The organism is Paenarthrobacter aromaticivorans (assembly GCF_019038615.1).
In the GTDB taxonomy this organism is placed as follows: domain Bacteria; phylum Actinomycetota; class Actinomycetes; order Actinomycetales; family Micrococcaceae; genus Arthrobacter; species Arthrobacter aromaticivorans.
Genome location: NZ_JAHOPC010000004.1, coordinates 1 through 54986, shown reverse-complemented (window position 1 = coordinate 54986; position 54986 = coordinate 1). Strand labels below are relative to the sequence as shown.

At 63.3% G+C, this 54986-nt stretch carries 57 protein-coding genes (1 of these 57 running past the window's edge); 39 read left to right on the top strand and 18 right to left on the bottom strand.

What is annotated here, in order from left to right; translation table 11 throughout:
• Window positions 1-86 carry the 3' end of a helix-turn-helix domain-containing protein gene (locus tag KSW38_RS08720; RefSeq protein WP_216924284.1) on the top strand. It extends 142 nt beyond the left edge of the window, so only the last 86 of its 228 coding nucleotides appear in the window; the start codon falls outside the window, past its left edge; its stop codon occupies window positions 84-86.
• A 4-nt stretch (window positions 87-90) separates the two neighbouring features.
• Here the strand turns inward: KSW38_RS08720 and KSW38_RS08715 are convergent, their stop codons facing one another.
• Complete coding sequence (locus KSW38_RS08715) at window positions 91-1443, bottom strand: uracil-xanthine permease family protein (RefSeq protein ID WP_216924282.1); 1353 nt, start codon at window positions 1441-1443, stop codon at window positions 91-93.
• A 254-nt stretch (window positions 1444-1697) separates the two neighbouring features.
• On the opposite strand from KSW38_RS08715, the gene KSW38_RS08710 reads away from it, so the two are divergent.
• Together KSW38_RS08710 and KSW38_RS08705 are read left to right on the top strand one after the other, a co-directional pair.
• Entirely contained in the window at window positions 1698-2303 is a 606-nt protein-coding gene (locus KSW38_RS08710) for a malonic semialdehyde reductase (protein ID WP_216924280.1), read from the top strand.
• Window positions 2304-2480: 177 nt separating this feature from the next.
• Window positions 2481-2999 (top strand): 2'-5' RNA ligase family protein, encoded by a 519-nt coding sequence (locus tag KSW38_RS08705; RefSeq protein WP_216924279.1) that lies wholly within the window; start codon window positions 2481-2483, stop codon window positions 2997-2999.
• Between the two features lie 16 nt (window positions 3000-3015).
• On the opposite strand, the gene pgm is transcribed toward KSW38_RS08705, so the two are convergent.
• Window positions 3016-4677: a phosphoglucomutase (alpha-D-glucose-1,6-bisphosphate-dependent) gene (gene pgm, locus KSW38_RS08700; RefSeq protein WP_223947482.1), complete on the bottom strand. Its 1662-nt coding sequence runs from the start codon at window positions 4675-4677 to the stop codon at window positions 3016-3018.
• A gap of 256 nt (window positions 4678-4933) precedes the next feature.
• On the opposite strand from pgm, the gene KSW38_RS08695 reads away from it, so the two are divergent.
• On the top strand, window positions 4934-5572 hold the full coding sequence (locus tag KSW38_RS08695; RefSeq protein WP_216924275.1) for a DUF4190 domain-containing protein: 639 nt from the start codon (window positions 4934-4936) through the stop codon (window positions 5570-5572).
• 167 nt (window positions 5573-5739) lie between these two features.
• On the opposite strand, the gene KSW38_RS08690 is transcribed toward KSW38_RS08695, so the two are convergent.
• The 3 genes from KSW38_RS08690 to KSW38_RS08680 all read right to left on the bottom strand — a co-directional run bounded on the left by KSW38_RS08690 (window position 5740) and on the right by KSW38_RS08680 (window position 9469).
• Window positions 5740-7239, bottom strand: coding sequence for a peptide MFS transporter (locus tag KSW38_RS08690; protein WP_216924273.1), 1500 nt, complete (start codon window positions 7237-7239; stop codon window positions 5740-5742).
• A 63-nt stretch (window positions 7240-7302) separates the two neighbouring features.
• Complete coding sequence (locus tag KSW38_RS08685) at window positions 7303-8733, bottom strand: amidase (protein WP_216924271.1); 1431 nt, start codon at window positions 8731-8733, stop codon at window positions 7303-7305.
• The gene (locus KSW38_RS08680) at window positions 8726-9469 is read right to left on the bottom strand and encodes a Type 1 glutamine amidotransferase-like domain-containing protein (protein ID WP_216924269.1); all 744 of its coding nucleotides are present in this window, start codon (window positions 9467-9469) and stop codon (window positions 8726-8728) included. The genes KSW38_RS08685 and KSW38_RS08680 overlap by 8 nt, the downstream gene beginning before the upstream one ends.
• A 141-nt stretch (window positions 9470-9610) precedes the next feature.
• Between KSW38_RS08680 and KSW38_RS08675 the strand changes: the two genes are divergently transcribed.
• The 3 genes from KSW38_RS08675 (at window position 9611) to KSW38_RS08665 (ending at window position 11262) form a co-directional block, all read left to right on the top strand.
• Entirely contained in the window at window positions 9611-9937 is a 327-nt protein-coding gene (locus KSW38_RS08675; protein WP_216924267.1) for a rhodanese-like domain-containing protein, read from the top strand.
• Between the two features lie 46 nt (window positions 9938-9983).
• The gene (gene pheA / locus KSW38_RS08670; RefSeq protein ID WP_216924265.1) at window positions 9984-10913 is read left to right on the top strand and encodes a prephenate dehydratase; all 930 of its coding nucleotides are present in this window, start codon (window positions 9984-9986) and stop codon (window positions 10911-10913) included.
• Between the two features lie 118 nt (window positions 10914-11031).
• On the top strand, window positions 11032-11262 hold the full coding sequence (locus tag KSW38_RS08665; protein ID WP_216924263.1) for a hypothetical protein: 231 nt from the start codon (window positions 11032-11034) through the stop codon (window positions 11260-11262).
• Here the strand turns inward: KSW38_RS08665 and KSW38_RS08660 are convergent.
• Complete coding sequence (locus KSW38_RS08660) at window positions 11259-12320, bottom strand: diacylglycerol/lipid kinase family protein (protein ID WP_216924261.1); 1062 nt, start codon at window positions 12318-12320, stop codon at window positions 11259-11261. The genes KSW38_RS08665 and KSW38_RS08660 overlap by 4 nt on opposite strands.
• Window positions 12321-12432: 112 nt before the next feature.
• Between KSW38_RS08660 and serS the strand changes: the two genes are divergently transcribed.
• The 3 genes from serS (at window position 12433) to KSW38_RS08645 (ending at window position 15941) form a co-directional block, all read left to right on the top strand.
• The gene (gene serS / locus KSW38_RS08655; RefSeq protein WP_216924260.1) at window positions 12433-13713 is read left to right on the top strand and encodes a serine--tRNA ligase; all 1281 of its coding nucleotides are present in this window, start codon (window positions 12433-12435) and stop codon (window positions 13711-13713) included.
• Window positions 13714-13878: 165 nt separating this feature from the next.
• Window positions 13879-14937 (top strand): hypothetical protein, encoded by a 1059-nt coding sequence (locus KSW38_RS08650; RefSeq protein WP_216924258.1) that lies wholly within the window; start codon window positions 13879-13881, stop codon window positions 14935-14937.
• A gap of 158 nt (window positions 14938-15095) precedes the next feature.
• The gene (locus tag KSW38_RS08645; protein ID WP_216924256.1) at window positions 15096-15941 is read left to right on the top strand and encodes an HAD family hydrolase; all 846 of its coding nucleotides are present in this window, start codon (window positions 15096-15098) and stop codon (window positions 15939-15941) included.
• 33 nt (window positions 15942-15974) lie between these two features.
• On the opposite strand, the gene KSW38_RS08640 is transcribed toward KSW38_RS08645, so the two are convergent.
• Window positions 15975-16424, bottom strand: coding sequence for an SRPBCC family protein (locus KSW38_RS08640; protein WP_216924254.1), 450 nt, complete (start codon window positions 16422-16424; stop codon window positions 15975-15977).
• Window positions 16425-16466: 42 nt separating this feature from the next.
• Entirely contained in the window at window positions 16467-17207 is a 741-nt protein-coding gene (locus KSW38_RS08635; protein ID WP_216924252.1) for a GAF and ANTAR domain-containing protein, read from the bottom strand.
• Between the two features lie 142 nt (window positions 17208-17349).
• Between KSW38_RS08635 and KSW38_RS08630 the strand changes: the two genes are divergently transcribed.
• Window positions 17350-18123 carry a sigma-70 family RNA polymerase sigma factor gene (locus tag KSW38_RS08630; protein ID WP_216924250.1) on the top strand — a complete coding sequence of 258 codons (774 nt, stop codon included), beginning with the start codon at window positions 17350-17352 and terminating at the stop codon, window positions 18121-18123.
• A 35-nt stretch (window positions 18124-18158) separates the two neighbouring features.
• Here KSW38_RS08630 and KSW38_RS08625 read toward each other — a convergent pair whose 3' ends face one another.
• Window positions 18159-19109, bottom strand: coding sequence for a glycosyltransferase family 9 protein (locus KSW38_RS08625; RefSeq protein WP_216924248.1), 951 nt, complete (start codon window positions 19107-19109; stop codon window positions 18159-18161).
• A 108-nt stretch (window positions 19110-19217) separates the two neighbouring features.
• On the opposite strand from KSW38_RS08625, the gene KSW38_RS08620 reads away from it, so the two are divergent.
• Genes KSW38_RS08620 through KSW38_RS08590 form a run of 7 tightly spaced genes read left to right on the top strand, consistent with a single transcriptional unit; the run spans window position 19218 to window position 26159 of the window.
• Entirely contained in the window at window positions 19218-19796 is a 579-nt protein-coding gene (locus KSW38_RS08620) for a D-glycero-alpha-D-manno-heptose-1,7-bisphosphate 7-phosphatase (protein ID WP_216924246.1), read from the top strand.
• On the top strand, window positions 19793-20881 hold the full coding sequence (locus KSW38_RS08615; RefSeq protein WP_216924244.1) for a glycosyltransferase family 9 protein: 1089 nt from the start codon (window positions 19793-19795) through the stop codon (window positions 20879-20881). The genes KSW38_RS08620 and KSW38_RS08615 overlap by 4 nt, the downstream gene beginning before the upstream one ends.
• On the top strand, window positions 20878-22014 hold the full coding sequence (locus tag KSW38_RS08610) for a glycosyltransferase (protein ID WP_216924643.1): 1137 nt from the start codon (window positions 20878-20880) through the stop codon (window positions 22012-22014). Before KSW38_RS08615 ends, KSW38_RS08610 begins: the two co-directional genes overlap by 4 nt.
• The gene (locus KSW38_RS08605; protein ID WP_216924243.1) at window positions 22011-23282 is read left to right on the top strand and encodes a glycosyltransferase; all 1272 of its coding nucleotides are present in this window, start codon (window positions 22011-22013) and stop codon (window positions 23280-23282) included. Before KSW38_RS08610 ends, KSW38_RS08605 begins: the two co-directional genes overlap by 4 nt.
• The gene (locus KSW38_RS08600) at window positions 23279-23998 is read left to right on the top strand and encodes a D-sedoheptulose-7-phosphate isomerase (protein WP_428982375.1); all 720 of its coding nucleotides are present in this window, start codon (window positions 23279-23281) and stop codon (window positions 23996-23998) included. Before KSW38_RS08605 ends, KSW38_RS08600 begins: the two co-directional genes overlap by 4 nt.
• Entirely contained in the window at window positions 23995-25422 is a 1428-nt protein-coding gene (locus tag KSW38_RS08595; RefSeq protein WP_216924242.1) for a PfkB family carbohydrate kinase, read from the top strand. The genes KSW38_RS08600 and KSW38_RS08595 overlap by 4 nt, the downstream gene beginning before the upstream one ends.
• A 41-nt stretch (window positions 25423-25463) precedes the next feature.
• Window positions 25464-26159, top strand: coding sequence for an SDR family oxidoreductase (locus KSW38_RS08590; protein WP_216924241.1), 696 nt, complete (start codon window positions 25464-25466; stop codon window positions 26157-26159).
• Here the strand turns inward: KSW38_RS08590 and KSW38_RS08585 are convergent.
• A complete protein-coding gene (locus KSW38_RS08585) occupies window positions 26125-27291 on the bottom strand; it encodes a glycosyltransferase family 9 protein (RefSeq protein ID WP_216924239.1) in 1167 nt (388 codons plus the stop codon). The two genes, KSW38_RS08590 and KSW38_RS08585, sit on opposite strands and share 35 nt — an antisense overlap.
• Before the next feature lie 114 nt (window positions 27292-27405).
• Between KSW38_RS08585 and rfaE2 the strand changes: the two genes are divergently transcribed.
• The gene (rfaE2, locus tag KSW38_RS08580; protein ID WP_216924238.1) at window positions 27406-28983 is read left to right on the top strand and encodes a D-glycero-beta-D-manno-heptose 1-phosphate adenylyltransferase; all 1578 of its coding nucleotides are present in this window, start codon (window positions 27406-27408) and stop codon (window positions 28981-28983) included.
• Window positions 28984-29016: 33 nt separating this feature from the next.
• Window positions 29017-30051: an NAD-dependent epimerase/dehydratase family protein gene (locus KSW38_RS08575; protein ID WP_216924236.1), complete on the top strand. Its 1035-nt coding sequence runs from the start codon at window positions 29017-29019 to the stop codon at window positions 30049-30051.
• Window positions 30052-30068: 17 nt separating this feature from the next.
• Here KSW38_RS08575 and KSW38_RS08570 read toward each other — a convergent pair whose 3' ends face one another.
• The gene (locus KSW38_RS08570; protein ID WP_216924234.1) at window positions 30069-31151 is read right to left on the bottom strand and encodes an FUSC family protein; all 1083 of its coding nucleotides are present in this window, start codon (window positions 31149-31151) and stop codon (window positions 30069-30071) included.
• A gap of 162 nt (window positions 31152-31313) precedes the next feature.
• On the opposite strand from KSW38_RS08570, the gene KSW38_RS08565 reads away from it, so the two are divergent.
• The 3 genes from KSW38_RS08565 to KSW38_RS08555 are packed head-to-tail and all read left to right on the top strand — an operon-like array spanning window position 31314 to window position 33324.
• Window positions 31314-32324: a hypothetical protein gene (locus KSW38_RS08565; RefSeq protein ID WP_216924232.1), complete on the top strand. Its 1011-nt coding sequence runs from the start codon at window positions 31314-31316 to the stop codon at window positions 32322-32324.
• Window positions 32321-32752, top strand: coding sequence for a phage holin family protein (locus KSW38_RS08560; RefSeq protein ID WP_216924230.1), 432 nt, complete (start codon window positions 32321-32323; stop codon window positions 32750-32752). The genes KSW38_RS08565 and KSW38_RS08560 overlap by 4 nt, the downstream gene beginning before the upstream one ends.
• Window positions 32749-33324, top strand: a complete 576-nt coding sequence (locus tag KSW38_RS08555) for a DUF3618 domain-containing protein (RefSeq protein ID WP_216924228.1) — start codon at window positions 32749-32751, stop codon at window positions 33322-33324. The genes KSW38_RS08560 and KSW38_RS08555 overlap by 4 nt, the downstream gene beginning before the upstream one ends.
• Window positions 33325-33429: 105 nt before the next feature.
• On the opposite strand, the gene KSW38_RS08550 is transcribed toward KSW38_RS08555, so the two are convergent.
• From KSW38_RS08550 to KSW38_RS08525, 6 genes are all read right to left on the bottom strand, one after another.
• Complete coding sequence (locus KSW38_RS08550) at window positions 33430-34029, bottom strand: hypothetical protein (RefSeq protein WP_216924227.1); 600 nt, start codon at window positions 34027-34029, stop codon at window positions 33430-33432.
• Between the two features lie 91 nt (window positions 34030-34120).
• A complete protein-coding gene (locus tag KSW38_RS08545; RefSeq protein WP_216924226.1) occupies window positions 34121-34756 on the bottom strand; it encodes a hypothetical protein in 636 nt (211 codons plus the stop codon).
• Window positions 34743-35378, bottom strand: a complete 636-nt coding sequence (locus tag KSW38_RS08540) for an RDD family protein (protein WP_216924225.1) — start codon at window positions 35376-35378, stop codon at window positions 34743-34745. The genes KSW38_RS08545 and KSW38_RS08540 overlap by 14 nt, the downstream gene beginning before the upstream one ends.
• Window positions 35379-35381: 3 nt before the next feature.
• On the bottom strand, window positions 35382-36158 hold the full coding sequence (locus KSW38_RS08535) for a hypothetical protein (protein ID WP_216924223.1): 777 nt from the start codon (window positions 36156-36158) through the stop codon (window positions 35382-35384).
• Window positions 36155-37135 carry a hypothetical protein gene (locus KSW38_RS08530; RefSeq protein WP_216924221.1) on the bottom strand — a complete coding sequence of 327 codons (981 nt, stop codon included), beginning with the start codon at window positions 37133-37135 and terminating at the stop codon, window positions 36155-36157. Before KSW38_RS08530 ends, KSW38_RS08535 begins: the two co-directional genes overlap by 4 nt.
• 280 nt (window positions 37136-37415) lie before the next feature.
• The gene (locus KSW38_RS08525) at window positions 37416-37904 is read right to left on the bottom strand and encodes an inorganic diphosphatase (protein WP_144663396.1); all 489 of its coding nucleotides are present in this window, start codon (window positions 37902-37904) and stop codon (window positions 37416-37418) included.
• 143 nt (window positions 37905-38047) lie between these two features.
• On the opposite strand from KSW38_RS08525, the gene dacB reads away from it, so the two are divergent.
• The 16 genes from dacB (at window position 38048) to KSW38_RS08445 (ending at window position 54302) form a co-directional block, all read left to right on the top strand.
• Window positions 38048-39499: a D-alanyl-D-alanine carboxypeptidase/D-alanyl-D-alanine endopeptidase gene (gene dacB / locus KSW38_RS08520; protein ID WP_216924219.1), complete on the top strand. Its 1452-nt coding sequence runs from the start codon at window positions 38048-38050 to the stop codon at window positions 39497-39499.
• An 82-nt stretch (window positions 39500-39581) separates the two neighbouring features.
• Window positions 39582-40703, top strand: coding sequence for a zinc-dependent metalloprotease (locus tag KSW38_RS08515; RefSeq protein ID WP_216924217.1), 1122 nt, complete (start codon window positions 39582-39584; stop codon window positions 40701-40703).
• A 149-nt stretch (window positions 40704-40852) separates the two neighbouring features.
• Window positions 40853-41923, top strand: coding sequence for a tRNA lysidine(34) synthetase TilS (gene tilS, locus KSW38_RS08510; protein ID WP_216924640.1), 1071 nt, complete (start codon window positions 40853-40855; stop codon window positions 41921-41923).
• A 31-nt stretch (window positions 41924-41954) separates the two neighbouring features.
• Window positions 41955-42506: a hypoxanthine phosphoribosyltransferase gene (gene hpt / locus KSW38_RS08505; protein WP_216924216.1), complete on the top strand. Its 552-nt coding sequence runs from the start codon at window positions 41955-41957 to the stop codon at window positions 42504-42506.
• A 48-nt stretch (window positions 42507-42554) separates the two neighbouring features.
• Window positions 42555-43607 (top strand): LacI family DNA-binding transcriptional regulator, encoded by a 1053-nt coding sequence (locus KSW38_RS08500; RefSeq protein WP_216924214.1) that lies wholly within the window; start codon window positions 42555-42557, stop codon window positions 43605-43607.
• A gap of 166 nt (window positions 43608-43773) precedes the next feature.
• The gene (gene ftsH / locus KSW38_RS08495; protein WP_216924212.1) at window positions 43774-45843 is read left to right on the top strand and encodes an ATP-dependent zinc metalloprotease FtsH; all 2070 of its coding nucleotides are present in this window, start codon (window positions 43774-43776) and stop codon (window positions 45841-45843) included.
• Window positions 45844-45853: 10 nt separating this feature from the next.
• Window positions 45854-46486 carry a GTP cyclohydrolase I FolE gene (gene folE, locus KSW38_RS08490; protein WP_216924210.1) on the top strand — a complete coding sequence of 211 codons (633 nt, stop codon included), beginning with the start codon at window positions 45854-45856 and terminating at the stop codon, window positions 46484-46486.
• 7 nt (window positions 46487-46493) lie between these two features.
• On the top strand, window positions 46494-47399 hold the full coding sequence (gene folP, locus KSW38_RS08485) for a dihydropteroate synthase (protein WP_216924208.1): 906 nt from the start codon (window positions 46494-46496) through the stop codon (window positions 47397-47399).
• 12 nt (window positions 47400-47411) lie between these two features.
• The gene (gene folB / locus KSW38_RS08480; RefSeq protein WP_216924207.1) at window positions 47412-47771 is read left to right on the top strand and encodes a dihydroneopterin aldolase; all 360 of its coding nucleotides are present in this window, start codon (window positions 47412-47414) and stop codon (window positions 47769-47771) included.
• Entirely contained in the window at window positions 47768-48307 is a 540-nt protein-coding gene (gene folK / locus KSW38_RS08475) for a 2-amino-4-hydroxy-6-hydroxymethyldihydropteridine diphosphokinase (protein WP_216924205.1), read from the top strand. Before folB ends, folK begins: the two co-directional genes overlap by 4 nt.
• 2 nt (window positions 48308-48309) lie before the next feature.
• A complete protein-coding gene (locus tag KSW38_RS08470; protein ID WP_216924203.1) occupies window positions 48310-48831 on the top strand; it encodes a DUF3180 domain-containing protein in 522 nt (173 codons plus the stop codon).
• Window positions 48812-49324: a PH domain-containing protein gene (locus tag KSW38_RS08465; RefSeq protein WP_216924201.1), complete on the top strand. Its 513-nt coding sequence runs from the start codon at window positions 48812-48814 to the stop codon at window positions 49322-49324. Before KSW38_RS08470 ends, KSW38_RS08465 begins: the two co-directional genes overlap by 20 nt.
• Window positions 49321-50892 (top strand): PH domain-containing protein, encoded by a 1572-nt coding sequence (locus tag KSW38_RS08460; protein WP_216924199.1) that lies wholly within the window; start codon window positions 49321-49323, stop codon window positions 50890-50892. The genes KSW38_RS08465 and KSW38_RS08460 overlap by 4 nt, the downstream gene beginning before the upstream one ends.
• Window positions 50885-51793, top strand: a complete 909-nt coding sequence (locus KSW38_RS08455; RefSeq protein WP_216924197.1) for a Rossmann-like and DUF2520 domain-containing protein — start codon at window positions 50885-50887, stop codon at window positions 51791-51793. The genes KSW38_RS08460 and KSW38_RS08455 overlap by 8 nt, the downstream gene beginning before the upstream one ends.
• A gap of 5 nt (window positions 51794-51798) precedes the next feature.
• Window positions 51799-52701: a pantoate--beta-alanine ligase gene (gene panC / locus KSW38_RS08450; protein WP_216924195.1), complete on the top strand. Its 903-nt coding sequence runs from the start codon at window positions 51799-51801 to the stop codon at window positions 52699-52701.
• Window positions 52702-52817: 116 nt separating this feature from the next.
• On the top strand, window positions 52818-54302 hold the full coding sequence (locus KSW38_RS08445) for a DHA2 family efflux MFS transporter permease subunit (protein WP_216924193.1): 1485 nt from the start codon (window positions 52818-52820) through the stop codon (window positions 54300-54302).
• Between the two features lie 406 nt (window positions 54303-54708).
• Here the strand turns inward: KSW38_RS08445 and KSW38_RS08440 are convergent.
• A partial coding sequence (locus tag KSW38_RS08440; protein ID WP_216924191.1) for a hypothetical protein occupies window positions 54709-54986 on the bottom strand: 278 nt, incomplete at its 5' end.

Genomic DNA, 54986 nt, shown 5'->3' with positions numbered 1-54986 from the left:
TCGAAGCGCTGTGCGAGGTGCTGGAATGTCAGCCAGGGGATCTGCTGCGGTGGGAAGCTGAGGTAGAGGACGTCGGGGCGGCATAACCCCCTATTTCTTCTTCCCGGTCCTCTTCGCCGCAGCGTTCATCGCGGACTTCACGGCAGGAGGCAACCCAGCCGTTTCCGTCTCGGGCTCCGCAACCGTGCCGCGCCAGCGAGCCAAGCCCTTCATGCCGTGGTAGATCACCAGGGCGGCGGCAGACCCCAAGGCAATGCCCGTGAACTTCAGCTCGCCAATAGTCCACGTGTAATCCGCAATGCCGATAATCAGCGCAACAGCAGCCGTGGTCAGGTTGATCGGGTTGGAGAAGTTGACCTTGTTCTGCACCCAGATCTTCACGCCGAGCACACCGATCATGCCGTACAGCATGGTCGCTGCGCCGCCGAGGACGCCGGCCGGGACGGTTGCGATCAGTTCGCCGAACTTCGGGGAGAAGCTCAGCAGGATGGCGAAGATACCGGCAACCCAGTAGGCCGCCGTCGAGTAGACCTTGGTGGCGGCCATGACGCCAATGTTTTCCGCGTACGTCGTGGTACCGGAACCGCCGCCGAGACCGGCAAGTACGGTCGCGGCGCCGTCGGCCATCAGCGCGCGTCCGGAGACGCCGTCGAGGTTTTGACCGGTCATCGCAGCCACAGACTTTACGTGTCCCACGTTCTCGGCCACCAGAACCAGCACCACCGGCACGAACAAGCCCACGACGCCGATGTGGAACTCGGGCGTCTGGAACAGGGGCAGGCCCACCCACGCGGCCGCATCCATCTTTTCGTAGCTGACCTCGCCGCGCATCATCGCCACGAGATACCCGACCACGACGCCCACCAGAATGCTGAGGCGCCCCAGGATTCCGCGGAAAAGGACGCTGACCAGGATGATCGTCACCAGGGTTACCAAGGCGGTGACCGGTGCGAGGTCGAAGTTGTTTTTCGCGGCCGGCGCCAGATTGAGGCCGATCAGCGCGACGATCGCGCCTGTGACGATCGGCGGCATGAGCCGGTTGATCCATTCGGCGCCAAACTTCTGGACCACGGCACCAATGAGCGCCAGTACGACGCCGGCCAGCACGACGCCGCCCAAAGCGCCGCTAACGCCGTACTGTTGCTGGGACGCCATGATCGGGGCGATGAAAGCGAAGCTGGAACCCAGGTAGCTGGGCACGCGGCCCTTGGTGATGATGAGGAAAAGCAGCGTGCCGATGCCCGAGAAGAGCAATGTGGTGGCGGGCGGCATGCCGGTAATGATCGGTACCAGGAACGTCGCACCGAACATCGCGACCACGTGCTGCATGCCGATGCCAATGGTGAGGGGCCAAGCAAGCCGCTCGTCGGGCGAGACCACGTGGCCGGGCCGGACCGACTTCCCGTTGCCGTGGAGCTTCCATTTGGTGCCGAGCATGCTCATGGCGGGCCTTCCTCAGAAGAATGTTGGGATTCGGTGCAACATTACCGCCATTGTGGGGCCCTCTCTACGCGCCTCGCGCTCGGAATGACGCGCAAATCGGGCCCCGCAACGCAGGGAAACGACACGCGGAGTCATTCACTGTGCTCAACGTCACGGGCCGTCACGGGAAGAGGACATGTGAAGTTGAAGTTGCAACCATGGAAAGCAGAAGTGCCCGGCCACCCCAGGGCCAGGGCCCAGCGAAAGGTTTACGAATGACGATCGCCCACGAAGAAGCAGTCATTGACGCCGCAGCAGTCGACGCCATTTTTGCCGAAGCCCGCACCGCAAACAGCTTTGCCGGTGAGGTCACCGACGAGCAGGCCCGCGCCATCTACGAGCTCACCAAGTTCGGCCCCACTGCCTTTAACTCCCAGCCGCTCCGCGTCACGTACGTGCGTTCGGACGAGGCCCGCGCCAAGCTGGTTGACGCGCTCTCCAAGGGCAACCAGGCCAAGACTGCCTCGGCTCCGCTGGTCGCCATCCTGTCCTACGACACCGACTGGCAGGGTCAGTGGGACAAGTTCCTCCCTGCCTACGGCGCCCCCAAGGCAATGTACGACGCCGATCCCGCCTTCGCTGCCTCCACCGGCAACAACAACGCCCACCTGCAGGCCGGCTACTTCATTCTGGCCGTGCGCTCACTCGGTTTCGCTGCTGGCCCGATGACCGGCGCTGACTTCGCCGCCATCGATGCTGAGTTCTTCCCCGACGGCGACCAGAAGAGCTTCCTCGTGGTCAACATCGGCCAGCCCGGCCCGGACGCCTGGGGCGAAGCCAAGCCGAAGTTTGCTTACGAAGAGGTTGTTCGCACAGTTTAGTCTTTCCAACTTTTCCGCCGATGCTCTCGTACAGGATGTGCGAGAGCATCGGCGCTTAAGGGTCAGGATGTGAGCGAGGATCCGGGGGTTTGGATGCTCTCTCACATCCTGCGGCTATTTCGGCATCCCTCTCGCAGATCCCGTCAGTTCTGACCCGCTGAGTGGCAAACTATGCCTATGCGGAACCTCATCTGGGTGGCATTTACGGAGCCCGTGCGGCCAGGGCTGGTGTTTCCGCGCAGCGACTGGCCCCTCCACATCACGTTGTTAAGGTTCGACGTCGGAACTGACGTGAGTGCCGACGTCGCCGATGTCCTCGCTGACTTGGCCGAGGCGCCGGTCCAGGGAGCCCTCGGAACGCAACTGACCATTGGGGAAGAAGCGGGCTTCGGCCACATGGGGTCGATTCCCGTGAGCTTGGTGGAACAAAACCCGTTGCTCCAAGGCCTGCACGAGGAGCTCTTCGACGCCGTGGTCAGCGTGGGCGGGCGCATCGCTACGCCGAATTACGTCCTTGAACGTTACCGACCACACATCTCGCATCACGACGGCAAACGCCCAAAGCCGGGAGACGTCGTCGTGCTTGACCAGGTGGCGCTGGTGGACATGGCGCCGGAAGGCAACCACACCATCCGGCGCATCCTCAGGCTCTGGACGCAGGACGCCGCAGAGGCTGAGGACTCGCAAACCGCATAAGGACGCGAATCAGAGCCTAGGCAATGACCCCATCCACCAAAGCCTTGGCTTCCTCCTGCACCTTGGCCAGGTGATCGGCGCCCTTGAAGGACTCCGCGTAGATCTTGTACACATCCTCGGTGCCGGAGGGGCGGGCAGCGAACCATGCGTTCTCGGTAACAACCTTCAGGCCGCCGATTGAAGCGCCATTGCCGGGTGCTTCCGTGAGCTTGGCGATGATGTCTTCGCCGGCCAGTGAAGTAGCCGTGACGTCCGCCGCGGAGAGCTTGCCAAGCTTGGCCTTCTGCTCACGGGTGGCGGCGGCGTCGATGCGCGCGTAGACGGGTGCGCCGAACTGGTCGGTGAGTCCCTTGTACAGCTGCGACGGCGACTTACCCGTGACAGCCGTGATTTCCGAGGCCAGCAGGGCCAGAAGGATGCCGTCCTTGTCCGTGGTCCACACACTGCCGTCGCGCTTGTTAAAGGAAGCGCCGGCCGATTCCTCGCCACCGAACGCACCCTCGCCGGACAGCAGGCCCGGAACGAACCACTTGAATCCGACGGGAACTTCAACCAGCTTGCGGCCGAGTCCTGCGGCTACGCGGTCGATGATCGAGGACGAAACCAGCGTCTTACCGACCACGGATTCGGGATTCCAGCCGCTGCGGTTCCGGTACAAGTAGTCGATGGCGACAGCGAGGTAGTGGTTCGGGTTCATGAGTCCACCGTCCGGCGTGACGATGCCGTGACGGTCAGCGTCGGCGTCGTTACCCGTGGCGACGTCGTAGGCGGCAGTACCATCGGCGCCCACAGACATGCGCTTGATGAGTGATGCCATAGCCGACGGCGAGGAGCAGTCCATGCGGATCTTCTCGTCCCAGTCCAGGGTCATGAAAGCCCACTGGGGGTCGACGGTGGGGTTCACGACCGTCAGGTTGAGCTGGTGACGCTCACCGATTTCGCCCCAGTAGTCAACGGACGCGCCGCCCATGGGATCGGCACCGATGCGGACACCGGCGTTGCGGATCGCGTCAAGATCCAGGACGGACGGGAGATCGTCAACGTAGCTGCTGAGGAAGTCGAACTTTCCGGTGGTGTCCGCATTCAAGGCATCATTCAAGGGAATGCGCTTGACGCCCCGGAGGCCGTTCTCAAGGAGCTGGTTGGCGCGTTCGGCGATCCACCCTGTGGCGTCCGTGTCGGCCGGTCCGCCGTGCGGGGGGTTGTACTTGAAGCCACCGTCGCCTGGCGGGTTGTGGCTGGGCGTGACAACAATGCCGTCAGCCTGCGGCGTTCCCGGTGCGGCTTCGCGGTTGTACTTGAGGATGGCGTGGCTCAGTGCGGGCGTGGGCGTGTAGCCGTGGCGCGCATCCACGAGCACCGTGACGCCGTTGGCCGCGAGCACCTCCAAAGCGGAGTTCTGCGCGGGCTCGCTCAGGGCGTGGGTGTCCCGCCCGATGAACAACGGCCCGGTGATGCCCTGGCGGCCGCGGTATTCAACGATTGCCTGCGTGATCGCGAGGATGTGCGGCTCGTTGAACGACGACTTCAAGCTGGATCCGCGGTGGCCCGACGTTCCAAACGCCACGCGTTGCGCGGGATCGCCCAAATCCGGGGTGACGTCGAAGTACGCGTCCAGCAGGGCTGTGATGTCAACAAGGTCCTGGGGAAGGGCAACTGTGCCCGCTCGGCTAGCCATGTCGTCCAGCATGCCAGACCACCGCGCCCCCTGACAGGAAATGTCCCGGGATGCCGCCCCTGTGACGCAGAATGGCGGCGATGTGGCGCCGGATGAGCCAAAGATTTACCTCGCGTTTACGAGCGGCGGCTTTAGTGGGAGGATTCCGCCCCGTCGACGTTCCAGATAATGGGCCAAACCCGGAAAGCGGATCGCCTTATGCGGCGAACGTCGCGGCGGTAGGGTGGGAAACGAAGACTTAGCGAGGGGGATTCCCATGTCAGATCAACCATCCAAGGGCAACGAGGACAAACCGGCGGGCTACGAACCGCCGCAGTACATCCCGCCCGCCGAATTCAGTGCACCGGAGCAGAGCTCACAGACGCAGCCGCTTCCGCCGTACGATCAGGGCGCGTACACACAGAACGCCCAGGGCCAGAACGACTTCTACACGCAGCCGCTCCCGCCCACAAGCCAGAGCAGCGGCCAGAGCGGCGCAAGCCAGGCCTCATACACACCCGGTGATTACAGCCAGCCGGCCCCATCGCCCTATGGCCAGCCGCCGAGCCCTTTCGGCCAGAGCCAGTACAACCAGACCCCGTACCAGCAGCAGCCCTATGGGCAGCAGAACCCGTACGGCCAGCCCGCTTACTACGCCATGCCCACGCAGCCCAAGGGCCTGAGCATCGCGAGCATGTGCTGCGGCATTGCAACGTTTGTTGGTTTTGGGTTCTTCATCCTGCCGCAAATCGCAGCAGTGGTCCTGGGCCACCTTGCCCTCAACCGTGAACCGGCTGGCAAGGGCATGGCGCTTGCTGGCCTGATCATGGGTTACGTCGGCGTGGCTATCACGGTGGTGGTCTTGATCTTCTTCTTCGCCGCGATCGGGGCATCAACCAGCAGGTACAACTACTAACGCTCACTGCGCCCCTCGCGGGGGCAGCTGTCCACAAACGCGTACGACGGCGACCCTTACGTCAGGTGGAAATCCCCCCGAGCGTAAGGGTCGCCGTCGTTGTTAGGCGCGAAGTGGGTCGGTCAGTTGCCGTGAGCGACGCCGGAATTCGAAGGCCCGAAAGCCAGCTACCGCACCCCACCCATCAACTTCTTGATAGCCGGGGATCCAGCGGCGAGGGCCACAGCCAACACCACAGCCACGCCGCCGATGCCCAGGAAGTACGGGAGTTCGTCGTCGGGGTTGTAAAGGCCCGCAAGGATGCCTGCCAGCGTGGTGCCCAGGGAGACGGACAGGAAAAACAGCGCCACCATCTGGGTGTGGAAAGCCTGCGGGGCGAGTTTGGTGCTCACGGATAGGCCAATGGGGGAGAGGAAGAGCTCTGCCAGGGTGAACAGGAACAGGATTCCTACCAGTGCCAGCAGCGGTGTCTTGCCCTCGCCAGCCAGCGGGACGAACGCAAGGAACGCCAGGCCCATGATGAGCAGGCCTGCCGAGAACTTCAGCGGGGAACTCGGCTGCTTGGAACCAAGCTTGGTCCACAGGGCTGCCATGACACCGGCGAAAATGATGATGAACACGGGGTTGATGGACTGGACCCATGCGGCTGGCATTTCCCAACCGAACAGGTTGCGGTCCAGTTTCTCCTCGGAGTAGACGGCGATGAACGTGAACTGCTGCTGGAACAGTGCCCAGAACGCGGCCGATGCGATGTACAGCGGGATGAAGGCCAGCACGCGTTTGCGCTCCAAGCCTGTGACTTTGGCGCTGCGGAAGATCAGGAAAAGGTAAATCACCGAGGCCCCGATGGCAGCGTAGGCCATGCTGCGTGCCAGGTTGTCAGCGTTAACGGTGCCCGTGCCGAGCAGTACGCCGATCACGATCAGGATGCCCAGGAAAATCAGCCCGTACCGGGTGCGGTCAGCAGCCGGGAGCGGGTTGGGAACGCGGTGGGCTTCCTCGGGAAGCTTGTTGCGGCCCAGCGAGTAGATGACCAGGCCGATCGCCATGCCCACTGCCGCTGCACCGAAGCCCCAATGGAAGCCGTTGCTCTCCTGGAGCCAGCCAGTGACCAGCGGGCCGATGAGCCCGCCGATGTTGATGCCCATGTAGAAGATGGAGAAACCGGCGTCGCGGCGTTCGTCCTTCTCGCCGTACAGGCTGCCGACCAGCGCCGTCGCGTTGGCCTTCAGGCCACCGGAGCCGATCCCCACAAGCACCAGGCCTGCGATCAATCCGGGAATACCGGGCAGGAGGGCCAGTGCGATGTGGCCGGCCATGATCATGAGGGCCGAGCCGAAGAGGACTTTTTCAGAGCCAAAGAGTCGGTCGGCAAGCCAGGCGCCCAGGATAGTGGACAGGTAAACGCCGCCACCATACGCGCCGACCAAGCCGGCGGCGAGGCCCTTGTCGATGGAAAGCCCGCCTTGGTCCGCGGTGAAGTACATGTAGTAAAGCAGAATGCCCTGCATGCCGTAGAAGGAGAATCGCTCCCACATCTCCACGGAGAAGAGGCTGGCCAGCATATTTGGGTGGCCGAAGAATGACGTATCGCCCGATGGTTTTTGGGGCGTAGCCGTGGTTAGAGGTGTGCTCATTTCCTCAATGCTGGCATTGACTGCGGGCATTGTCACATCGATGGATGCCCATGGCAACCACTTTCCATATGGTAGACAACCACTCAAACCCGCTTACTGGAAGGCCTCCAGAATCGCGGCGAGCTGAAGAAGCTGCAGCTCAGAACCCATTTTGCCAATGAGCTGGATACCCATCGGCAGTCCGCTCTCCGTAAGAAACACAGGAATGCTTATCGCCGGCAATCCGCACACATTGACCATGGAGGACCAAGGCGCGTACTCGCACTGTCTTCTGTAGTCATCGTCCGCGTCACCCGTCCACTCGCTCGGCCAAGGCTCGCTGCTGTGGCCGCCGCCCGTGAACCAGCCGATCGGCCGCGGTGTCTGCGCCAGCGTGGGCATGAGGACGACGTCCCACTCCGCGTATTGCGCGATCGTGTCGTGCTCGAAATGCCGCAGGAAACCGAGGGCTTCATTGACCTTCAACGCGCTGCGCTGCTGCGCACGACGCCGGAATGTCCGCGTGAGCGGGGTTAGGAGCGCCTCGCGCTGGGGTGCTATTCGGGCGCTCCCGACGCCGGCAGTCCAGGCTGCGGTGAACGCCTCGGGGTAGCGGTTGTCGTAGCGGACCTCCGCTTCCGCAACACGGTGCCCCGCCTCCTCAAGTAGCTTGATTCCCCGCGAAAGGGCGTCCAATGCTTCCTGTTCCACCTCGAAAGGGAAGACTCCGGCCCATGGGCTATCCAGGCTCACGCCCACCTTGAGTGGCATTGGAGCGTGATCAACGTTGGCGAGATAACCGCCGTCGGGCGCTTGTTCGCGGGGGACCAGCGCGTCCATCAGCAGGGCAGCGTCCGCCGCCGTGCGTGCCAACGGTCCGGCGACCACCAATTTAGCTGCATCGCCCGCGCTCGCTCCCGATGGCACCACGCCGCGCCCCGGCTTGAGCCCCACCAGGCCGCACGCCCCGGCCGGAATTCGGATGGAACCGCCGCCGTCGGTCCCGGGAGCGAAAGGAACCATGCCAGCTGCTACGGCGGCTGCGCTCCCACCCGACGACCCGCCCGAACTTCGGCTTAAGGAATGGGGATTGCGCGACGGCGGTGCAATGCGGTTTTCGCTGTACGCGGTGAGTCCGAACTCCGGAACTTGCGTCTTGCCCAGCGAGATGGCGCCTTGGCCTTTCAAAGTGGCTGCGAGGGCGCCGTCCTCCGGCGCAGGTTTGTGCTCCAAGGCGGCGCTGCCGTGGGTGGTTGGAACGCCGGCTACGTCCGTAAGGTCTTTGAACGCCAAGGGCACACCATGCAGCAGCGGCAATTCAGATAGGCGGCCCTCGCGGCGCAGTTTCGAATGGAGATTGTCTGCAGCCTTGGCGTCGGCCATCGCTTGCTCTGCGGTAACAGTAATGAAGGCGCCCAAGTGTCTGTTGCGGGCCTCGATGACGGAGAGGAAATGGCCGGTGGTATCCCGTGCCGAGAGCTCGCCGGCTGCGAGGGCATCACGAAGCGCCACAGCGGTGAGGGCTTGCGGGGAAGGATCAACCAAGGAAACGAGACTCCAACCGTTCCTCCACAGCGATGGCGTCCACGCTCTCGCCAGCTCCCGCAGTAACCCGGAAAGCGGCCTTGTTCTTGACTTCGGACACCACCTCCACGAGTTTGGTGCCCTGGTAAACCAGGCCCACGCCGTCGTCCGTGCAATGCGCCTCGCCCAGCGTGCCGTTGGCCACGAGCTTGTGGATGGCAGGAGCACGGCGTGGTTCGGAATCGTAATGGACGCCGTTGGCATAGGGAAGGAAGCCAAGCGCAGTGGTCACGGGCTGCAATTCAGGGCCGAAGGAATCCGTCACGCCGCTCTTGAACCAACAGATGGAACCCGCGGAAACCCCGGCCAGGACCACGCCGCTTTCCCAAGCCTTCCGCAAAATTCCATCCAGGCCGTGTGCCCGCCATACGGCAAGCAGGTTGACCACCGAACCACCGTGGACCCACACCACGTCCTGCTCCAGAAGATGCGCTTCGGGATCCTCAATATTGGGCATGGTGAAGAGATTGAGATGAGCGAAATTAAACCCGGCAATGCGGGCCGCCTGATCCATCTCTGCCGCCCACCAGCGTTGGTCACCTGATGCAGTACCAATGTGGGTCACGCGGGGTGCGCGGCCACTTACCCCGGATAACTCCACGGCGTAGTGCATGAGGTGGTCGAACTCGATGCGGGTCCGGCTGCCTGGCTTGTAACCGCCGGATGTTGCGAGGATGGTGGGTTGGCCAGCCGCCATGGTCCTGCTCCTAACAGCCGATTCATGGGAGTCTTTGCGTCCCAGTCTTAGTGTCGCAACCGCGGGGCGCAAGCGGCGTCCCGCTTCGTGGCTGCTGCGACTAGGCTGGATGATGACCTGAATCGATGGGAAGGAACCGCCATGAGCGACTTCGAAACCGTGCCTGTGGGCGATATTCCGGCTGATGCCAGCATCCTGGACGTTCGTGAGGACTATGAATGGGTTGCCGGACACGCTGAGGGCGCACGGCATATCCCTATGGACCAGCTGCCGGCCCGCCTGGATGAACTGGATCCCGATGACGATCTCTTCGTCATCTGCCGTACCGGTGGCCGTTCCTTCCGCGTGGTCCAGTGGCTCGTGGGCCAGGGCTACTCAGCAGTGAATGTAGCCGGCGGGATGGACATGTGGTTCGAAGCCGGCCGGCCAATGGTCTCGGACAACGGTCTCAAACCAGTGGTGCTTTAACATTCGGCACGCCCGTCCCGCGCATATAACCAGCAAGGAATATTCAATGTCAGCACTCACCTACACGTTCCTGGGGCCGGAGGGAACGTTCACTGAGACCGCCCTCATGCAGGTCCCCGGCGCCGCTGATGCCTCCCGCATTCCTTGCACCAACGTGAACACGGCGCTTGAGCGGGTGCGCAACGGTGAGGCCGACGCCGCCATGGTTCCCATCGAAAACTCTGTGGAGGGTGGCGTGACTGCCACCCTGGATGCCATTGCCACCGGTCCGGAACTCCGCATCATCCGCGAGGCCCTCGTTCCCATTACCTTCGTCCTCGTGGCGAGACCCGGCGTCGTGGTTTCGGACATAAAGCGCATCTCCACACACGGCCACGCGTGGGCCCAATGCCGCCTCTGGGTGGAGGAAAACATTCCGAACGCGGATTATGTCCCCGGTTCCTCTACCGCGGCATCGGCCATGGGCCTCCTGGAAGGAGATGCCCACTACGACGCCGCCATTTGCGCACCGCTGATTGCGGGGGAGCAGCCTGGACTCAACGTTCTGGCCGAAAACATCGGCGACAACCCGGACGCAGTCACCCGCTTTATCCTGGTGAGCCGGCCGGGTACTTTGCCCGAACGCACGGGTGCGGACAAGACCACGGTTGTTGTCCCGCTGCCGGAAGACCACCCCGGTGCACTCATGGAAATCCTGGACCAGTTCGCTTCGCGAGGGGTCAACCTGAGCCGGATCGAATCACGCCCCACCGGTCAGTACCTTGGCCACTATTTCTTCAGTATCGATGCCGACGGCCACGCGTCGGATTCCCGTGTTGCTGATGCCTTGGCAGGTCTCCACAGAATCAGCCCCGCGACCCGTTTCCTGGGCTCGTACGCGCGCGCCGATAAGCAAGCTGCGGTGGTTGCCCCTCACACTTCTGACGCCGCCTTTGCCTCCGCTCATGCGTGGGTCCAGTCGATTCTTAGGGGCTAGGCAGCGCTGTCTCCGCGCTAAATTATTGAACCTTCAACCCCTTTCGCGTTGATGCAAGTGTGCGTATGCTTGCCTGATCCATAAACGATGGATGAATGCCAAAAAGAAGGGAGCGGTCATGTCTGTCCACCGAGATGACAAAGACGGCCAGGGCATGATCGTCAATCCCAAGCCCTCCGGCGAGAACAAGGACGACTGGGACGGCGACGAAGCTGACCGCGCGGATCGACTCCGTTTTGAAGAAGAACAAGCGATGATCCGTGAGCAGGCCGAGGCCCGGGCTGCAGCGAAGGCGGCGGCTGAAGCAGCCGCGGCGAATGCGGCGCAGCCGGAGAAGGGCGCAGTCTAGGGGGTTTGAGCCTTCGGTACCCGCACCAATAGTGAACCCGGCTGGACCTGAACGGTGACCTCCGTGGCCTCGCCCGCGGGGTCGCCGTCGAGTTGCGTCGCCATGGGTTCCTGGCTGCGAATGGTGACCTTGCCGGAGCGATAAAAATTCATCACCGGCAAATTCCGCTTGTGCTTGAACAGGATCTTCGCATACATGGCGATCCATCCGAGGGCGCTGCGGGGGCTCATGACGACGATATCCAGCATGCCGTCGTCGATCATGGCTTCCGGGATGAAATCAATACCTCCGGGAATCAGGCCACAGTTGGCGAAAAGCACGCTGCGGATTTTCCGGGCCTGTTCCGGCTGGTCATCCATGGTGATGGTGACGCGCTTGCGGCGGCCGGGGAGATGCCGGACTCCCGCCTCTGTGTAGGCCAGCCAACCCACGCTCTTCTTCAGGTCTTCCTTGGTATCGCCCAAAACCTCGGCGTCCAGGCCCATTCCGGCGATCACAAGGAACGTATGGGTGGACGATTCTCCGGTAATGCCGTTGTCTATGGCCATGCTGGCGGTGTCAATAAAGCGCTGATGCCCAAAGAGGGCGATCTGGATGCAGTCGGCGATGTCGTTGACGTCCAGATCGACATTGCGGGCCAGGAGGTTGCCGGTGCCCAGCGGAATGAGGCCCATCGCCACGCCCTTATGCGCCAGCGACTCAGCCACCACACGCACTGTACCGTCGCCGCCGCACGCAAGAACGACGTCGGCCCCGTCCTCCAGCGCTTGGCGGGACTGCCCGTACCCGGGATCCTCAACAGTGGTTTCAAAGAATTTCGGGCTGTCCCAACCGGCGAGGTCGCAGGCGTCGATGATCGCTTGCCGGGCCTCGAGCGACTTGTTTTTCACCGGGTTGAGGATGACCGCAACCTTCTGGTGCCCTGGCTCCGGCTTGTGGGTGTCCTCCCGGACCGCGCTCCTGATGTGACGTGCTCTCAATCGGCGCACACCCCACCAACTGGAGACGGCAAACGCCACGCCCCCAGCGAGAATCACGTACAGGATCCAGTCGCTCATGGTGCTCCAACACTATCGTCCCGGGTAGTGCTGATTTCACGATGTTCTCTCGGCGCTTGCGCGCTGCAGCGTCCGCACGGGAAATCAGCGGCCCATTCGATACTCTTGTGTGGTGATCGACGTAAAAGACCTCAGCGAAAATCCGGACAAGTTCCGTGCCAGCCAGCGCGCCCGTGGCGCCGACGAGTCTGTTGTGGACGCGATCATCTCCGCAGACTCCGATCGCCGCGCCGCGCTGATCCGCCATGAGACCCTCCGCGCCGAGCAGAACGCCTTCGGCAAGAAGGTTGCCCAGGCAAAGGGCGAGGAAAAGCAGGCCCTGCTGGCCGAGGTCAAGGAACTGGCCAACTCGGTGAAGGCCGCTTCCGCCGAAGCCGCTGCTGCCCAAGCCAAACAGGAAGAGCTGCTCCGTGCCATCCCCAACCTGATCGTGGATGGCGTTCCCGAGGGCGGCGAGGACGATTACGTTGTGGTCAAGACGGTGGGCACGCCGCGCGAATTCACGGATTTCGAGCCGAAGGACCACCTGGAAATCGGCGAACTTATCGGCGCGATCGACATGGAACGCGGCGCCAAGGTCTCCGGCGCGCGCTTCTACTTCCTCCGCGGCGTTGGCGCCCGACTGGAAATGGCGCTCCTGCAGATGGCCATGGACCAGGCCATCGAGGCAGGCTTCGTCCCGATGATTACGCCCACTTTGGTGCGCCCGGAGACCATGCAGGGCACAGGCTTTGACGTAAAGCACGACGCCGAGATCTACCGTCTCGCTGAAGACGACCTTTACCTTGTGGGAACCTCGGAGGTGGCCCTCGCCGGCTACCACGCAGACGAGATCCTGGACCTCTCCGCCGGCCCCATCCGCTACGCCGGCCAGAGCTCCTGCTACCGCCGCGAGGCAGGTTCGCACGGCAAGGACACCCGGGGCATCATCCGTGTGCACCAGTTCAACAAAGTGGAGATGTTCATTTACACCACGGTTGAAGAAGCAGCGGCAGAGCACGAACGCCTGCTTGCCTGGGAAGAGGAAATGCTGGCCAAGTGCGAGCTTCCGTACCGCGTGATCGACACAGCTGCGGGCGACCTCGGCATGTCCGCGGCCCGCAAGTTCGACTGCGAAGCCTGGGTTCCTACCCAGAATGCCTACCGCGAGCTCACGTCCACCTCCAACTGCACCACGTTCCAGGCCCGCCGCCTGAACATCCGCGAACGCGTGATCAACGAGGAAGGCGTTGCCAAGGGTACCCGGGCCGTCGCAACGCTGAATGGCACCCTTGCCACCACACGCTGGATCGTTGCGCTGCTGGAGCACCACCAGAACCCGGACGGCTCGGTCAACGTTCCCAAGGCGCTGCAGAAGTACATCGGCGGGCTTGAGGTTCTGCCGGTCCTGTAGTTCTCTCGGCGGATCCCGCCCTTGTTCGTTTCACCCGCCCTTGTAGGTCGGGAGCAGCGAACAAGAGCGGGATTTTTTGCTGCCACTTGTCCTCCACAGGTCCCGTTGTCCACATAGGGGTTTTCCGGTCCAGAGGCAGGGAATCGTTGCAGGCACAGTGGAGCGATGAACATACCCCCTGGCCTCATTGAGACGCCTGCGCTGCTGCGAACGGGAATCACCACGGACTCCATCCATCGGAAATTCCGCGCCGGCGAATTGGTGCGGGTCCGGCGGGGTTACTACGTGGAGACGTCCCGCTGGCTCGAAGCCAAACCCTGGGACCGCTTCGCGTGGTCGTTGGCCGCAGCATCCCGGGCTGTGCCTGGCTTGATTCTGTGCCGTGAAACTGCGGCTTTCGCGATGGGAATACCCGTTCTGCGCACGCCGACCCATGTGGAATGTATAACGGCAGCTTCCAGCAGATCGGGTCGCGGCCGGCCCACCCTGTCGGTCCTTGGGCAGAGCCCGGCGGCGCGGAAGATCCGCCAAGAGGGTGGGTTTCCTCTGCGATTTCACCTGGGCAAAGAGCGAAATCCTGACATGGTGGGAGGGTATGCGTGCAGTGCCCTGGTGCAAACTGTCTTGGACTTAGCTTTTACCTCACGCCTTAGTCAGTCCCTCGTGGTGGCCGACGGAGCTGCGCGGGAAATGTGGAAACAGGGCAGGCTGGACCTTCATGGAAGCCTCATGGATGTGGACGGCATCGCGATCGCAGTGCGTGGGAATCAGAACGCGAGTGCCCGTCGTCGTGCGGAAGTTGCCTTGTCCTTGGCCACGCCGTTATCCGAGTCAGCCGGTGAGTCTTACAGCCGGGCGGCCTTCCATTACCTCGGCTTCCAACAGCCCGAGCTTCAACACCGCTTCACTGATGCCAACGGATTCATTGGCAGGGCTGACTTTTGGTGGCCTCCGTCCAGTGGGCGAAGGGGTGTAGTGGGTGAGTTTGACGGCAAGGGGAAGTACCTTGACGCCGAGCTCAGAAACGGCGCAACCCCTGAAGAGGTCCTTTACAAAGAGAAGCTGAGGGAGGACCGGATTCGCGCCCTCGGATTCGGTTTCGTGCGTTGGGGTTGGCCTCATGTGGAGAATCCGGAGAGGCTCCGCCGAAAATTGCTGCAAGGGGGCCTGTCTCCGGCTCGAGATGCTGGACGGATTCCCTGGAACCTGCCCAGGCCAGGATGAGCCCCATCTTGTTCGCAACGCCCAACCTTGTAGGCAGGGACCAGCGAACAAGAGCGGGATTTTTCGGGCTGGGCCGCGCGGAGTGTTCACGCGGCGTTAATCCGGTGCTGTGTCCCCGGTCCTAGTGCGGTGTCAGAGGTGTCTGCTCTACTGGAACCATGACTATTTTGACTGACACTCCAGTTGCTGGCATCGATGACCAGCCAAATAACAACAACAAACTCATGATCGCATTGGACGTTGACGGCACGCTCGTGGATCACGATGGCCACATGTCTCCAGAGGTTAGGGCGGCTGCGCAGGACGTAGTCGCGAGCGGGCACGACGTCATGATCGCCACCGGCCGGTCGCTGAATGCAACGCTCCCCATCATTGAGCAAATCGGCTTGGAACGTGGCTACGCGGTGTGCTGCAATGGCGGCGTTACTCTCCGGCTGGATCCGGGCCTCAACGCAGGCTACGAAATCATCCACAAGGCAACGTTCGATCCCGCTCCCGCGCTGAAGGCCCTGCGCGAACGCCTCCCCAACGCCAAGTACGCGCTGGAGGATGAAGACGGGAACTTCCTCTCCACGGAGCGCTTCCAGGATGCCAGCTTTGGCGTCGAGGCAATCGGCGTGGACTTCCAGACCATGTTGGAGGCCACGGCCGTACGCGTGGTGGTCTTCAGCAGTGACAACACCTCGGACGACTTCAACCACGCCATCCGTCACATCGGCCTTTCCGGCGTGACGTACTCGGTGGGTTGGACTGCATGGCTGGACATTGCAGCGGAGGGCGTGACGAAGGCCAGTGCCCTGGAGGCCCTGCGCCAGAGGATCGGCACGGAACAGGTCAACACGGTGGCAGTGGGCGATGGCCGCAACGACATCGAGATGCTCACGTGGGCCGGCAGGGGAGTAGCCATGGGCCAGGCTCCCGAAGAAGTGATCGCCGTTGCGGATGAGGTCACTGCGTCAGTATTCGACGACGGCGCCGCCCTGGTACTGCGCAGCCTGCTGTAACAGCCGCACGGCTAACCCCGGCGGCGGGGCGCGTTAGTCCACCCGCCCCCGCCAAGCACCCGTTTCCTGGCCGCGGTCCTCGATGAATTCCTTGAATTTCTCCAGGTCCGCGGCCACCTGCATCTCGTCGGCGGAAAGCGCGGCGCCTGCCTTCTCCACGAATCCTTCGGGCTCCCATTCCAGTGTCACGTTGACGCCGCAGTGTTGGGGTCCGAGGTTGTCGAAGCGGACTGTGCCGGCGTTACGTGGTGCGTCGATGCTCTCCCACGCAATGACGGAATCCGGAACTTGTTGGGTGATGCGGGCATCATATTCGCGCCGGACTCCGCCCACCTTGGTTGAGAAGTGCAGCGTTGAATCGTTGATCTGGCGGACGTTCTCCACGCCGCTCATGAACTCGGGGAACTTCTCGAACTGGGTCCACTGGTTGTAGGCGACCGAAACTGGTACCTCTACCTCGATGGCTTTCGTGACGGTTTGCATGAGAGACACCTCGATTTGGATGGTTGTGGGCTAGGTGAGGGGTTAAGTGAAATGGGATTGAACCTGGCCGCCGCCGGCTGAGTCGACGATTGCCTGTGCAACGTCCCGGAGCTTGACGTTCCGGTTGCTGGACGCCTTTTTGATGAGCTCAACGGCTTCAGCTTGGCTGCATCTGTTTTGGGCGATGATGATGCCTGTGGCGACGTCGATGACCGTCCGGGATGCCATGGCCGCACGAAGGTTGGCGGCGGTTTGGCTGTGCTGCGCAATCAGCACTGCCAGTTGCAGGCCCTTGGATGCCTGCTGGACATAATCAGTGGCGCGTTGAACGGCGGCCTGGTCGAAGCCGTTGGGGCGTTCGGAGTAGAGGTTCAAGCCTGCCCGGGCGGTGTCATCCGTAAGCGGGAAAGGAACGGCGAGCACAGAATGAACACCATTCGCCAGGGCGAGGTCGTTGTACTCCGGCCAAGTGTTGTCTTTTTCGAAGTTCGGAATATGCACCAGTGTGCCGTGCCTGCAGCAATGGATACACGGGCCGTCGGCGAACTGGTACTGGAGTTCGTCGAGCATCTGCGCCCGTTCGCTGCTGCTTGCCACTGTGGCTGCGGCCCGATGCCGAAGCAGAGTGATACCGCAAAATACTTCGTTGTCAGGTTTGGTGAACAGCGCCGCTGAGTGGCGCGCCAGTTCGCCGAGGAAGGCCTCCACGTCGGGTGTATCCAGAAGCAGGTCCTGGATTTCCGCAGCCACAAGATGCGGTTCGGTGAGTTGTTGGTTTTCCACGTGGATCTCCGATCCCTGGATGAGGCTACTCTTCGAGCGTAGTCCTGAATACCCGTTGAAAGCTAATAGTAAGTGTGCTTCTCTTTTTAAGGAGTCTTGCCGTGGGCTCACCCACCCCAGCAGGTCTAAGGATTGAAGCCACATGCGACAAACCCGACCACACGACGTCCAAGCCCGGCCTTCTGCGCCGGAGAGTACCATCCGTCAGAGTTTCCAAGACGGCTTGGTTTTGGACCATCTCAATCTCGCAAAATCCATTGCCGCCCGGTATTCCGCCCACACGCACGACCTCGACGACGTCCGGCAGGTTGCGTACATGGGCTTGATCAAGGCGGCACGAGGATTTGACGAAAGTAAAGGCGTCAGCTTCCCCGCCTACGCCGCCCCGACCATCGCTGGCGAGGTCAAGAGGTATCTCCGCGATCACTGCTGGGTAGTGCGCCCACCGAGGCCCATCCAGGATGTGCGGCGCCAAGTGCTCGCCAGGACGGAGGAACTGACGCAAAGCCTGCAGAGGACTCCGACCCCCGAAGAAGTGGCGGCGGACCTTCGCCTGGAACCTTGCCAAGTCAGGGAAGCCTTGATGGCCGGCACCAGCAAACGGCCGGATTCCCTGGATGCTCCCGCTGCGGAAGGCCGCGACGGACTCCAAGGAAGCCTTTCCGCTTTCGGATGTCCGACCGACCGGCTGGAGGACGTGCTCGCCCTGCGCAATGCGATCCGCGGCCTGAGCCCTGAGGACAGGCACCTCCTCTATCGCCGCTACTACCGAGAGGAAACGCAGTCCACCATCGCGGAGGCACTGGGCATGTCCCAAATGCAGGTCTCGCGGCGGCTTTCCAAGATCCTGGTGTCCCTGCAGACACAGTTGCTGGATGAGGAAGCGCACCTCCAGGACGGAACGGCGGCTCAGTAGGCAAACAACAGCCGAAACCACCAAGAGCCCAGGACTCAGCAGCCCAACCCGTCCACCGCATCCAACACATCACGGACGGTCACGGCAAGGAGCGCGGGATCGGGATCGGCGGCGAAAACGTCACCGCGGCGAAGTTCGACGGCGGTAAGCACCACGTGCGGTCCGGGCGGCGGACCCCATTCTTCAGCAGGAGCGGGGCCGAACAGGACCACGGAGGGCCGGGCGTAGGCGGACGCCAGGTGGGCCGCGCCGGTGTCCGCGGAAACGACGAGCCGAGCATCTGCAATGGTCGCTGCAAACTCTGCGAGGCCCTGCCGCCCGGCCAGCACGCCGCCGTCGAGGTTTGCTCCTTTGAGGTCTGCCAAGGCGGCAGTCTCCACTGCCCGCCCGCGCTCGGAGGTGCCCCCGGTCAGCACGACGTCGTGCCCTGCCCGGGTGAGTTCGACCGCCACTTCGGCGAATCGCTCAATGGGCCAGAGCCTGCTGCCATATGCGGCACCTACATGGATGACCGTGGCGCCGGGCCGGGGTGAGGGAATGCTTGGCCTGTTGAGCCGGTAATCCAGGGGATCGGCGTCGATGCCGTGCCAGTTGAGGAGTCGTGTCCAGCGCTCGCGCTCAGGGATGCCGGTGATCCATTCGGGCCCGTCCAACCCCGGCGCTTGGTACGCGAGCACCCGCCTTGCGCCAAGTTCGTCGATGCGCTGGCGGCTTTCGGGTCCGTTCCCGTGCAGGTTCACGGCGATGTCCACGGCGCCCGGGGGAATGTCCAGTGGATCATCAAGGCCCGGCGTGGGCAGGTGGTCGATGCCGCCCACCAGTTCCAAGGCCTCGGCAATCCAGGCTGGTGCCGCATACAGAATGCGGTGCTCGGGAAATGCCCGGCGCAGGCCGCGAAGCGCCGGAACGGCAACAAGGAGGTCCCCTAGTTTCAAGGCGCGCAGGGCAAGCAGCAGGGGTTGTCCGTTCATTTCGACGATGTCCATGGTGGCCTCCCGCTAGGAGTCTAGCGGCCAACGCGGACGCCAACGCCGCAGGGAAACTTCTCGTCGTCACGCTGTTTAGTGTCGGGAGAACTGGGGAACGTTGCGGATATGGGAGGAACTGGAACGTTGAAAGCGGTCCTGTTTGACCGCGATGGAACGCTCGTCGTTGACGTGCCCTATAACGGCGACCCGCAACTGGTGCGGCCCATGGATAGCGCCCGTTCGGCCCTGGACCTGGTACGCCGGGCGGGGCTGGCAACAGGGGTGCTGAGCAACCAGTCCGGCGTTGCTCGTGGCTTGCTGACCTTGAATCAAGTCCACGCCGTGAACCAGCGCGTGGATGAGCTTCTGGGCCCGTTCGATGTGTGGGAATTCTGCCCGCACGGCCCGGCCGATGGCTGTGATTGCCGTAAGCCTTCCCCGGGAATGATTCTCGCGGCCTGCAGCACACTGGGGCTGCACCCGAGCCAGGTGGCCTTTGTTGGGGACATCGGTACCGACGTGGAAGCAGCGACGGCGGCCGGCTCGCAGTCGATACTGGTGCCCACTCACGTGACGCGGACCGAGGAAATTGAGGCGGCAGAAATGGTTGCGGAGAACCTGCTGGCCGCCGTCGAGCTGTTGCTTGATACCGGCGCACGAGGGACATCCCGGAAACCCGACGCCAGGCAGGACCCACCTGTATGAGCCGCGTCCTGGTAGCCCGACTGGACAGCATGGGCGATGTCCTCCTCGCGGGACCGGCATTGCGTGCCGTGGCGAACGGAAGCAGGCCGGACGGCAGCCGGCCCAACGACGTCGTCCTCCTGTGCGGCCCCGAAAGCGCCGGGGCTGCAGAGATGCTCCCCGGAGTGACCCAGGTCCACACGTGGCCGTGCCCATGGATCGTCAATCCGGCGCCGGACGTGACGGCTGAGCTGACCACTGGCCTGATCGAGTTCGTCCGCAGCTCCAGGATTGAGGAAGCCGTGATCCTCACGTCCTTCCACCAGTCCCCGCTTCCGTTGGCACTGTTGCTGCGGCTGGCAGGCGTCAAGCGCATCACGGGCGCATCCACGGACTACGCCGGCTCCCTCCTGGACGTCCGGCTGAAACCCGGGGAAGACTTCCCCGAAGACCAGCCTGAGGTGGTGCGGGCCCTGGGGATTGCGCAGGCAGCAGGCTTCCAGCTTCCCCGGGGCGACGATGGCAAGCTCCACATCAACCCGCTGGACGAACCCGGGGAGCTGGTGGACGAACTCACCCAAAAAGGCCCGTACATCGTGGTCCACCCGGGCTCAGCGGCTCCCGCGCGGGCATGGCCTGCACTCCACCACGCAGCCACCGTGGAACTCCTTGAAGCGTATGGACACCAGGTGGTGGTCACGGGAGGGCCGGGCGAAACATCGCTGACGGCAACCGTGGCAGGACCTTCGGCACACAATCTCGGCGGCACGACGGACTTGCGGACCCTGGCAGCGGTACTCGCGGGCGCCGCCGTCGTGGTCACCGGCAACACGGGTCCCGCCCACTTGGCCGCAGCGGTCGGAACGCCGGTGGTCTGCCTGTTTTCCCCAGTGGTTCCTGCCATCCGCTGGGCGCCCTACGGCGTTCCCATGGAATTGCTCGGCGACCAGGAAGCAGCATGCAGGAACACGCGGGCACGCATCTGCCCGGTACCGGGCCACCCGTGCCTTAGCTCAGTTACTCCGGAACAAGTCCTTGAGGCGGTGGAACGGCTGTTGGGGGGAGTCTCCTCCCTCAGCACCAGAAGGAAGGTGTGGAAACCATGAGAATCCTGGTGTGGCATATCCACGGAGGATGGATGGAGGCCTTCGTAAGGGGCCAGCACGAGTACCTCCTTCCGGTAGAGCCCGACGGCGGTCCGTGGGGTTTGGGGCGAGGTGGCAGGGAGTGGCCGGTCGCCGCGCAGGAGATTGACCTCGACACCCTCGATCCGGACAGCGTGGACGTGGTGGTCCTGCAACGTCCGGAGGAGATCGCCGCCGTTGCCCGGAAGCTGGGTCGAAGGCCCGGAGTGGACCTGCCTGCCGTCTACCTTGAACACAACACGCCCAAAGGCGACGTCCCGTTCACTCTCCATCCGCTGGCCGATCAGCACACTATCCCCGTGGTTCATGTGACGCACTTCAACCGGCTCTTCTGGGACACCGGAGCCACGCCAACAGTTGTGATCGAGCACGGCATCCCCGATCCGGGCCGACTTTATACCGGTGAACGTGAAGAGATGGGGGTGGTGGTCAACGAACCCGTGCGTCGCGGCCGGGTGACGGGCACGGACCTCCTCCCTGGCTTCGCCGGGGTAGGGCCTTTGAGGGTGTTCGGAATGGGGACGGAAGCCTTGCCGGAAGCGCTGAACCTGAAGGGGTTCGGCCTGAGCGAGGAGCGTCTGCGGATTTCCGGGGACGTACCCGCGCCCAGGCTGCACCAAGAACTCGCCCGCTGCCGGCTCTACCTGCACCCGTTGCGTTGGACATCCCTCGGGTTGGCCTTGCTCGAAGCCATGCACCTGGGAATGCCCGTCCTGGCACTGGCGACCACGGAGGCGTCCCGCGCTATTCCGCCGGAAGCCGGCCTTGTCTCAAACAATGTTGACCAGCTCCAACGGTTCGCCCGGCAGCTGCTGGACGATCCCGACGACGCCTATGCGATGGGGATGGTGGCCCGGGCTGCAGCCTTGGAACGCTACGGGCTCGCAAGATTTCACCAGGACTGGGACGAACTCCTGGTAGACCTTCCAACATCACGCCCCTCGCCTGCCAATACCCGTCTTCCTGAAACGCAGGTCCCTGAAAAGCAGGTCCCTGAAACGCAGGTCCCCAATAAACAGCTCCCCGACACGGAACGCCGCCCGCAACCAGGTTCGGAGTCCGTTAGCCATGACACAGAGAGGACGCACCCATGAAAATCTCCATGGTTTCCGAACACGCCAGTCCATTGGCCGCCTTGGGAGGTGTGGACGCCGGGGGGCAAAACGTCCACGTGGCCGCCCTTTCATCGAGCCTTGCCAGCCGCGGCCACCAAGTCACCGTGTACACGCGGCGGGATGACCCGGATCTTCCTGCAAAGGTGCAGGTTGCGCCGGGACTCTCCGTCGTACATGTTGACGCTGGCCCGGCCCGCCATATCCCCAAGGACGAGCTGCTTCCTTTCATGGGTGAGCTCGCCGATGGCATCTGCCGGGACTGGGCGGATTCGGTCCCGGACGTTGTCCACGCGCATTTCTGGATGTCCGGGCTGGCGGCGATCCAAGCTTCCAGACGGGCCGGTGCCGCCGAGCCCGTAGCCGTGGTCCAGACCTTCCACGCACTGGGTTCGGTCAAGCGCAGGCACCAAGGTTCAGCAGACACCAGCCCACCGGCACGTGCATGGCTGGAACCGTGGGTAGGGCGCACAGCGGACTGGGTGATCGCCACCTGCCCTGACGAGGTTTTTGAGCTCAAAGCGCTGGGCATTGGCCGGTCAAGGATTTCCATCGCACCCTGCGGTGTGGATCTCAACCTCTTCCCGGGCACTGGAGAGCCAGAGAGTAAGGCCCGCACGCACCGCATCCTGAGTGTGGGCCGCCTGGTTCCAAGGAAGGGCGTGGATCTGGTGATCCAGGCACTGCCCATCCTGGCTGAGGCCGGTTTCGACGACGTCGAGCTCCTCATAGTCGGAGGCTCCGGCGACGCCCTGAACCTCGAAGAGGATCCGGAAGCCCAGAGACTTCGCGCCTTGACCAAGGAACTTGGTGTGGAGGACAAGGTCACCATGCGCGGACAGGTTCCGCGTGACGCAATGCCCGGAATTTTCCGCAGTGCCGACGCCGTGGTCTGCGCACCGTGGTACGAACCGTTCGGCATCGTTCCCCTTGAAGCCATGGCGTGCGGAGTGCCCGTAGTGGCCGCGGCCGTCGGCGGACTCCGGGAGACCGTCGTCGACCAGAAAACCGGGCTGCACGTACCGCCGCGGGACCCGGAAGCAATCGCCGACGCCGTGGCGCGGCTCCTCGGCGACCCCGCCTTGCGTGCCGAAATGGGCCGGGCCGGAAACCGCCGCGCCCGCTCACGCTACTCCTGGGACCGCATCGCCGCAGATACCGAGAAAGCGTACCGGTCCGTCTTGGCCGCCGGGCTGTCCCGGCAAGCCGGAGAAGGCCTGGCGGAACCACTGGAAGGAACAGCACTGTGACTACAGAATCGACAGTTCCCAAGAGAATCGCGCCAAACACCCGGCCCGTCCCGGATACTGTGCCCACTGGCTGGAGCGGATCCAGAAGGCCAACAAACATCGGTGAACCACAGATTGCATCAGAGGTCACCGCACACCTGGACAACGTTCTGCCTGCGCTCGAGTCCTTGCGCTCGCAGGCCGCCCGCCTGTCGGAGTGGGGAACGGAACTCGCCCACCGGCTCTTGTCCGGCCAACGGCTGCTGGCCGCCGGCAATGGGGGATCGGCTGCCGAAGCCCAGCATCTCACCGCCGAACTCGTTGGCCGGTTCGATGCTGAACGCGCCCCCTTTTCCGCGATCTCCCTGCACGCCGAGACTTCCGCCCTCACGGCACTGTCAAACGACTACGGCTACGAGGAAGTCTTCGCCCGCCAGGTCAGGGCACACGGCCGGGCAGGGGACGTCCTCATCCTTCTCTCCACGAGCGGACGCAGCCCCAACCTCCTCAACGCTGTCAGGGCTGCAAGGGAACGCGGCGTCACAACGTGGGCGCTGACGGGCGCGGGTCCCAACCGGCTGGCCGACGCCTGCGATCAAGCCATCACAGTGGACGCCATCGCAGCCAACGCCCAGGAAGGCCACCTCATTGCCGTCCACGCTGTGTGCCGGGCCTTCGATGCGGAGGTCGCGAGGAGGACGGGGCCTCGCCTGGCCGGGGACGGAGCCCAGCCATGAAAGTGACAGTTGTAGGTGACGTCCTCCTGGACGTGGACATCAACGGCACCGCCACACGGCTCAGCCCCGACGCACCCGTGCCCGTAGTGGACGTTGCCCACATCCGGCGTCGGGCAGGTGGGGCCGGTCTCGTGGCTACACTGCTTGCGCGCGACGGTCACGACATCGCCCTGGTCACCGCGGTGTCGGACGACGACGGCGCCAGCCACCTCAGGCGCGCCCTGGCCGGTGTCGCCATACTCGCCGGAGCCCCGCTCGCCACAACGCCCACCAAGACCCGCGTGCGCATTGGCACCCACCCCGTGGTCCGGTTCGACGAAGGATGCGCGCCCGCCCCTTCCCCGTCATGCACCGATGAGATGCTCGCAGCCATCGCCTCCGCGGAAGCGGTGATCGTGGCCGACTACGGCCGCGGAATCACGGCGAACTCCGACATCCGCACTGCCCTCGCCGACGCTGCCCGCCACGTCCCGGTGGTGTGGGATCCGCACCCTGCCGGTTCGGAGCCGGTGCCGGGCGTCGCCGTCGTGACGCCCAACTTCGCAGAGGCCCGGGTCGCTGCGAAGGTGGGCGGGCAGGATCCGTCCAAGACTGCTGCGGAGGACGCAGGAAAACATTTGCTGGATCGCTGGCGCAGCAATGCCGTCCTGGTCACGACCGGCGAAGATGGTGCGGTTTTAGTGGAACGTGGGGGACCGGGCAAGATCATCCACGCTCCCAAAACAACCGTGGACGATCCTTGCGGTGCCGGAGACCGCTTGGCTGGGAGCCTTGCCGTGTATTTGGGTCTGGGGCTCGCGCTGCCGGGTGCCGCGGCCAGAGCTGTTGAGGATGCCTCTGCATTCCTCGCGAAGGGCGGAGCCTCCTCCCTGGTCATGGATACAAGCACCCCGGACGCTGCAGGGAACAGCCAGCCGGTCAGGGCAAAGGCGAGTCCCGTCGTCGAACTTTTTGGCCGCTTTCAGGGCCTGGAACCCGGAATCCAACTCGCGCGGACAGTCCGCGCGAGTGGTGGGACCGTCGTGGCGACCGGCGGCTGCTTCGACCTCCTCCATGCCGGCCACGCAAGGACGTTGGCTGCGGCCCGCAGCATGGGTGATTGCCTCATTGTTTGCTTGAATTCCGATGATTCTGTGCGGCGGCTCAAGGGCCCGCACCGGCCGATCGTCAGCATGGAGGACAGGGCAGAGCTCTTGCTCGCGTTGACCTGTGTTGATGCCGTGGTGGTCTTCGACGAGGACACCCCCGAAGCCTGCCTGAACCAGCTCCGGCCCGATATTTGGGTCAAGGGCGGAGATTACGAACCCCACGAATTGCCGGAAGCCAGCCTCGTGGCTGTATGGGGAGGGCGTTGCGTTACGGTGCCCTTCCATCCGGCCCGCTCCACCAGCGGCTTGGCTGAAGCACTGGCCAAAGTCAGCTGACCGTAGCTGCCATCAAAGAATCGACCACCGAAAGGAATCGCATGAACACGCAAACTCCCTGCCGCGTCATCGTCACTGGAGGCGGCTCCGGCCTCGGCGCTGCAATCGTCGATGCCATCCGCGATGCCGGAGGCACTCCCTTCGTCTTCGACCGCAATATCAGCAACGTGTCCGGCGCTAAAGCCCTTGAAGTCGACGTTTCCAACCGTGAATCAGTTGAAGCCGCCGTGAAAGAGGCGGCCGAAAGCCTCGGCGGCCTGGATGGGGTGGTGACGGCCGCGGGCATCGACCGCTGTGGCAAACTTGCCGACGTTCCCGCAGCCGAGTGGGAAAAGGTGATTGGAGTGAATCTCCTGGGCACCGTTTCCGTGGTCCGTGCGGCGTTGCCGTACTTGAAGGAATCCCGGGGCCGGGCCATCACCATCGCCTCAACCCTCGGTTTGCGGGCACTGCCGGACGCCACGGCGTACTGCGCCTCCAAGTTCGGCGTCATCGGCTTCAGCCGGGCACTGGCCGCCGAAACGGGGGGAGTCATTGGTGTCACCACCATCATTCCGGGAGGCATGAAGACACATTTCTTTGATGACCGCGACGAACAATACAAGCCGCAGGACGACTCCAAACTCAACGATCCTGCGAATGTGGCGCAAGCCGTGGTGTTCGCATTGTCGCAGCCGTTTGGTAGCGAGGTCCGTGAGCTCCTTATTTGCCCCGCAGAAGAAGGCTCGTGGCCATAAGGTCATGCACGTCCTGAACAACCTCGGCCACGGCGATGCCCCTGATCAGGGTGTCGTCGTGGCCGCAGTGCTGTGCTGACCAGCCCACTTGCGTAACATCGGCCCCACACACCGGGCACTCCGTCACCCACGACATGTGGATCCGGTGCAGACTCCGGCCTCGGGGCCCCGCGTTGAAGACGTTGCCTACCCAGAAGATCCCCACGGTTGGAGTTCCAAGGGCTTGCGCCAAATGTCGGGGACCGCTGTCGCTGGCAAGCATTACGGTGGCCGCGTCCAAGAGCGCCGCGAGTTCGCCAATCTCCAGTTCGCCGGCAACTGATCGCACGGCATTCTTGTGCCCGACGGGCAGTTGCCTTGCCACGAGTTCTGTCACTTCCTGGGCCAGCGCCTTTTCGGCGCGGTCACCCACCACCAACACCTGCGCGCCTTCCTGGGCGATGGTCGCCGCAGCTTCAGCAAAGTACGACGCCGGCCATCGCCGTCGCGGATCGGTGGCACCTGGGTGGACCACCAGGAGGGGACTCCGTTGGGGGTTGAGCAGGCTTTGCACGGCTTGTTGGTGTTCGGGCAGGGGCCGTAAGGGGGGAGAAATGATGGTTGGCGCGCCCGCCAGTCCCGCAACCTCAAGCCATCGATCAGGCTCGTTTTGGTAGTAGATGTAATCGAGATTCCGCTCCAAGGGCTCGGCGTCCTTGGTTCGTGTGCCCACGGTGTGCCGTGCTCCCAGACGGAGCAGGAAAGGGTTGGAGTACCGGCCGCCGCCATGCATTTGCAGCGCGAGATCGAACCTGCGGGCGCGCATGGCGGAGAAGAATTCCTCTTGGGCAAGTCTGTCTTCGGTTTCGTCTACTTGATCGCCGTCCCCAGGGCCGGCGTCGCGGACGCCTTTGGCGAACGGGAGAATTTCGACGTCGTCAACGGGCCCATCCGTCCCGGCGGTCAACGCGGCGTGGATCGGCGTGCCGAGGAGCGTGATAGTTGCTTCAGGGTAGGCCACTTTCAGGGCATGCAGCGCGGGATATGTGTAGATCACATCGCCTAAACCGCCTCCCCGGAGGACCGCGATCCGTTCCACATTCGCGAACTTCTCCAGCACCGGGCCAACGTCAAAATTCGGTTGAACGACCATCTGGATGTCCCTTCGTCAAAGGTGCTGGAAAACTACCGGAGCCGGCGTGTGAACCGCGGGCTGTGGGGTACCTGAGGGGAGCAGGAACATGCCGCCTCTACCGGAAGGTACCCAATGGCACGCCTCTCCAATCAAGAAGGTTTGGCCGAATGGCTGCCGCGCCGCTTGGCCGAGGAACGGCCCGTTGTGACAGTCGTCGGCGACGCCATCCTGGACGGTTGGTGGGATGGGCTGATTGAGCGCTTTTGCCGCGAAGCCCCCGCCCCAGTGGTCCAGGTCAAGCGCCGCGACTTCGCCCCTGGAGGAGCCGCCAATACTGCCATGAACCTGGCGGCCCTTGGGGCCGACGTCAGGTTTGTCTCGTTGGTCGGCAAGGATTCTGCCGGCCAGGAGCTCCTTGGGAGACTCGTGGCTGCCGGCATCGACATATCTGGCGTGGTGCAGCATCCCGGCATGATCACCACCACGAAGTTCCGGATAAGCAGCGCCGGCCAGGTGATGCTTCGCCTCGACGACGCAGCCACCGACGTTCCCCCGGAGGGCCTCCAGGAGTTGGCGGCCGCCATCCCGGGAGCGCTCGCGGGTTCCAACGCCGTGGTGGTGTGCGATTACGAGGCCGGCGCTTTGGAGGGGCCGGTCCGCGACGCCTTGATGGGTGCCCTTGGACCCACCCGTAGTCCTCAGACTGGTTCTCACCCCGACTCCAGCCACAGGCAGGGCACCCTCTTGGTGGTCGATGCCCATCATCCTGCCCGGTGGGCCGAACTCAAGCCGGACCTTGCCACTCCGAACGCCCAGGAAGCTGCCGGGCTGCTCGGAACAGAGCTCCCCGGTGGCGCTGCACGTTGCCCCTTCGTTGAGGCCCACGCTGACCAGCTCCTTCGCGCCTCAGGTGCGGGCGCCGTCGTCGTGACTTTGGACCGTGACGGGACGCTGACGCTGCGTTCCAGCGATCCGGACGCAAGCGGAGACGATACGAACGGAGCCCGCGCCACCCACCGAACCTGGGCCAGGCCGGAAGCCGAGAAACAGGCCTCCGGTGCGGGCGATACATTTGTGGCCGCGCTGACCTTGGCGCGGGCGGCCGGACTGCCCCTGACCACCAGTGTTGACCTTGCCCAGGCCGCAGCTGATGTGGTGGTCCACCGGCCCGGCACCTCCGTCTGCACCACCGAGGAACTTGCCCGGCACCTCGGAGGGTTCGCCGATACTGCGTTGACTGCCGATGAATTGGCCCGGCAGGTGGAGGCGCATCGCAGGGAGGGCCGGAGGATCGTGCTGACGAATGGGTGCTTCGACGTCCTGCACCGTGGCCATACCCGCTATCTGAACCAGGCCAAGCAACTCGGTGACGTCCTGGTGGTGGCCCTTAACAGCGATTCCTCAGTGCGGCAGCTGAAGGGACAAGACCGGCCTGTGAATCCAGAAGCGGACCGTGCTGCCGTGATCGCCGCGCTCAGCTGCGTGGACCACGTCACGGTGTTCGACACCCCGACTCCTATCCCGCTCATCGAGTTGCTGCAGCCCGATGTGTACGCCAAAGGCGGCGACTACACGCCGGAAATGCTGGCCGAGACCGCGGCTGTGGAGCACTATGGGGGCACGGTGACGATTTTGGATTACGTCCCCGAACACTCCACGACGGCGGTACTGGAGCGTATCCGCTCCACGGGAGAGAACCCGCATGCCTGATCGGGCGTTGCAGGATGGGGAAGGGAGAGCTTCATGCGCATAGTCATCACGGGAGCCACGGGTAACGCGGGCACGGCATTGCTGAGACGGTTACAGGCTGCCCGCTCTGAAGAGGGTGCCGATCTTGACCTCGTGGGAATTGCGCGACGCGAACCTGACAGGAACGCAGCCCCTTACAACGCAGTGGAGTGGCACACGCTGGACGTCGGCGACTACAAGGACAGGGAAGCACTGGAGAACGCCTTCGCAGGTGCCGACGCCGTGGTGCATTTGGCCTGGCAGATCCAGCCAAATCACAATCGCGAACTTCTGCGCCGGACCAACGTCGCAGGAACGGCCCACGTACTTGGCGCGGCCAAGCATGCCGGCGTGAAGCACGTCGTCTGTGCTTCATCCGTTGGTGCCTATTCGCCGGCCCCCAAGGATCAACGGACCAAGGAAGGTTGGCCGGCAGGGGGCATCAAGCGTTCCCACTACAGCGTGGACAAGGCTGCGCAAGAGCGGCTTCTGGATGGCTTTGCCAAGGAAAATCCGGGCATCGTAGTGGCTCGGCTGCGCCCGGCACTGATCTTCAGCGCCGAGGCGGGCAGTGAAGTGGGTCGCTACTTCCTGGGGAGCGTTCTCCCGAGGCTCATTCCCCGTAAGCCATGGCTGCCCATCCTCCCCATCCCCAAGGAGCTGGTTTTTCAAGCCGTTCACGCCGACGACGTCGCCGACGCCTACTGGCGCGTGCTGGAACGTCGGGCAGAAGGCGCGTTTAACATCGCAGCGGAGCCCGTGCTGGACCCCAACGCCCTCGCCTGGATCCTCAACGCCCGGCGGCAGCTGCCCTTACCGCTTCCGGTGCTGCGCGCCGTCGTCGAGGTCAGTTGGCGCTTGCGGTTGCAGGTAACCGACGGCGGCTGGGTGGACATGGCCGCCGGCGCACCCATTATGGACACAAGCCGCGCCCACAGCCTCCTGGGCTGGATGCCCCACCGATCATCGTTGGAGGCGCTGACTGAAGTGCTGGACGGACTCGGTGCCGGTAAGGGGCGGAAAGCCTCGCCGCCGTTGACGCCACGCTAATTTTTGGTGTTGATGGCCTAATCCGCAGGGGATACAACCGTGATGATCCGCCGCAAACTCATGGCCACCGACGCCGCCGCGTTCACCGATGCCTGGCCGGCTGCAGCTTCCGTGACCGCGTCCCCGAGCTCCGAGATGCTGTCCTTCGCCTCCGCCAAACGGCTCTTCAATTCCCCGGCGTCTCCGTCCCGCCACTGATCAATCACCCGGGACACGGCCTCCAGCGCCTCGGACAGGTTGGCCAGGACGCTGTCCGGTATGACTGTTCCCGCATCCTCTTCCCAGATCACGCTTGCAAGGACGTCGGTGATGTCCTGGACGTGGAAAGTCAGCCGTTGCACTATCCGCAATCCAGCCAAATCACTGGGTAGCCGGCCAGCACGACGCCGCGACCTGGGGTTAGCTTTTGCGCTGAGTTCCGCTTCATGAACGGCAGTCCGCACGGCTGCGGCGGTTGCTGACAGTTCGCCGCTACGGCTTGCCCAGGCTTCGTGGTTGGGCGGCCAGGATTCCTCCATCGCGCGCGCCATGTCCTTCAATTGCTGGGACAAAGCCCGTTGATGACCGGCCAGGGCGGGGTCAATTCCTTCAAGATGCAACGGCGGAAAAACCAGCCAGTTCACAGCGAAGCCAACGGCAACGCCCATGGCCATCTGCAGGACGTAGGCAAAGGAGAAGCCCTCCGCATTGGAATCCCCGAGGACGAGTACAAACAAGGCCGCCATCGGAACCCATTCGGAGGCGCTGCCCAGCCGGGGGAGGCCGCCGACGATCACGCCCAATCCCACCACCACGGCAACTGCCAACGCCGTCGGCGCTGCCACCGTGGTCACCGCAAAAGCCATGCCTATACCCAGGGCCAGGCCCATGAGGCTCTGCAGACCATGTCTGGCGGAGTCTGCCACCGTGGGATGCATGCTCACCAGTGCGCCGAGCGGTGCGTAGTAGGGGTAGGACGCTGCAGGACCAGGCATGAAGGGCGCGAGATACCAGGCCAACCCTGCCGCCGCAGCGGTTTTGGCGGCGAACAGGAGCCGGTGACGCGTGACAGTTTTTCGAAGCGCGGGAATCAGCCGCCGCCGGGTGGGCTTGTGGCTCATGGGTCCAACGTAGACGGGTCCTGCTCCGCGTGTCGAGCTGGGATTTCGTTTCAATATGTGGCGATTGAATCCGCGGCAAGCGGGTACACACTCATTGATAGTAACGATACTTACTATCCCGGCTGCTGTCCGCAGCCTGCCAACTGTGGAAAGAGAGCGACAATGACTGAGAGCCAATCGCCGCAGGACGGAAGCTTCGCGGCGCCACGGACTGGGGTCCCCGCCGGGACCGAGCCTTACTCGGGAAGTTACCTGGATTCACCGGTTGAAACCGACACCACTGGCATGGAAACCGATGCCGGCGCGGGGACTACCGGTTACGGAAGCACTACCGGGACCACATCCGGCACGGGAACCATGGATTCGGCCAAGCACGAAGCCGCCGAAGTCGCCGGCACAGCGCGCGATGCGGCTGGCGGCGTCGTCGAAACAGCCAAGGCCGAGGCCGGAAATGTAGCCCAAGAGGTCAAGATGAACGCCCGGCAGTTGCTAACGCAAACCAAGGGCGAGCTGGCGGATCAGGCTGCTACCCAACAGCAGAGGGTTGCCGAGGGCTTGCGGTCCATTTCCGACGAACTGTCCACCATGGCCAATTCGACCCAAAACGGTGGCGTGGCCACGGATCTGGTCCAGCAAGCGGCCGAGCGCTCCTCCTCGGTTGCCCGGTGGCTGGAGAACCGGGATCCGGGTTCACTCCTGGATGAGGTCAAGAGCTTTGCCCGCCGTAAGCCGGGCACGTTCTTGCTGTTGGCTGCCGGTGCGGGTGTCCTCGCCGGACGTTTGGGCCGCGGAATGGCGGACAACTCGCCCATGACCGGGACGGGCACTTCGGATGCCACCACCCAGACACCTCGCGCCATGTACTACCCAACCCAGGGCGGCGCTGTGTCACCTCCGGCAGTTGATCTGCCAGGTCCCCGGACGACGACCGCTGGATACGGAACGACGGGTGCCGGAACAGGTGCTGGATACGGAACGACGGCCACTGGGACAACTGTGACAGGTGCCGGAACTGACACGGGATACGACGCTGGCACCACGGGTGGCCTGGAAGGATCAACCATGCCCTACCCGGAAACCGACGCCGGTGGGGTAAAGGCGCAAGGAGATCCGTTAGCACGTCCCGATGATCCCAGCGATCCCGATGATCCCGTATATGGAGGTCCCCGATGAGTAGTCCTGCCGACCTTCCTCCCACCGAAGCCCATCTCAAAGCCGAATCCGTACCCCTCGGCGAACTGCTGAGCGACCTGACGCGCGATGTCTCCACCTTGATGCGGCAGGAAGTTGAGCTGGCCAAGGTAGAGCTCAAGGAATCGGCCACCAAGGCCGGAAAGGGCGCAGGGATGATGGCCGGAGCCGCTTGGGCCGGGCATCTAACCGTGCTGTTCCTGTCCTTGGCGCTTTGGTGGGCCTTGGGTCAGCTCATAGGCCTGGGATGGTCCGCAGTCGTTGTGGCGGTCATTTGGGGCATAGTCGCAGCGGTGCTGGCCTCGATGGGACGCAAGGAATTGAACACCATCAAAGGCATGCCGCGCACCGCGGAGACAGTCAAGGAAATACCTCCAACCTTCAAACCGAATACTGAGGAGACACGATGACGCAGAACCCCGACGCCCTGCGCGCCGACATCGAACAAACTCGCAGGCGGCTCAGTACCAACGTTGACGCCGTTGCCGACAAGGTCACGCCCTCGCACATCGTCAACCGCAGGGTGGACAGGATCAAGACGGCGGTGTTTGGCGCCCGCGACGACGTTCAGGACCGAGCGGGCCACGTAGCCCACCAAGCCCAGGACGCCGTTTCCGGAGTGGTCGATGACATCGCCGACGCACCCCAGGTGATTACGCGAAAGGCCCAAGGCAGCCCCATCGCTGCTGGCCTGATTGCCTTCGGTGCCGGTCTGCTGGTGTCCGCCCTGATTCCGCCGTCGGACAAGGAACGCGAGGCTGCGCAGGCAATCAAGGAAGCAGCCCAGCCACTGACCGAGGAACTGGGCCACGCCGCCCAGGAGATGGCCGAACACCTCAAGGAGCCGGCACAGGACGCTGTCCAGAACGTCAAAGACAGCGCCACTGAGGCAGCTGCCAACGTCAAGGACGAGGGCCAGGCCGCTGCTGCAGATGTGCAAGACCGCGCCGCGATGGCCAAGGACAACCTCGGCAACCAGTAATCGCGTTACCCACCCAACTGAGTCGCAGTTAAGCCCGTTTTGAGCTCTCAGAACGGCATTAACTGCGACTCAGTTGGGTTCGCGGGGCTGTTTCGCGGCTGCTGGCTAGCGCACTTCGAGGATCATTTGCAGTAGACGTGCTGCGGCGGGACGGGCAGCATGTTCTTCCACCCACTGTGCGCGGGCAAGTGCTTTGCTGACAGCCTGCGTCGTGATGCCGAGTTCCTGGGCCACAGCCTTTTGCTGCCCGCGGACGCCGGGGGTGAGGAGGTCCAGGACCCGCCACTCGGCCACGCTGCGGTGCTGCACGATGTGTCCGAGGAGTCGCAGGACTGCTTCGGCTTCTGCTGCCAAAGCCGTGAAGGGACCATCAACGGCAACAGGGACTCGTTCCTTCCCGCTGCGGAGACGATCGACAGCCCGCCGGGCATAGACCAGACCGTGCCCGGAAGCGTCTTTGACAAGGTTTGGAAGGGGTTCGTTGATGGGCCCCACACCGATTCCCACGTACCACTGACCGGTTCGGAGGGCGATCAGCGCTGTATCAACAGCGTGGTGGCCGGACTCGACGATGCCTTGCACCTCGTCCTCAACCGAACGGTCGAAGTCGAGCCGTGCCGGAACGTGCCGCAAGTCCTTGAGGAGCTGGGGCACGAGGTCGCCGTCGCGGCGGCTGTCGCGTTGGTTGATGGTCAGAGTGAACATAGTGGATCACATGCTACCGGCTGGTAGCCGCTGTGCAAGGGCTTGTTTTTCTTATTTCTTTCGCCATTCCCTTGATCCAATCCACCTTCAGCTAGTCCAGTGCGGTGCGTCCGGTTACGACGACGGCGGGCAGCGCACCTGCCGCCAACCGGCGCGCGTCGGGTATTCCGGCGTCGCGCATCGCCGCCTGGATGGCTTCCACCAGAGGGACGGGATCTTCATTGGTGGAGAATACCCAGAATGTATCGCGTGCCTGAAAAACCAGCGCGTTCTTTCCGGCCACACCCAGCGATGCCTTTTGCCGAGCCACCAGGCGGCGGTCAGGATCAGTGCCATCCGCCGTGGTCACCGCCTTGATGTAGGCAGGTGCGATCTCCGCCCACGGAAACTCCAAAGTGCTGTACTGCTGGGAATACCTGGCCACAATCCCGCCGTCGAACACCAGGAGTTTGCGGAAGCTGCCCAAGAGGGTCATAGACCAGAGGACCAGGCCTGTAAGAGTGCTTGCCACAATGAACAGGACTGGATCCTCGAAGTGGCCGGGTTCCCGCGTGGAGGTGGCGGGACTGATGAACTCACCTATTGCGCCGAAAAGGAATCCAACCGCTAAGCAGGGGATGAGGAGCTTCCAAAAGATGCGGCGCGAGGACGCAATATGACGTAGCTGTCCAAGCTCGGGTCCGAGCCTGCGCTCAGTGCGCCTTACCAGCCAGTTACGGCCGCGCATCAGGGCGCTGGCCGTAGAGATTTGGCAGGTTCTGCCTTTCTGCCTCGGCGGCTTGGTGTGCGGCGACCACTTTGGGGTCCGGGACCGGCTGGCGGCCCTGCGCCACCCCGGATCGCCGATCAAAAGCTGCAAACTTTGGATCCCACGTATCGCCCGAGCTCCCGCTGAACGCCGCCAGAATCAGCATCACCACGAAGAACGGGAAGAAGGACCAGCAGATGGCACGCCAGCCGCCCAGCCAGGCGCCCGCCGTCGTACCGTCCTTGATCCGTACCGAACGCATGCCCGCGGCAGCATCGCCAACGCTGCCCGCGGTACCCCAGATCATGCCGTAAACGAACAAACCAACGAACCAAAGAACAACGTAGAGCGTCAGCCAAAAACCGTCGTTAAAGGCCAGAAGCGAGCCACTGTTCATCATGGCATTGCGTGCAACGGCCACCATCGCGGCCAGGATGCCATATCCGGCAAGGAACACGATTGCGTCAAGTACGCGACCCCAGAAGTGGGCTCCTCCGGATGCTTTCACGAAGTATGCGCCGGTCTCGGGATGGCGGCGTACAGGGCGGCCGTTGAGGGCATCAACCAAGCCAGTAGCGGTTTGGGACTTCGAATTGCTCATGGATCAGGCCAGCCCAGCCAGCCCGCCGAGGACACGGGCAAGGGTGGGGGCGGAGGTCTCCTTCAGCTCAAGGGAGACTGATTCGCCTTCTACGCGGGGCGTAAGCACGTGCACGCTGTTGGGGGCGGTGTAGACGGTGACAGTTGGAAAGTCGTTCGTATCAGAATTGAAGACCACCACGTTGCTGGCCGCCTGGGTATCGGCCAGGGCCGTTGCGGCGTATTCTTCGAACCCGGCCTCAGAGTAAACAGTGGGATCGGTGTCGCGGTTGGCCGCTGTGTTCGGGTCAACGAATTCAGCCAGGCGCGGAGCCAACTGATCCCGGGTGACAACGGTGAAGCCGTGCAGCCCGCCTTCGTCCACTTCCTCCAGCAGCACGCCGTCGTCGTGGAGGTAGCCGTAGAGCCAGCGCTTGCCAGTGGAAACGGTGCGTTCCACGGAGACCACGCTGCTGCCACTGCGGCGCAGTGTCAGGGCACCGGTTATTTCCTCGGTGGCGTGCAGCCGGGTGGGTTCGGTCTCGCCTTCAAAGATCACGGGGTAGACGAGTTCCTTGGCAAGCAGTCCACGCAGGGCCACAGCACACATCAGCTCCTTGCTGGCGTCCTGCGCTGTGAGCCACGGAAGGGCCACGATTTGCTCGTGCTGGACGCCGTCCAAGGCAACAACCTCTTCATCGGTCAACGTCGGCAAGGCCTTGCCTGTGGCGCTGGCCGACGCCAGGACCTTTGCCGCAGCCTGTACGTCCCGCTCGGTCCAATTCATGGTGCTGGTGGTCATCCGAATATCCCTCCGACAAAGTTCCCGACTGACTTGGCGGCATTACCGACCCCGTCTGCCACCTTACTGCCTACATCCTTGGCGAAATTGCCTACTTCCCGGGCGCCGTCGGCGATGTAGCTGCCGGGGTTCCGGGCGAAGTTGCTGATCGAATCCCAGTTGTCCGCCACCAGGTTGCCCAATGCCCAGGCGCCGGCAACGATGCCCGCGCCGATCACGATCGGGGCGCCAATGGGCCCCAGCAAGGCGGCGCCACCGGCCGTCATGAGCATGATGCTGCCCACCCCGCCCACTACGGACAGGCCGCCGGCTACCCGGTCGCCTGTACCGCGCCAGCCGTCGTGCTCCGGGCTGATCATGTCGCTGATACCGCCAACGATGTTCAACGGCGCCGCCAAGGCCCCCGCGATTCGAAGGCCCTTGGAGAATTTTGTGGCGTCCTGGAAAGCCTGGCTGTAGGGAATGTTCGCCTTGAGGTCGGTGATGACGTCAGTGACCTTCTCACCGCTGCGCAACGCGCTCAAAGCATCCCGCAGCACCGTACCGCCAGCCCGCCAGTTGGTGAGTACCTCGCGGGTCTTGACCCATTCGGCATGACCGAGCTTGCCGTACTTGTAGGCAGTCCAGAGCTGCGCGCCCAATTCCTTGACGCCCGTTGCTGTGTCATAGACGTCTTTCAGGACGCCCACCGATGTACCTGAGCCGTCATTGTGGCTGGCAAATTCCTGCTGGTTGGCGTGCTTCTTGAGCTGGCCCGCGTTGTCCCTCAGCATGTTGGCGGCCTTCATAAGGCTCTGCCTGTGCTGGCTGTTCCAATCGCTCTTGAAGACTGTGGCATCGCGCCCCTGCCACGCCGTTGCAGAGTTGATGGCGTTGGACAACTGCGCGCTCTGCATATTGATGGCGTCAGCAGCCTTGCCCATGACGCCGGCCAGACTGCGAAGCTGCGCAATGTCCGCGCCGTAGAACCCAGCCATGTGGAACCCCCTGTGTACATGCGTCGTAAAGTCTCGTCCAAGCCTAGGCGGACCCCGAAGATGGCGCGATGGGGAGCAGTGCCCATCAAAGCAACGCGGGGTCACTTACGGCCCATGTTTTAGCCAACAATGGGCCGTATCTGACCCCGCGTTGCTTAAAGCACGACGGCGACTGGTGCGGTTCACAGGGAACAGCACCAGCCGCCGTCGAGCCCAACTAGGTCGCAGTTAAGCGCGTTTTGAGCGTTCAAAACGCGCTTAAGTGCTACTCAGATGGGAATTAGTGGCCTTCGGCCGAGAAGCGCTTGATGGAAGCTTCCAGCTCGGCTTCGGCAGCGGCGCGATCGCCCCAGCCTTCAGCCTTGACCCACTTGCCGGGCTCCAGGTCCTTGTAACGGGTAAAGAAGTGCTCGATTTCCTTGATCAGGAATTCGCTGACGTCGCTGACTTCCTGGATGTGGTCGAAGCGTGCATCCACCGGGACGCAGAGGACCTTGGCGTCTCCGCCGCCGTCGTCGGTCATGTTGAAAACGCCGATGGGCCGGGACTCAACGATGACGCCCGGGTGGAGATCGAAGTCCTGCAGGAGCACCAGTGCGTCCAGGGGGTCGCCGTCTTCGCCCAGGGTGTTCTCGAAGAAACCGTAGTGCGTGGGGTACTGCATGGAGGTGAAGAGGACGCGGTCCAGGCGGACGCGGCCGGTTTCGTGGTCAACTTCGTACTTGACGCGCGATCCCTTGGGGATCTCGATGGTCACGTCGTGCTTCATGGCGTGCTCCTTGACGGGTGTGGGTGGGGCGCGGCAGGCGAAAGTGCAGCCAGCGCCGCCGACTACTATCGAGGATATAGCGAGAGGCCCGGGTTTCTTGAACCGGCGGGACATTTTCAGGACTGACAGGACCAAGCAACTGCATGAAGGGCGTTAAAAACGGGGGTGCCCGGAAGCGGGTGTCCACGGCGTGGGGGCGCTTGAAATGGCCGATGCTGTTGACGCTGGTCCTCCTGTGCCTGGGGGCGATCGTGGTGGCCGGCATGGTGCCAGGACTCCTCAGCGCACCCAAGCCGTCACCATCCGCGCCGCCATGGCAGCAGGAGCCTGACCACCTTTCCGAGGCCAACGGCGTGCTTCCTTTGGATCCCGATGCCCCTGTGCCCGTACCGGCTGAGCTTTCGCGCCTTTTGAATGGCGCCCTGAAACCTTCCGGCGCCGGCAGCATTACTGGCATTGTCATGGACGCCTCCACAGGCACGGTCCTGTTCGACCGCGATGCCAACGCCAACCGAATCCCGGCGTCGAATATGAAGCTTTTGACCGCCGTCGCTGCTTTGAAGGCGCTCGGTCCCGAATCCCGCTTTACCACCAGTGTGCTGGCCGGTTCTGATGCGTCAACCGTGGTGTTGACGGGGGGAGGGGACGTGCTGCTCGGCGCAGGTGCCTCGGATCCCGGGGCCGTGATGGGCAGGTCAGGACTTGCAACCCTGGCCTCCGATACTGCCGCTTCTTTGGCTACCGCCGGGGTCAAAGGGCCCGTGACGGTGCAGGTGGATGATTCGCTGTTCAGCGGTGCGCCCCTCAATCCTGCGTGGAGCCTGGACGACGTCGCGGCTGGCGAAACTGCCCCCTTGTTTTCCCTCGCCCTGAATTCCGGGCGCTACTCACCCACGCTTACCACGGGGCCGCGTCCGCAGGATTCGGCCGTCACCACCGCCCAGGCTTTCGCCGAACAATTGGTGGCCGCCGGCGTCCAGGTGAGTCCCGGCGTCGAGCGCGGAGAGGGTGTCCCCGCCAAGGTGCTGGCCGCCGCTGAATCCGCGACTGTGAGCGAGCAGGTGGACCTCATGCTGGAGACCTCGGACAACTTCCTGGCAGAGGCGCTTGGGCGGATGACCGCCATTGCGTCCGGACAGGAAGGGACGTACGACGGCGCCACTTCAGCCGTGCGCCAACGGCTGGGGGAGTTGGGAATCGCCACTGATCCCAAGCAGTTGCAGTTGGCCGATGTCTCGGGCCTTGCCCTGGAGAACCAGGTCAGCGCCCACCAGTTTGCCGAGGTAGTCCGTGCCATCACCAGCGGACCGGACCTGAGTCTTCGGACCGCCCTGGACGGATTCCCGGTGGCGGGCCTTACGGGCACCCTGGACGACAGGTACGTGGATCCGAGTACAGCCCAGGGTGCGGGCCTTGTCCGCGCCAAAACGGGGACGCTCAACACTGTCATCGCGCTGAGCGGGTATGTAGTGGACGCTGATGGACGCTTGCTGGTGTTCTCGTTCATCGGCAATGGCCTGGAACCGGGTGCGGCTGGAAACAAGGAGGCGATGGACCGTTCGGCATCGGTGCTGGCCTCGTGCGGCTGCCGCTAGCCCACCTACTCGGGTGGAGTGAGGGTCAGCGCGGAGCGAACTTAAAGGCCCATTGCCAGCCTCATGTGGTGTGATGGACCGTATGGTGTCATCTGCCCGAGATTCGTCAGCAGGGGCCCCGTCCCTGATCAATTGGGACCTGGCCGCCTCCACGGCTGCCCGGCTTACCCCGCCCGGTCCAGCGCTGAGCGCCGGGGAAATCGGCAAGGCGGTGGAGAACCTGCGCTTCAACGCCGATATCTCCGTGCCACATGTCCATGACATCACGGGGCTTGAAGCGGCGCGGGACCTGCGGGACTCGCACGTTCTCGTGGTGGACCGTGCCTCATGGTCCAAGGCCAACACCCAGAGCTTCTCCGTCATGCTCCAGCCTATTCTGGAGAAAATGCTGGAGTCCCGCGGCAGCCTGTCCATGACACCTGCTGCGGCTGCAGCCAGCGGAGCCATCACCGGCAGCCAACTCGGGGCCATCCTTGCTTTCCTGTCCAGTAAAGTCCTGGGCCAATACGATCCGTTCGCGGCCTTGGCCCCGGCCGCCCGCGTTCCTTCGGGCGGGCGGCTACTCCTTGTTGCACCCAACATCATCTCCGTCGAACGCGAACTCAACGTGCACCCGGACGACTTCAGGCTCTGGGTATGCCTTCACGAGCAAACGCACCGCGTTCAGTTCGCCGCAGCACCGTGGCTGCGGGACCACATGCTCGCCGAAATCGAAAAGCTCAGCAGCCATCTGCTGGGCAACATGGATTCCCTGGTTGAACGGGCGGCCGCGGTGGCCAAATCCCTGAAGGACCGCGCTGCATCCGGGAACGTGCCGAGCCGGGGCGCAATTCTGGACCTGCTGCAGGATCCCGAGGAGAAGGCTTCCCTATCCCACATCACTGCCGTCATGAGCCTCCTCGAAGGTCATGCCAATGTGGTGATGGATGCGGTGGATTCCAGCATCGTCCCGTCCGTGAAGACGATTCGCCAGCGGTTCAATGATCGGGGCAAGGACCGCGGCATCATCGAGAAGTTCATCCGTAACCTCCTCGGTCTCGATGCCAAGATGCGCCAGTACACAGACGGCGCAAAGTTCGTGCGGGAGGTTGTTGAGGTAGGCGGCATGGAAGGCTTCAACCGGGTGTGGAACTCGGCCGAAAACCTCCCCACCGAGGAAGAGATCCACAACTCCAGGATGTGGCTCGAGCGGATGGGGCTTTGAGCGCACCCGTATTTGATGGCCCCTCACAGGGCGGTTCCAGCGCAGGTTCCAGCAGTGGTTCTGACAACGGTTCCGAGCGTGCAGCAACAGGCAAGGGCCGACGCCGGCCCGGCCGTTTGGCACCGGTCGTCGGCAAGGCACGGAAGCAGTTGCAAAACGCCTTGGCCGCTGCGGGTTACCCGGAACGTGTGCTCGTAGCCTGCAGCGGAGGACCGGATTCGCTTGCGCTCGCCGCGGTAGCTGGATACTTCGCCCGGCGCGGCCACGTGGACGGGCATCCCATTTCCGTGGCCGGCGTGGTTGTCGACCACCAACTTCAGGCTGGCTCGGCAGACGTAGCTTCCCGGACGGCAGCTGTCCTGGGGGAACTGGGCCTCTCACCTGTGGAAGTCCGTACGGTGGAGGTCGCGTCCACTGGGTTCGGGCCCGAAGCTGCGGCCCGCGATGCCCGGCACGCAGCCCTCGAGGCGGCTGCGGATGACCTTGGCTGCGATCACATCCTGCTGGGGCACACCTTGGACGACCAAGCCGAACAGGTGCTCCTGGGCTTGGCCCGTGGTTCCGGCACCCGTTCTTTGGCCGGCATGAGGCCAATCCGGGGACGCCTGATGAGGCCCTTCCTTGGCCTGCGGCGCGAAGAGACCCTGGAAATCTGCGAGGTCGAGGAACTGCAGCCGTGGCATGATCCGAGCAACAGTGACTCTGCCTTCGCGCGCTCGCGGACACGCGTCGAGGTCATGCCGGTCCTCGAAGAAAAGCTGGGGCCGGGCGTTGCCGAATCTTTGGCACGGACAGCCGCAATCCTTCAGCAGGACGCGGATTTCCTTGAGGATCTTGCAAACGAGACGTATCTCTCGCTGGTCCAGCGAACCGACGACGGCGCGTGGTTGCCAGAGGATGCCGTCCGCGGACTTCCTGCAGCGCTGAGGTTCCGAGTCATCGCCAAGGCAGCTGCCGACGTCGGGGGCCAACAACCCGGTTACGGACGGCTCCAGGCCGCGGAAGCGCTGCTTCGCCGCCAGGGTTCTGCCGGTCCTGTGGAACTTCCCGGCCACGTCAGTGTCTATCGCCTGTCGCTGAGTGATTTGGAGCCGGAACGCGCGGGTTCTTCCATTGCGTCGCCTGCTGCCGGGACGGGTGATTCGACCACCGGCGGTCCCCGGGAAGCCGCACCCTGTGGGAAGCTAGTATTCCGGCATCAGAAATCGCCCCAACAGTAGCCGCACCCGAGCATCAAAACAGGAGCCATTGGTGGATTCAAACGACGTCCAGGCAGATCTCAAGCACGTTCTTTACACCAAAGAGCAGATCCAAACGCGAATCGCTGAACTGGCGGCGCAGATCGACAAAGACTACGAAGGCCGCGAACTGCTGATCGTCGGTGTCCTCAAGGGTGCCGTCATGGTCATGGCGGACCTGGCGCGGGCCTTGCACAGCCACGTCAGCATGGACTGGATGGCAGTTTCTTCCTACGGCTCCGGCACCCAGTCCTCGGGCGTTGTCCGGATCCTCAAGGACCTCGATACCGACCTCATGGGCAAGGACGTGCTGATCGTCGAGGACATCATCGACTCCGGCCTCACACTTTCATGGCTCAAGTCCAACCTTGAATCCCGCGGTACGGCCAGCGTTGAGATCTGCACCGCTTTCCGTAAGCCGACCGCCGCCAAGGTCGAGATCGACGTCAAGTACGTCGGCTACGACATCCCCAACGAATTCGTTGTGGGCTACGGCCTGGACTACGCCGAGAAGTACCGCAACCTGGACTTCGTGGGCACGCTGGCCCCGCACGTTTACGAGTAACCACCCTTACTTACGCCCTTCACCGGACCATAAGGACGTGGGAAGCCGTTGACGAACAAAAGCATTGGCATCAAGGACGTAGCAGTTGCCGCTGGCGTGTCTGTCACCACTGTTTCCCACGTCCTGAATGACGTCGCTTACGCTCGCATCAGCCCGGAAACAAGGGAAAAGGTCAAAGCTACGGCGGAACGTCTCGGCTATGGCCCAAACCGGCTGGCCCAGGCCCTGCGCACGCAACGGACCGGGATGCTGGGTCTGGTCAGTGAGGAAATCGCCACCACACCACACGCCGGGCGGATTATCCTGGGTGCGGATGAGGCCGCCAGGGCGCGGGGCTACAACCTGATGATCATCAACACCTCAGGTGCAGCAAGTGACGAGTCCAGGCAGGCTGATGTCGAGGCCCTCCTGGAGCGGCGCGTGGATGGCATCCTGTACGCCACCATGTACCACCGCGAGGTCACTTTGCCGGAAAACCTGAGTTCAATTCCCGCGGTGCTTGTGGACTCCGAGAGCCTGGCCGGGAGCGTCGCTTCGGTAGTCCCCGATGAAGAGGGCGGGGCCAGGGTAGCCGTGCAAAGCCTCCTTGATGCCGGCCACCGCCGCATAGGTTTCCTGAACAACACCGACGACGTCCCGGCTACGCGGGACCGCTTGCGAGGCTTCCGGAACGCCTTGGATGAAGCAGGGCTCGACGGCGCTGCCGCACCGGTGGAGTCCGAACTCTCGGAGGTGCTGGGCGGCTATGTTGCCGCTTTGCGGATGTTGAAGCGAAAGGACCGGCCCACGGGCCTGTTCTGCTACAACGACCGCATGGCCATGGGGGCCTACCGTGCAGCGGCCGAGGTAGGAATCAGCATTCCCAATGAACTGTCCGTGGTGGGTTTCGACGATCAGGAACTCATCGCGGCCAATCTCTACCCTGGCCTGACAACAGTGGCGTTGCCCCACTATGAGATGGGTGCCTGGGCCACTGAACGCCTGATCGATGCCATTGAGGGCAAGGCAGACCTCACCGTCCTGGCAGCGAAACCGACGATTCTTCAGTGTCCCTTGGTGACCCGCGAATCCATTACGAATCCCCACCCAGGGCTGTCCTAGCGCGGCGTAGGCGAGTATCCTGTGTACGCCCAGAGGGAACTTTTGAGCATTCCAGTGCGTGAATAACTGGGAACGGTGTATAGCTAGAAACTGAAGCAGCACCATTCGCGCGCAGAAGTTGCGCCTCGCAGCACTACCAGGAGGGACGGGGCAAAACCCCGATCAGATGAAAGCTAAGAGTTTCTTCAAGGGCCCGGGCATCTGGATTGTTGTCGTCGTCGGCTTGCTCCTGGTGGCATTCGCAACACTGGCTCCGGGCGGTTCCACACGTATCGACACCAAGGACGGCCTCGAACTCCTCGCGCAAAGCGGCAAGGTGGAGCAGGCCAAGATATTCGACGCCGAGAACCGCGTTGACTTGGTGCTCAAGGACAACCTGAACATCGATGGCCAGGACAAGGGCAAGAACGTCCAGTTCTTCTACGTCACGGACCGTGGCCCGGACGTCGTCAAGGCCGTAACCAGCGCCAACCCGGACAAGGGCTTCACTGACCAGCCGATCGAGAACAACTGGTTCTCCGGACTGTTCTCCTTGCTCATCCCCGTGCTGCTGCTCGGTGTGCTGTTCTGGTTCCTGCTTTCCCGGATGCAGGGTGGCGGCTCCAAGGTGATGCAGTTCGGCAAGTCCAAGGCCAAGCTGGTCAACAAGGACATGCCGCAGGTGACCTTCTCTGACGTCGCCGGTGCTGACGAAGCCGTGGAAGAGCTCCAGGAAATCAAGGAATTCCTCCAGGAACCCTCAAAGTTCCAGGCCGTTGGCGCGAAGATCCCCAAGGGTGTGCTGCTGTACGGCCCTCCAGGCACTGGTAAGACACTGCTGGCCCGCGCCGTTGCGGGTGAAGCAGGCGTTCCCTTCTTCTCCATCTCCGGCTCGGACTTCGTTGAAATGTTCGTGGGCGTTGGTGCCTCGCGCGTCCGTGACTTGTTCGAACAAGCCAAGGCGAGTTCCCCTGCCATCATCTTCGTGGACGAAATCGACGCCGTAGGCCGCCATCGTGGCGCAGGCATCGGTGGCGGTAACGACGAACGCGAGCAGACTTTGAACCAGCTCCTGGTGGAGATGGACGGCTTCGACGTCAAGACGAACGTCATCCTCATCGCAGCCACCAACCGTCCGGACGTCCTGGACCCGGCACTCCTTCGCCCGGGCCGTTTCGACCGTCAGATCACCGTCGAGGCCCCGGATATGGTGGGCCGCGAGCAAATCCTGAACGTCCATGCAAAGGGCAAGCCGATGGCCCAGGGCATTGACCTTCGGGCTGTTGCCAAGAAGACCCCCGGGTACACCGGTGCTGACCTGGCCAACGTCCTCAACGAGGCAGCCTTGCTGACGGCACGTTCAAACGCCAACCTCATTGATGACCGCGCCCTGGACGAGGCAATCGACCGCGTCATGGCAGGCCCGCAGAAGCGCAGCCGCGTGATGAAGGAACTCGAGCGCAAGATCACCGCCTACCACGAGGGCGGGCACGCACTGGTTGCTGCCGCCCTGCGCAACTCCGCTCCGGTCACTAAGATCACCATCCTTCCCCGTGGCCGTGCCCTGGGGTACACCATGGTGATTCCTGAGGACGACAAGTACTCGGTAACGCGCAACGAATTGCTGGACCAGATGGCCTACGCCATGGGTGGCCGCGTGGCCGAGGAAATCGTGTTCCATGACCCGTCCACCGGTGCGTCCAATGACATCGAGAAGGCCACCTCCACGGCCCGGAAGATGGTTACCCAGTACGGCATGAGCGAACGGGTTGGTGCCGTGAAGCTCGGCCAAGGCGGCGGCGAGCCGTTCCTCGGCCGCGATGCCGCGCAGGAGCGCAACTTCTCGGACCAGATCGCCTACGTTGTGGACGAGGAAGTGCGTCGCCTGATCGATCAGGCACACGACGAGGCTTACGCCATCCTCACCGAAAACCGCGATGTCCTCGACCGGCTGGCACTGGAACTGCTTGAGCGCGAAACCCTCAACCAGGCCGAGATCGCCGAGATCTTCCACGACATCCGCAAGCGCGATTTCCGTGAGATCTGGCTGTCCAAGGAGTCCCGCCCTGTCCAGTCGATTCCGCCGGTCGAGTCGCGCGCAGAAAAGGCTGAGCGCGAGGCCCAGGAAGAAGCCAAGAAGGCCCGTCTGGACGAGCCACTGGATGCCGTAGCCCCGCATGCGCAGGGTGTCAGCAGCCAGGAGTCATTCCAGTCACCGGGAGCCGACGGCGGCAACGACTCTCCGCTTCACGGCTAAGCTTTCTGCTGTGACTCATTTCGACGACGACGACCTCGCCGCCGTCCACGGCTCAGCCGCGGACGCTAAGCGGGGCCACAAAGTAGACCGCCCGCGCATCGAAGCAGCAGTACGCGAAATCCTGCTTGCTATTGGTGAAGACCCTGACCGCGGAGGCCTGCAGGACACACCCAAGCGTGTTGCCAAGGCCTATGCGGAGGTCTTCGCGGGCCTGCACCAGCATCCGGCGGAGGTCCTCTCCACCACGTTTGACCTTGACCACGAAGAGCTTGTCCTCGTGAAGGACATTCCCTTCTACTCGACGTGCGAACACCACCTGGTGCCGTTCCACGGGGTGGCTCATGTTGGTTATATTCCGTCACATGACGGCAAGGTTACGGGCCTGAGCAAGCTGGCCCGTTTGGTGGATATCTATGCGCGCAGGCCACAGGTGCAGGAGCGGCTCACAACGCAGATTGTTGAGGCCCTGGTTAAGCACCTCAACCCGCGCGGGGCGATTGTCGTCGTCGAATGCGAACACATGTGCATGTCCATGCGCGGCATCCGCAAGCCCGGCGCCAAGACTGTCACCAGCGCGGTGCGCGGTCAGCTCCATGACCCGGCCACCCGCGCCGAGGCCATGAGCCTCATACTCGGAAGGTAAGCAATATATGGATTCCCTCGCTGCAGCACCCGGAACCGGCCCGGCCACAAGCCCACTGCCGGTTCTCCGCAAGCCGCGGCCCGCTGCCAGATTCGAAGACCTGCCTACGGACCGCACGCTCGTCATGGGAATTCTCAATGTCACCCCGGATTCCTTTAGCGACGGCGGCAACCACCGCACGCCCGACACCGCCATCGCGCTTGGCTTGCGTATGTTCTATGCCGGCGCGGACATCATCGACGTCGGTGGCGAGTCCACGCGCTCCGGCGCTGAACCCGTTTCGCCTGAAGAAGAGCAGCGCCGGGTCCTTCCGGTGATCCAGGCACTGGTCAAGGCCGGTGCGCTGGTGAGCATCGACACCATGCACACGTCCACTGCTGCCGCCGCCGTGGAGGCCGGTGCTGCGATCATCAACGATGTCTCCGGCCTGACTATCGAGCCGGACATGCCTGAGCTCGTGGCCCGCACCAAGGTTCCGTACATCCTCACGCATCGTCGTGGGGATGCCCGCACCATGGACGCCCTCGCGGAATACAACAACGTGACGGAAGAGGTGGTGGCGGAGCTCAGCGGTATCCGCGACAAACTGTATGCAGCGGGCGTTGCTCCCGAGCAGATCATCGTTGACCCCGGGATTGGCTTCTCCAAGAACGAGGACCAGAACTGGGAAATCCTCAAGAACCTGGACAAGCTGTTCGCACTCGGCCACAAGGTTATGGTGGCTGCGTCACGCAAGCGGTTCTTAGGCTCGCTCCTCACTGTTGCCGGCAAGTCTGCCGCGCCGCTGGAGCGGGATGCCGCCACGGCAGCTATCACCGCCCTGAGCGCCGCGAAGGGCGCCTGGGCTGTCCGCGTCCACGACGTCGGTCCCAGCCTTGACGCCGTCAAGGTTGCCGCTCGAATCGCCCGCTGACCGGAGGACCTTGTGGACAGGATCACGCTGACCGGTGTCACCGCCGTCGGCCATCACGGAGTGTTCGATTTCGAGCGCCGGGACGGCCAGCCGTTCGTCGTGGACGCCGTCCTTCATACTGACTTCAGTAAGGCCGCGGAGACGGATGACCTCCAGTACACCGCGCACTACGGCGAGGTGGCTGAGCTCATTACATCGCACATCGAGGGCGAGCCGCTGAACCTGATTGAGGGTTTGGCCGTGCGGATCGCAGATGGCATCCTCGCCAATTACAACGTGGCCGCCGTCGATGTCACCGTCCACAAGCCGAAGGCGCCCATCGAGGTTCCGTTCGGCGATGTCACCGTGAGTGTCCACAGGGAGCGATCATGAACTCCGGATACACCAAAGCGATCCTTGCCCTAGGCAGCAACCTTGGTGAGCGGAACGACACCCTATCCACAGCCGTCGCCGATCTCGTGGACCCACCGGACGTCAGGCTCCTTGGAGTGTCTCCGGTTGTCCAGACCAAGGCGGTCGGCGGCCCGGAAGGCCAACCCGATTTCCTGAACATGGTCATGGCAGTCGAGACAACGCTTAGTCCCCTTGAGCTGTTGCAGCACTGCCACGACGTCGAGCAGAAGCACCACCGCACCCGTGAAGTTCGTTGGGGTCCGCGGACACTGGATGTGGACATCATCGTTTTCGGTGATGTGGTCAGCGACGACCCCGTCCTGACCCTGCCTCATCCGAGGGCGGCCGAACGGGCCTTTGTCCTCTACCCATGGTCCCTGTTGGAGCCGAACGCCCAACTGAACGGGCACAGCGTTGCAGAGTTGGCCGCCGTGGCTGATGACATGCCCGACATCCGTCGCTTCGACGGCTACGGCGACATCGCCGGTGTTCCTGCGACGGGAGCGGTGGAGTAGCAGTGAAGCCCATGCGCCCCGCGGTTCTGGTCCTCATTGCCATCATCGCTGCTGCCATCGGTTGGCTGGCCACCGCGGCAACGAACCGCTTCAGCATGCCCACTCCCGTGCTTCCGGTCTCCGCACTGGTAACCATGGGCGTCATCGCCGTGCTCACCCTGATTATGGGGATCCGGGTGCTGCGGTGGCGCAACGGCAAGAAGAAGAACCTGCTGAACCCGATCCTGGCCGCCAGGACGCTGATTCTTGCCCAGGCATGCGCATATGCAGGGACGCTCCTTCTGGGCTGGCATGCTGGCATCTCGTTTGACCTTCTGCGGGTCGGAACCTTGCGCAGTGGTGAAGGCATCCTGTGGAACGCCGTCTTGATGGGCGGTGGTGGCGTGGTGATGGTGATCGTCGGCTTGGTGGTCGAGAGGTTCTGCCGGATCCCACCGGAGGACCTCGAAGGTGGCGCCCCTGGACCGGAAACCCGTCGCGGGGAAGCAAAAGGCGAAGGCGAGTATGCGTACCGAGGCGATTGACCCTCCCGGCGTCCAGTGGCTGAGGGTCTCCCCGAAGTACGTCACGGTCCGCTTGGTGGAGTGGGCCATCGGAAACCTGGTGATGGTGGCGATCCTCAGCCTTCCCCTCGTGTTTGTGCAGCTGGGTTGGTGGCGTTGGCCTCCGCTGTGGCTCGCCATCGCGGTGCCTGCGGTGATGCTCGTTCTGGCGTTGTGGCGGCTCGTGCTGATTCCGCGTCAGGTCCGCGCAATCGGCTACGCGGAGCGCGATGACGATCTCCTCATCCGTCGTGGCATCTTTTTCCAGCGCACCATGGTGGTCCCGTACGGACGCATGCAGTACGTGGATGTGTCTGTTGGTCCGGTGGAACGTGGACTGGGACTCTGTACTTTGAAGCTCCACACGGCGTCCGCCGGAACCAGCGCATACCTGCCCGGGCTTCCTGCCGGGGAAGGCGCACGGCTGCGTGAACAGCTCTCGGCACGTGGAGAAGCCAGGCTGGCCGGGCTGTGAGCCCGGACGGTAGCGCCACCGTAGGCCTCCCAACTAAAGCCGACGACGGCGATTGGCGGCGCGTGCATCCAGCATCGCCGTTCGTGCGCGGCTGGGTGGCGCTTGCCGCCGTCGGATACTTTTTCGGTCGCGACGCCTTTGAACGCATGCTGCAGGGCCGTGACATCCTCGATCCCAACCTCAACGGACGTGTGCCCTGGCTGTTGGCCGGTGGAGGCATTCTGCTTCTCCTGACCGTGGGTGGATTCATCCTGAGTTGGTACTTCACGCGTTATCAGGTGGCCGAGGGCTATGTCCGGGTCAACACCGGCTTCGTGTTCAAGCAGCAGCGGCAGGCGCGGTTGGACCGTGTCCAAGCCATCGACATCGTGCAGCCCCTCTTGGCGAGGATTTTTGGCCTCGCCGAACTCAAGTTTGATGTGGCCGACGCCGGCGAATCGGCCGTGCGGCTCGCTTACCTTCCGCTGGACCAAGCCAAACAGCTGCGCGCCACTATTCTTGCCCGTGCCGCTGGAGTGGTGAGTGGACCGGAGACTCAGGAAGCTGTCCCCGAAGCGCCGGAGTACGTTGTCTTGTCAGTGCCGCCTTCCCGCCTTATTGGCTCGCTCCTGCTGAGCGAGCAAACGGTAGGTATCCTGCTCGGAGCCGTGGCGTCCATTGCGATCTCTGTTTACACCGAAAACAGCGCCATCTTCCTGGCGCTGATCCCGGCGGTGCTGGGCATCGGTGCTGCTTATTGGAGCTCATTCAACAAGGGCTACAACTTCACCGCCGCGATTTCTCCTGATGGGATCCGGCTGCGCTACGGGCTCCTGGACACCCAGGCCCAGACTTTGCCCCCGGGCCGAATCCAGGCGCTGAAAGTCACTCAGCCGCCCATTTGGAGGATCTTCGGCTGGTACCGCATGCAGGTTAACGTGGCGGGCTACGGTGGTGCGGCAGGCAATGAGAACGCTGCCCGGACCACGTTGCTACCAGTGGGCATGAAGCCGGACGTCATGCGGATGCTGTCCCTCGTGCTGCCCGACCCGGGTGTTGAGGATCCGGAACGGGTTTTCACTTCCGGGCTGGAGGGGTTGGCTGGGCTGGACGGTTTGGCTGGGCTTGGGGGTGGGGCACCTGCGGGTTCCGCCTCAGCCGGTTCTACCTCCACGGATGGTTTCGTCACTACTCCGCGCCGCGCCCGGCTCCTGGCACCGCTGGGTTGGCGGCGCAATGGTTTCCTGGCCACGCGAACGGCATTGTTGATTCGATCCGGCCGATGGTGGCGCACCTTGGTCCTGGTTCCCCATCAGCGCACGCAGTCCATGGCTTTGCAGCAAGGTCCGCTCGCGCGGCGTTTCGGTGTGGCTGATCTTGTTTTCCACACTACGGCGGGACCTGTGGTGCCCCGGCTCTATCAGGCTGATGTGGAGCAGGCTGTGCAGCTTTTCGACCAGCAGGCAGCCCGTGCCCGCGAGGCCAGAAAGCGGCAGACCAGCGAGCAATGGCTTGCGGAGGTAAGCGGCCAGGCTCCACCCCAATCTCTACCGAAAGCACCAACACAGGAGGACCCCCAGCATGGTTAGGCCAGGAAGACTCGGAGTCGGCATCATCGGCGCCGGCAAGGTGGGTGCCGTCCTGGGCGCCGCTTTGCGCGCGGCCGAGCACGCCGTCGTCGGGGTTTCTGCGGTATCCGAAGCGAGCCGCGAGCGGGCAGAGACACTGCTGCCGGGAGTCCCGGTCCTTGGGATCCAGGAGATCGTGGAGCGCTCTGAACTGGTGCTGCTTGCCGTTCCTGACGATGCCCTCGGCGAGCTTGTTGCTGGACTCGCGAAGCTCGGTGCGTGGCAACCCGGCCAACTGGTGGCTCACACCTCCGGCCGTTTCGGAGTCGGGATCCTGCAGCCGATCCGCACGGCCGGCGCAATTCCGCTGGCAATGCATCCCGCCATGACGTTCACCGGTATGAGCCTTGACCTGACGCGCCTCATGGATTGCACGTTCGGAATCACCGCCGACGCTGCGATGTTGCCGATTGCCCAAGCACTGGTTGTGGAGATGGGTGCCGAGCCGGTAGCGATTGCCGAGGCAGACCGAACCCTGTACCACGCGGCCCTCGCGCACAGCTCCAACCACATGGTGACGCTTGTTGCGCAGGCGTCGCAGTTACTGCGGGAAATTGGCGTCGAATCACCGGAGTCCATGCTGGGTCCATTGCTGCGGGCCACACTCGAGAACGCTCTTGCGAGCGGAGAATCTGCGTTGACCGGTCCCGTCGCGCGCGGCGACGTAGGCACCGTCGCTGCGCACGCCCAGGCACTGAAAGAATACGACGGCGGAGCGGGCGGCGACGTGCTCGCGGCCTACCAGGCCATGGCCCGGGCGACGGCCCGGCGTGCCGGAAACCGCGGACTGCTGCGCCCTGAACAACTGACTGACATTGGCGAGGCCTTGGGAACAGAGCCCACCGCGCCGGAAGGAATCTGAACAGCATGGCCATCAAACTCGTGACCACCGCGGCCGAACTGCGTACTGAAAGCGCACGGCTCCTGGTTTCCAAGCGGGGAAGTTCCCAGGGCTTGGTGCCCACCATGGGGGCCCTGCACTCAGGCCACGCCGCGTTGGCGAGGGCCGCCGTGGCAGAGAACGACGTCGTGGTGGCCACCATTTTCGTGAATCCCCTCCAGTTCGGCGACGCCGTGGACCTCGACCGCTATCCCCGGACGCTTGAGGCCGATATGGCCATCCTTGATGCCGAAGGAGTGGACCTTGTTTTCGCGCCCTCCGTGGACGAGGTGTACCCCGGCGGGCAGCCGCTGGTCCGTGTCACGGCCGGTCCGCTCGGCGGGAAATGGGAGGGCGCCTCACGCCCCGGACACTTCGACGGTGCCCTGACCGTGGTGGCCAAGTTGCTGCACTATGGACTCCCGGGCGGCGCAGCTGCGGACGGTTCGACGCCGGCGTACCGTGCCTACTTTGGCCAGAAGGACGCCCAGCAACTTGCCCTTGTGAGGCGTATGGTCGTGGATCTGAACTTCCCCGTGGAGATCGTGCCCGTACCGATCGTGCGCAGCGAGGACGGCCTGGCGCTTTCCAGCCGTAACCGCTTCCTCTCCGACGACGAACGCGAGGCGGCACTGGTGCTCTCACGGGCTCTGCGCCTTATCGAGTCCCGCGCGAACGCGCATGAACCGCTGGACCTGGATTCCGCCGTCGCACTCGTTGAATCCCAGCCGCTGGTGGAACTGGACTATTTCGACGTCGTGGATCCCACCACGCTTGAGCCGCTGGCGGAGAACTGCAAAGAAACACCGTTCCGCGGCGAAGGGCTGGCAATCATTGCCGCCAAGGTAGGTCCCGTGCGGTTGATAGACAACGTTCCGCTTAATTCCTGAGGTTGAATCCCTAACGTTTGGATTTTCTGCTGACGGGAATCTCTTGGGCGTCTAGAATGTTCCTGTCTTCACCGGTACCGACCGCCGGAATCCAAACCCAAACCTGAGGAATCCTCATGTCTACCGACGTCACGTCCGGCGCCAACAGCGAGCCCGGTTCCGGCACGCCCGCAAGTGCAACCTTCACAGAGGAAGCGCTCACCCAGGCTCCTGTATCAGGGAAGATGGCCCGCGAATCCGTCACGGTCATTGTCACGCTGTTGGTCGCCACCTTTGTGGTGATCCTCAACGAGACCATTATGAACGTGGCACTCCAGCGGCTGATGACTGATCTCAAGGTGGACGCGCCCACGGTCCAGTGGCTCGCCACCGGGTTCATGCTGACCATGGCGGTCGTCATTCCGACTACCGGGTTTATCCTGCAGCGATTGACCACCCGCGGCTCGTTCATGCTGGCGATGGGACTCTTCAGCGGAGGAACACTCCTGGCTGCCCTTGCGCCCGGATTCCCCGTGCTGCTCCTTGCACGCATCGTCCAGGCCGGGGGCACGGCCATCATGCTGCCATTGCTGATGACCACCATCCTCACTCTGGTGCCCATGTCCCGGCGCGGTGCCGTCATGGGCAACGTCAGCATCGCTATCTCAGTCGCTCCCGCGATGGGTCCCACCGTTTCAGGCATCATCCTGGACCACTTCTCGTGGCGGTTCATGTTCGTGTTCGTGCTCCCCGTAGCACTGGCTGCCCTGGCAATCGGCGCCAAGTACCTCACCAACGTGGGGGAGCGCGGGAAGACTGGTTTGGATTTCACTTCAGTGGTCCTCACGGTGCCTGCCTTCGGTGGCCTGGTCTATGGCCTCAGCCAGATCGGTGGTGCCAACGCCGGGGTGGTCCCGATCATCGCACTCGTGGTGGGAGTCGTGTGCCTGGCGCTGTTCGTCTTCCGCCAGCTCAAACTGCAGAAGTCCGACTCTCCACTCCTGGATCTCAGAGCCTTCAATTTCCGAATGTTCACGGTGTCCACACTGCTGATGGTCGTAGCGATGATGGCCCTGTTCGGTGGAGTCATCCTGCTTCCGCTCTACCTGCAGAACACACTGCACCTCCAGCCGATGGAAACCGGCCTGGCCCTCTTGCCGGGCGGTTTGGCCATGGGTCTGCTGGGTCCTGTCATCGGGCGGATTTTCGACAAAGTCGGTCCACTGCCGCTGACCGTATCCGGTTCAGTCCTCATGGTCCTGACGCTCTGGCAGTTTTCCCGCCTGGATGGCAGCAGCCCGCTCGGATGGGTGATTGCACTGCACGTAACGTTGAGCCTCGGCCTGGCGCTCCTCTTCACGCCTGCCTTCACCACTGGCTTGAACCCGCTGCCTCCGCACCTGTACTCCCACGGATCGGCCATCATGAGCACAGCCCAGCAGGTGGCCGGTGCCGCCGGCACTGCGCTGCTCGTGTCCATCTTCGCCGTGGTGTCAGCATCCTCCGGCCTGGTAGCCGGCATGCAGGCCGCCTTCCTGGCGGCAACCATCATCGCTGGAGCTGCAGTGGTGCTCGGTGCGATGATGCGCAAGACCGAGGGCGCAGGCCACGGAGGTCACTGAGTCTTTGCTGGGCCCGGCCGGGCCGTTCCGCTGGGCCCGGCTGTTGCCCTTCCCAACGTTCTCTCACATCCTGAGGCGTTTTGGCTGTTGTTCTCGCACATCCTGACGTGTTTGGACCGGTTGCCGTTGAGTCCAGTGCCTCCTGGCCTGACTGATATCGGCCGCTGAATTAGGCCCGACGGCGGATCCGGGGTGCCGCTTCAAAGGGCAGCTATTGCAGCCGTTTCGTTGTGTGACGGGCTTCACGGACAACGGTTCTGCGCTTATTGAGGTGTTTTTGGGCCGTTTTCCCAGTGTTTACGGGGTTTTGGGCGGCGTGCGGATGGATTTGTTCGGACGGTAAGGCGCGTGTAAAGTTATCTGAGTCGCCGCCGCTGATGCGGAAATGATGGTGACGAATTCCCCTTCAAATTACCGGTTTCCGGTGGTGCTTTGTGTGCCTCTGAACTGGCTTGGGGGGCCCGAGCGCGATTTGCTTCATGCGGTCGAATCGGGTAAGCTTGAAAAGTTGCTCCGGAGCGATTCTGAGGCCCTTTGGGTTTTGGTTGGTGCCGGGTGTGTCTGTTGTTTGAGAACTCAATAGTGTGCCAAGTTTGTTGATGCCGATTGTTTTTTGATTGGTTGAAATTATGGCCGGGCCGTTGCGCACCCCCGTGTGTGGTGGTCTGGTTTTCAGCTGGTTTC

What these genes read in the sequence shown, in the direction of transcription:
- KSW38_RS08570 (WP_216924234.1), bottom strand. Translation starts at nt 31,151, where the DNA reads ATGAGCCACAAGCCCACCCGGCGGCGGCTGATTCCCGCGCTTCGAAAA.
- KSW38_RS08660 (WP_216924261.1), bottom strand. Translation starts at nt 12,320, where the DNA reads ATGAGCGACTGGATCCTGTACGTGATTCTCGCTGGGGGCGTGGCGTTT.
- KSW38_RS08625 (WP_216924248.1), bottom strand. Translation starts at nt 19,109, where the DNA reads ATGGACATCGTCGAAATGAACGGACAACCCCTGCTGCTTGCCCTGCGC.
- KSW38_RS08565 (WP_216924232.1), top strand. Translation starts at nt 31,314, where the DNA reads ATGACTGAGAGCCAATCGCCGCAGGACGGAAGCTTCGCGGCGCCACGG.
- pgm (WP_223947482.1), bottom strand. Translation starts at nt 4,677, where the DNA reads ATGGCTAGCCGAGCGGGCACAGTTGCCCTTCCCCAGGACCTTGTTGAC.
- KSW38_RS08445 (WP_216924193.1), top strand. Translation starts at nt 52,818, where the DNA reads ATGTCTACCGACGTCACGTCCGGCGCCAACAGCGAGCCCGGTTCCGGC.
- ftsH (WP_216924212.1), top strand. Translation starts at nt 43,774, where the DNA reads ATGAAAGCTAAGAGTTTCTTCAAGGGCCCGGGCATCTGGATTGTTGTC.
- KSW38_RS08585 (WP_216924239.1), bottom strand. Translation starts at nt 27,291, where the DNA reads ATGGTCGTTCAACCGAATTTTGACGTTGGCCCGGTGCTGGAGAAGTTC.
- KSW38_RS08680 (WP_216924269.1), bottom strand. Translation starts at nt 9,469, where the DNA reads ATGGCGGCTGGCCAACCCACCATCCTCGCAACATCCGGCGGTTACAAG.
- KSW38_RS08615 (WP_216924244.1), top strand. Translation starts at nt 19,793, where the DNA reads ATGAGCCGCGTCCTGGTAGCCCGACTGGACAGCATGGGCGATGTCCTC.
- KSW38_RS08675 (WP_216924267.1), top strand. Translation starts at nt 9,611, where the DNA reads ATGAGCGACTTCGAAACCGTGCCTGTGGGCGATATTCCGGCTGATGCC.
- KSW38_RS08665 (WP_216924263.1), top strand. Translation starts at nt 11,032, where the DNA reads ATGTCTGTCCACCGAGATGACAAAGACGGCCAGGGCATGATCGTCAAT.
- KSW38_RS08695 (WP_216924275.1), top strand. Translation starts at nt 4,934, where the DNA reads ATGTCAGATCAACCATCCAAGGGCAACGAGGACAAACCGGCGGGCTAC.
- rfaE2 (WP_216924238.1), top strand. Translation starts at nt 27,406, where the DNA reads ATGGCACGCCTCTCCAATCAAGAAGGTTTGGCCGAATGGCTGCCGCGC.
- KSW38_RS08610 (WP_216924643.1), top strand. Translation starts at nt 20,878, where the DNA reads ATGAGAATCCTGGTGTGGCATATCCACGGAGGATGGATGGAGGCCTTC.
- KSW38_RS08525 (WP_144663396.1), bottom strand. Translation starts at nt 37,904, where the DNA reads ATGAAGCACGACGTGACCATCGAGATCCCCAAGGGATCGCGCGTCAAG.
- KSW38_RS08650 (WP_216924258.1), top strand. Translation starts at nt 13,879, where the DNA reads ATGAACATACCCCCTGGCCTCATTGAGACGCCTGCGCTGCTGCGAACG.
- KSW38_RS08595 (WP_216924242.1), top strand. Translation starts at nt 23,995, where the DNA reads ATGAAAGTGACAGTTGTAGGTGACGTCCTCCTGGACGTGGACATCAAC.
- KSW38_RS08540 (WP_216924225.1), bottom strand. Translation starts at nt 35,378, where the DNA reads ATGAGCAATTCGAAGTCCCAAACCGCTACTGGCTTGGTTGATGCCCTC.
- KSW38_RS08690 (WP_216924273.1), bottom strand. Translation starts at nt 7,239, where the DNA reads ATGCCCGCAGTCAATGCCAGCATTGAGGAAATGAGCACACCTCTAACC.
- KSW38_RS08705 (WP_216924279.1), top strand. Translation starts at nt 2,481, where the DNA reads ATGCGGAACCTCATCTGGGTGGCATTTACGGAGCCCGTGCGGCCAGGG.
- KSW38_RS08620 (WP_216924246.1), top strand. Translation starts at nt 19,218, where the DNA reads ATGGGAGGAACTGGAACGTTGAAAGCGGTCCTGTTTGACCGCGATGGA.
- KSW38_RS08545 (WP_216924226.1), bottom strand. Translation starts at nt 34,756, where the DNA reads ATGCGCGGCCGTAACTGGCTGGTAAGGCGCACTGAGCGCAGGCTCGGA.
- KSW38_RS08455 (WP_216924197.1), top strand. Translation starts at nt 50,885, where the DNA reads ATGGTTAGGCCAGGAAGACTCGGAGTCGGCATCATCGGCGCCGGCAAG.
- KSW38_RS08640 (WP_216924254.1), bottom strand. Translation starts at nt 16,424, where the DNA reads ATGCAAACCGTCACGAAAGCCATCGAGGTAGAGGTACCAGTTTCGGTC.
- KSW38_RS08630 (WP_216924250.1), top strand. Translation starts at nt 17,350, where the DNA reads ATGCGACAAACCCGACCACACGACGTCCAAGCCCGGCCTTCTGCGCCG.
- dacB (WP_216924219.1), top strand. Translation starts at nt 38,048, where the DNA reads ATGAAGGGCGTTAAAAACGGGGGTGCCCGGAAGCGGGTGTCCACGGCG.
- KSW38_RS08465 (WP_216924201.1), top strand. Translation starts at nt 48,812, where the DNA reads ATGCGTACCGAGGCGATTGACCCTCCCGGCGTCCAGTGGCTGAGGGTC.
- KSW38_RS08535 (WP_216924223.1), bottom strand. Translation starts at nt 36,158, where the DNA reads ATGACCACCAGCACCATGAATTGGACCGAGCGGGACGTACAGGCTGCG.
- KSW38_RS08590 (WP_216924241.1), top strand. Translation starts at nt 25,464, where the DNA reads ATGAACACGCAAACTCCCTGCCGCGTCATCGTCACTGGAGGCGGCTCC.
- KSW38_RS08645 (WP_216924256.1), top strand. Translation starts at nt 15,096, where the DNA reads ATGACTATTTTGACTGACACTCCAGTTGCTGGCATCGATGACCAGCCA.
- KSW38_RS08605 (WP_216924243.1), top strand. Translation starts at nt 22,011, where the DNA reads ATGAAAATCTCCATGGTTTCCGAACACGCCAGTCCATTGGCCGCCTTG.
- KSW38_RS08530 (WP_216924221.1), bottom strand. Translation starts at nt 37,135, where the DNA reads ATGGCTGGGTTCTACGGCGCGGACATTGCGCAGCTTCGCAGTCTGGCC.
- KSW38_RS08515 (WP_216924217.1), top strand. Translation starts at nt 39,582, where the DNA reads ATGGTGTCATCTGCCCGAGATTCGTCAGCAGGGGCCCCGTCCCTGATC.
- panC (WP_216924195.1), top strand. Translation starts at nt 51,799, where the DNA reads ATGGCCATCAAACTCGTGACCACCGCGGCCGAACTGCGTACTGAAAGC.
- KSW38_RS08715 (WP_216924282.1), bottom strand. Translation starts at nt 1,443, where the DNA reads ATGAGCATGCTCGGCACCAAATGGAAGCTCCACGGCAACGGGAAGTCG.
- KSW38_RS08550 (WP_216924227.1), bottom strand. Translation starts at nt 34,029, where the DNA reads ATGTTCACTCTGACCATCAACCAACGCGACAGCCGCCGCGACGGCGAC.
- KSW38_RS08710 (WP_216924280.1), top strand. Translation starts at nt 1,698, where the DNA reads ATGACGATCGCCCACGAAGAAGCAGTCATTGACGCCGCAGCAGTCGAC.
- KSW38_RS08555 (WP_216924228.1), top strand. Translation starts at nt 32,749, where the DNA reads ATGACGCAGAACCCCGACGCCCTGCGCGCCGACATCGAACAAACTCGC.
- KSW38_RS08560 (WP_216924230.1), top strand. Translation starts at nt 32,321, where the DNA reads ATGAGTAGTCCTGCCGACCTTCCTCCCACCGAAGCCCATCTCAAAGCC.
- folP (WP_216924208.1), top strand. Translation starts at nt 46,494, where the DNA reads ATGGATTCCCTCGCTGCAGCACCCGGAACCGGCCCGGCCACAAGCCCA.
- folK (WP_216924205.1), top strand. Translation starts at nt 47,768, where the DNA reads ATGAACTCCGGATACACCAAAGCGATCCTTGCCCTAGGCAGCAACCTT.
- pheA (WP_216924265.1), top strand. Translation starts at nt 9,984, where the DNA reads ATGTCAGCACTCACCTACACGTTCCTGGGGCCGGAGGGAACGTTCACT.
- KSW38_RS08575 (WP_216924236.1), top strand. Translation starts at nt 29,017, where the DNA reads ATGCGCATAGTCATCACGGGAGCCACGGGTAACGCGGGCACGGCATTG.